This window comes from Kitasatospora sp. NPDC093102 (assembly GCF_040683915.1).
Taxonomy (GTDB): Bacteria; Actinomycetota; Actinomycetes; order Streptomycetales; family Streptomycetaceae; genus Kitasatospora.
In genome coordinates, this window is sequence record NZ_JBFBFA010000024.1 from 57,672 (window position 1) to 106,031 (window position 48,360).

Genomic DNA, 48,360 nt, shown 5'->3' on the forward strand with positions numbered 1-48,360 from the left:
GCACGAAGGTCGTCCCGGACCTCGCCACGGACACCGGCACCCCGTCGGAGGGCGCGACGGTGTGGACGTACCACCTCAAGGACGGCCTCAAGTTCGAGGACGGCTCGCCGATCACCGCCACCGACATCAAGTACGGCATCGAAAGGTCATTCGCCCCCGAACTCTCCGGCGGGGCACCGTTCCTGAGGGACTGGCTGGTCGGCGCCGCGGACTACCAGGGCCCGTACAAGGACGACCGCGGTCTGACCGCCATCGAGACGCCGGACGAGAAGACCATCGTCTTCCACCTCAACAAGCCCGAGGGCGACTTCCCGTACCTGGCGACCCAGACGCAGTTCGCACCCGTCCCGAAGGCCAAGGACACCGGGACGAAGTACCAGGACCACCCCATTTCCTCCGGCCCCTACCAGGTCGTCAAGAACGAGAACGACGGCACGCACCTCGTCCTCAAGCGCAACCCCAACTGGTCCTCGGCGACGGACGACCAGCGCAAGGCGTACCCGGACACCATCGACGTGCAGTCCGGGCTCGACTCGGCGGTGATCAACCAGCGGCTCTCCGCCAGCACCGGCCCCGACGCGGCCGCCGTCACCACCGACACCAACCTCGGCCCCTCCGAACTCGCCCAGGTGAAGGACGACAAGGCCCTCGCCGCCCGCGTCGGCACCGGCCACTTCGGCTACGTCAACTACCTGGCGTTCAACACCAAGGTCAAGCCCTTCGACGACCCCAAGGTCCGGCAGGCCATCGCCTACGCGATCAACCGCACCTCGGTCGTCAACGCCGCCGGCGGCTCCTCGCTCGCCGAGGCCGCCACCACCTACCTGCCCAACCAGGAGACCTTCGGGTACACGCCCTACGACCCGTTCCCGGCCGGCGCCACCGGCAACCCGGAGAAGGCCAGGGAGCTGCTGAAGGAGGCCGGCTACCCGGACGGCCTGACGATCACGCTCACCCACTCCGCCGAAACGGGCAAGGGCTACGGCCCGAACCTGGCCACCGCCGTCCAGGACGGTCTGAAGGCGGCCGGGATCACCGTCCAGCTCGACGTCCTGGACGGCACCAAGTACTCCAAGACGATCCACACCGTCGGCACCGAGCCCGGCCTCTTCCTCGCCGGCTGGGGCGCCGACTGGCCGTCCGGCGGCCCGTTCCTCGCGCCGGTCTTCGACGGCCGGCAGATCGTCACCGACGGCTACAACTTCAACTCCGCCCAGCTGAACGATCCGTCGGTGAACGACGAGATCGACCAGATCAACAAGATCACCGACCACGCCGAGGCCGCCAAGCGCTGGGGCGCCCTGGACAAGCGGATCGGCGAGCAGGCCCTCACCATCCCGCTCTTCCACCCCGTCTACAAGCGGCTGTCCGGCAAGGACGTCCGCAACATCGTCATCAGCGACTGGACCGGCGTGCTCGACATCTCCCAGGTCGCGGTCAAGTAGCGGACGGGACCGGACGGATCGATCGGACAACCATGGCTCCACAGGAACCCAGAGCCGGGCAGGCCCTCGCGGCCTCCCCGGCCGCCGGGGGACGGCAGGTGTGGCGGCGGCTGCTCGCGCGGCGCGCCGTCCTCGCCGCCGGCCTCGTCATCGTCCTGCTCGCGCTGACCGCGGCGGCGGCACCGCTGCTCAGCGCGATCGAAGGCCAGGACCCCACCAGCTTCCACAACGACCTGCTCGACTCGGCGGCCGGCGGGGTGCCCACCGGCTCCTTCGGCGGCGTCAGCGCCGAGCACTGGCTCGGCGTCGAACCGGGCACCGGGCGCGACGTGTTCGCCCGGCTCGTCCACGGCGCCCGGATCTCGCTGCTCGTCGCCGTCGGCGCCACCCTCGTGCAGGTCACGATCGGCGTCCTGCTCGGCCTCGCCGCGGGCCTCGGCAGCCGGCTGCTTGACCAGCTGATCGGCAACACCACCGAGGTGATGCTCGCGCTGCCCTCGCTGGTCTTCGCCATCTCGCTGATGGCCATCGTGCCCTCCGACTTCCCCCGCCCGCTCCTGCTGACCCTGGTCATCGGGCTGCTGGGCTGGGGCGGCACCTCACGGCTGGTCCGGGCCCAGACGCTCAGCCTCAAACAGCTCGACTACGTGGCCGCGGCCCGGCTCGCCGGCGCCGGCCGCTGGCGGATCGCCCGCCGGGAACTGCTGCCGTCCCTGGCCGCGCCGGTCATCACCTACGCGGCGGTGCTGCTGCCGTCCAACGTGATCGGCGAGGCCGGGCTGTCCTTCCTCGGCGTGGGCGTCAAGCCGCCGACCTCGTCGTGGGGCCAGATGCTCTCCGGCGCGACCACGTGGTTCCGCGCGGACCCGATGTACGTGCTGCTCCCGTCCGCGCTGCTGTTCGCCACCGTGCTCGCCTTCACCGTGCTCGGCGACGCCGTCCGCACCGAGCTCGACCCCCGCGCGGCCTCCCGGCTGCGGGTCGGCACGGCGCGCGGCGCCGACGGTCCGACGGCGGACGGGTCCGCCTCGGGCGCCCGTCCTTCGAGCACCACCGAGGAGGCCACCGCATGACCCGCTTCCTGCTCCGCAAGGCCGTCGGCATGCTCGGCGTCCTGCTCGCCCTCTCCCTGATCGTCTACGCGGTCTTCTACATCGCCCCCGGCGACCCCGCCCAGCTGGCCTGCGGCGAGAAGTGCAGCCCCGCCCAGGTCGCCCAGGTGCGCGAACGGCTGGGCCTCGACGCGCCGGTCCACCTGCAGTACGCCCACTTCCTCCAGGGCCTCGTCGCCGGCCGCGACTTCAGCGCCGGGACGGGCCTGCTGCACTGCCAGGCGCCCTGCCTGGGCATCTCCTACCGCAGCGGCGAGCAGGTCACCGACATGATCGCCGCCCGCCTTCCGGTGACGACCTCGCTGGCGCTCGGCGCGATGGTGGTCTGGCTGATCCTCGGGGTCGGCACCGGGCTGCTCTCCGCGCTGCGCCGGGGCCGGCTCAGCGAGCGCCTGCTGACCGCGCTGACGCTGGCCGGCAACTCCGTCCCGGTGTTCGTCATCGGGCTGGTGCTGCTCATCGTCTTCTGCGCCCAGCTCCAGTGGCTGCCGTTCCCGAGCTACGTGCCGCTCACCGAGGACCCGCAGCAGTGGTTCTGGGGCCTGCTGCTGCCCTGGATCTCGCTCGCGCTCATCGAGTCCGCCAAGTACGCCCGGCTGACCCGCTCGTCCATGCTGGAGACCCTGGCCGACGACCACATCCGGACCTTCCGGGCGTACGGCGTCAGCGAACGGCGCCTGGTGACCAGGCACGCGCTGCGCGGCGCGCTCACCCCGGTGATCGCGCTCACCGCCATGGACCTCGGGACGTTGTTCGGGGCCGCCGTGCTGACCGAGTCGCTCTTCGGCCTCCCGGGGCTCGGCAAGCTGCTGGTCACCTCCGTGGGCCTGATCGACCTGCCGACCGTCGTGGGCCTCACCCTCGTCACCGGGTTCTTCGTGGTCCTCGCCAACGCCATCGCGGACGTGCTCTACGCGGTGTCCGACCGAAGGGTGGTCCTGACATGAGCGCCGAACCCCTGAGCGCCGGGCCCCTGGTCGACGTCCGGGACCTGGTCGTCGACTTCCCGGTCGGTGACGGCCACGTCCGCGCCGTCGACGGCGTGGGCTTCACCCTGGAGGCCGGGCAGGCGCTCGGCATCGTCGGCGAGTCCGGCTCCGGCAAGAGCACCGTCGCCTACGGACTGCTCGGCCTGCACCGCGGGACCGGCGCCCGGATCGGCGGCTCGGTCCGGGTCGCCGGCGTCGACGCCGTCACCGCCGAGGGTGACGAACTGCGGCGCCTGCGCGGCGGGTTGGCCGCCATGGTGTTCCAGGACCCGCTCTCCGCCCTCGACCCGTACTACGCGGTGGGGGACCAGATCGCCGAGGTCGTGCGGGTCCACCGGGACGTCTCCCGCCGGGACGCCCGGGCCCGGGCCGTCGAGGTGCTCGACCGCGTCGGCATCCCCGATGCGGCGCGCCGCTCGCGGTCGCGCCCGCACGAGTTCAGCGGCGGCATGCGCCAGCGGGTGCTGATCGCGATGGCGCTGGCCTGCGAACCGCGGCTGCTGGTCGCCGACGAGCCGACGACCGCGCTCGACGTCACCGTCCAGGCCCAGATCCTCGACCTGCTGCACGAGTTGCGCGCCGAGACCGGGGCCGGGCTGATCCTGGTCACCCACGACCTGGGCGTGGTCGCCGGGAGCGTCGACCGGGTGCTGGTGATGAAGGACGGCCGGGCGGTGGAACACGGCCCGGTCACCGAGGTGCTGGGCACTCCGCGCGAGCCGTACACCCGCGCGCTGCTGTCGGCGGTGCCCCGGGTCGACGCCCCGCAGGCCCCCGCCGGGCCTGCCGCTTCCACTGGGCCCGCCGGGGGCGACGTCCTGCTCGAAGCCACCGACCTGCGCCGGGAGTTCGCCACCCGCGGCCTCGCCCGGCGCACCGCCCCCGTGACCGCCGTGGACGGCGTCTCGCTCACCGTGCGGTCCGGCGAGACGCTGGGCATCGTCGGCGAGTCCGGCTCCGGGAAGACCACGCTCGGACGGATGCTCGTCCGGCTGCTGGAGCCGACCGGCGGCCGGCTCCACTACCGCGGCCGGGACATCGGAGCGCTCGGGGAGAGGGAACTGCGCCCGCTCCGCCAGGAGTTGCAGATGGTCTTCCAGGACCCGGTCTCCTCGCTCAACCCGCGCCGCAGCATCGGGGAGTCCGTCGCCGACCCGCTGCGCGTCGCGGGCGAGAGCGACGAGCGCCGCATCCGCACCCGGGTCGGCGATCTCCTCGAACGCGTCGGGCTCGACGCCGACTGGTACCACCGCTATCCGCACGAGTTCTCCGGCGGGCAGCGGCAGCGGGTCGGCATCGCCCGGGCGCTGGCACCCGGGCCGCGGCTGATCGTCTGCGACGAGCCGGTCTCCGCGCTGGACGTCACCACCCAGGCCCAGGTGGTCGAGCTGCTGGGTGAGCTGCAACGCGACCTCGGCCTCGCACTGGTCTTCATCGCCCACGACCTCGCCGTGGTCCGGCAGGTGAGCGACCGCGTCGCGGTCATGCGGGCCGGACGGATCGTGGAACAGGGCGACGCCGACGCCGTGTACGACTCACCCCAGCACGACTACACCAAGGGCCTGCTGGCCGCCGTCCCGGTGCTCGACCCCGCCGAGGCGACCGCCCGCCGCCACGCCCGACTGGCGTCCGCCGACGCCTGACCGGCCCCGCGCCGTCACGGGTGGAGCCCCCGACACACGTCGGAGGCTCCACCCGTCGGGCCTGCCAGGACCCGGGGCGCCGGCCCGAAGACGTGGGCCTCGCCCCCTCGACGCTCGCTGGGGAGCCGTGCTCCTGGGCGGCCCGGCCGCTGCCACCCTGCCGGGGCCGGCCCGAACTCGGGCAGCGCAGCCGGGCCCGGCCCGGAAGGACGCCGTCGGATTGACACGGCCATCCGGGGGCCACAGCGTGGCAGGTAGCACTCTCCCGTGCTGGTCGGTCCCGGTTCCGCCGTGTCGAGGACGTCGGTGCGGAGCGGGGCGGCGCGGCAGGCCTCGCGATGCCCGCCGGACCCGAGAGGAACTGGTACAGGCGATGTCGGACGGACGAACGGCCAGGCGCATTGCGAAGTTCATCAAGCCGCTGCGGGTGAAGCCGGGGTCGCGGGTGAACCTCGCGGAGGACTTCGACCCCCGGTACAAGGCGGGCATGAAGAAGCGCGAGGGCGTCGAGCTGCTGCACACCGGCGTGTCGCTGCTCTCGGAGTACCAGGCACGGCTGGCCGCCCAGGACACCTACGGAGTGCTGTTCTGCCTCCAGGCGCTCGACGCCGGGGGGAAGGACGGAACGATCCGTCACGTCATGAGCGGGGTGAATCCGCAGGGCGTCCACGTGAGCAGCTTCAAGGTGCCCTCCGCGGAGGAGCTCGGCCACGACTTCCTGTGGCGGTACGCGAAGCGGCTCCCGTCGCGCGGGGACATCGGGATCTTCAACCGGTCGCACTACGAGGAGGTCCTCGTGGTGCGTGTCCATCCGGAGAACCTCGACCGGCAGAAGCTGCCGGAGGAGGCGAAGGGTCCGGGGGTCTGGCACCGCCGGTACCGGGAGATCAACGACTGGGAGCGCTACCTCACCGACAACGGGATCAAGGTGGTGAAGGTCTTCCTGAACCTCTCCAAGGAGGAGCAGCGCAGCCGCTTCCTGGCGCGGATCGACCTGCCCGAGAAGAACTGGAAGTTCTCCGCGGCCGACATCCGCGAGCGCGAGCGCTGGGACGACTACCAGGAGGCGTTCTCCGACATGCTGTCGGCCACGAGCACGCCGTGGGCGCCCTGGTACGTCGTGCCGGCCGACCGCAAGTGGTTCGCGCGCATCTGCTCGGCGGCGGTGCTCGCGCACACGCTGATCGAGATCGATCCGCAGTTCCCCACGGTCGACGAGCAGGCCCGGAAGGAACTCCGCGCGGCCAAGCGCCGGCTGGAGGACGAGGCCCCCCGAGGCGGCCGCGCGTGACCCGTACGCGCAGACGCGCCGGACCGACCGACGCCCGGGTGGACGTTCCCGGATCTTGAGGAGTGACGATGGCGGAGCAAGTGAAGGTGGCGGAGCAGGTTGGGCCGTCCGGCCCGCAGGAGTCCCCGGACCCCTGGTACGCGCGTCCTCCCCGGGAGGTCGCGTCCTCGCTCAGGGCGGACCCGGCGACCGGGCTCACCGCCGCCCGGGCGGCCGAACTGCTCGCCGCGAACGGGCCGAACGCGTTGCCCGAGGAGAAGCCGAGGCCGGACTGGCTGCGCTTCCTCGACCAGTACCGCAGCTACATGCAGATCATCCTGGTGGCGGCGGCGGTGGTCTCGCTGGCGATCAAGGAGTGGACCACCGGGGTCCTGCTGATCGTCCTGACGCTGTTCAACGCGGTGGTCGGCCTGCGGCAGGAGGGCAAGGCCGAGAGCGCGATGAACGCGCTGAGGTCGATGATGAAGGCCACCGCGCGGGTGCGGCGGGACGGGACGGAGGCGGAGGTCCCGGCCGAACAGCTGGTCGTGGGCGACGTGGTGCTCGTCGCGGCGGGCGACGAGATCCCGGCGGACGGACGGATCGTCGAGGCCAGCGCGCTGCAGATCGACGAGTCGGCGCTGACCGGCGAGAGCGTCCCCGCCGCCAAGGACGCCGGCACACTGCCGGCCGAGCGGCTGGGCCCGGGCGACCAGACCAACATGGCGTTCATGAACACCCCGGTCACCCACGGCAGCGGACTGCTCGTCATCACCGCGACGGGCGCCGACACCGAACTGGGCAAGATCTCCGGGATGCTGTCGGCGACCGAGAGGGAGCAGTCGCCGCTCACCAGGGAGCTCAACACCCTGACGCTGTGGATCGCGGGGGCGGCCGGCCTGACCATGGTCGTGATGTTCGCGCTCGGCCGCAGCCGCGACCAGGCGTGGGACGCCCTCTTCGTCAGTGCGGTCTCGCTGGCCATCGCGGCCATCCCGGAGGCGTTGCCGACGGTCAGCCAGGTCATCCTCTCCGTCGGCAGCCTCAACCTGGCCAGGCGGCACGCGATCGTGAAGGAACTGCCGTCCGTCGAGACCCTCGGCTTCACATCGGCCATCAACTCCGACAAGACCGGCACCCTGACGATGAACCAGATGACGGTCGTGGAGGTGCTCAGCCCCACCGACCGCTACACCGTCTCCGGCACCGGCTACCGCCTCGACGGGCGGATCCACCACGCGGCGGGCTCCGCCCCGAGCATCGAGGATGCCGTCCTGCCCTACCTGGTCGCCAACGACGCGAAACTGGTCGACGGCGAGGTCGTCGGCGACCCGACCGAGGGCGCCCTGCTCGTTCTCGGCCACAAGGCCGGGCTGGACATCGAGGCCAGCCGGGAGCGTTTCCCCCGGCTCGCCACGCTGCCGTTCGACCCGAGCTACAAGCTGATGGCCAGCTTCAACGAGGCGAAGGACGCGGACGGCCGGGCGGTGGTGCGGTGCTTCGTGAAGGGCGCGGCCCCCGCGGTCCTGGCCCGCGCCTCCTCGGCCCTCTCGGAGGGCGTCGTCATCCCCTGGGACGCGGACCTCAGCGCACGCGCCCAGGCGCAGACCGAGCGGATGGGCGGCGAAGGACTGCGGGTGATGGCCGGGGCCGTCCGGGACCTGGACCCGGCGGACTTCGACCCGGACGGCGACCTGCTGGCGTTCGTCGAGGATCTGCGGATGACCAGCCTGGTGGCCATGGTCGACCCGCCGCGCGAGGAGTCACGGGCCGCGGTCGCCAGCGCGCAGGCCGCCCACATCCGGGTCCGCATGGTGACGGGCGACGACGTCACCACCGGAGCGGCCATCGCCCGCCAACTCGGCATCGAGGGTGAGGCCGTCCTCGGCGCCGACTTCGCCGCCCTGCCGGAGCACGAGCGACTGGCCCGGATCGACGGCATCGGCGTGGTCGGCCGGGTCGCGCCCGAGCACAAGGTGCTGCTCGCCGCCACGCTCAAGCAGAAGGGCGAGGTGGTCGCCATGACCGGCGACGGCGTCAACGACGCGCCGGCGATCAAGGCCGCCGACATCGGCATCGCCATGGGCAGCGGCACCGACGCGGCGAAGAACGCGAGCCGCATGGTCCTCGCCGACGACGACTTCGCCACCATCGTCTACGCCGTGGAGGAGGGCCGGAAGCTCTACGACAACCTCACCAAGTACATCCGGTTCGTCCTGGTGCTGCTGGTGACGTTCGTGCTGACCTTCCTCGGAGCCGCGCTCCTGAACATCGCCGCGGGCGAACCGTTCACCCCGGCGCAGGTCCTGTGGGTCCACTTCGTGGTCAACGCCCCGTTCGGCTTCGCCCTGGGCTTCGACCAGGAGAGCCCCGGTCTGATGCGGCGCACCCCGCGCCCGCGCGGCGAAACGGTGCTGACCAGGCCCGTGGTGATCACCGTCGGACTCGCCGGGCTGGCCGTCACGGTCGCCCTGCTCGGGCTGACCAAGCTGGGCGAGGCGCACTACCACAGCACGCACGTCGGCAACTCGATCGCGTTCACCGCCTTCGCGCTCTGCCTGATCGTGGCGGCCTACGAGTGCCGCAGTGAGCGCGGCTCCGCGCTGACCGTCAGCACCTTCGACAGCAAGCAGATGAACCTGGCGGCCCTGGGCGAGTTCGTCCTGGCGGTGCTGGTCACCCAGATGGACGTGTTCCACCGCATCCTCGGAACCACCGACATCGACGCCCGACAGTTCGGATGGGCCCTGCTGGCCGCCGTCGCGCTCCTGCTGCTGTGGGAGCTGGGCAAGTTCGTGGCCCGCAGACTGCCGGCGGCCCGTGGCGGGGCGGCGATCGACTCCCGTCCGTGACGGTGTTCCGGAGTCGGCCGAACAGCCGGAGCCGGTACGGTGGTTCGTCCCCAGCACCCAGGCGAACGTCGAGGTGGACATCACCGCGCCGGATTCGTGACAACGGCCTCGACGAGCAGGCAGGAGCATCCCGCCCGATGACCCGACACGACCGGTTCGCCCCTCACCCCGAGACGCACACCGCCTCCCGGGCCGGTTGGCTGCGCGCCGCCGTGCTCGGCGCCAACGACGGCCTGGTCTCCATCGCCAGCCTCATGGTCGGCCTGGCCGCCAGTGGCGTGAGCACCTCCACCGTGGTCACCGGAGGCCTGGCAGGCCTGTCGGCAGGGGCCATGTCCATGGCCGCGGGCGAGTACGTCTCCGTCAGCTCCCAGGTCGACGTCGAGACCGCCGACCGCGCCAAGGAGGCCCGTGAACTCGCCGAAGCCCCCGAAGCCGAACTCGCCGAACTCACCGCCATCTACGAGAACCGCGGCGTCCCCCGCGACCTCGCCCGCCAGGTGGCCGAGGCCCTGCATGCGGCCGACCCGCTACAGGCCCACCTGCGCGACGAACTCGGCCACAACGAACAGACCGCCGCCAACCCCCTCCAGGCCGCCCTCGCCTCCGCCGCCAGCTTCCTCGTCGGCGGACTCCTGCCCTTCCTCGGTCTCCTCGCGTCCTCCAGCACGGCCCGACTGTGGCTGATCGTCGTCGTCACCCTCTGCGGCCTCGCCCTCGCCGGCGTACTGGGCGCCCGCGCCGCCGGCACCACCGTGCTGGGGCCCGCCGCCCGTGTTGTCATCGGCGGCGGCCTCGCCATGGCGGTCACGGCCGCCGTCGGCCAGATCGCCCATGTCTCCGGTGTCTGAACCGCCGCCGCCGAGGATCCGGTGCTCCGACATCGGGCCGTGGGGCGCCTTCCGCGTCACGCCGAGGCACATCGTGAGGTCGCCGATGGACGATGCCACGCGGCGTCGACGGCAAGCACCCCGGGCGATGGGGCCGTTCGACCCTTGTGGCAGGTCCGGCTTGCGCGCAGCGTAGGCGTGCATCGGATCGGGGCCGGACATCAGAAGAAGGACGGGCATGAGCACGGAGATCGCAGTGGTGGCCTTCGGGGGCATCCCGCGCGAGGTGCTGGCGGAGGGACGCGCGAGGATCGCGGCGGCCTCCCAGAGCGCCAACGCGCTGGTCGAGGCGCTGAAGGTCAAGCTGTCGACCACCGGATCGGGCGTGCTGGCGCAGGTGAACGCCGAGGTGGACGGCCGGCGGGTTCGGGTCCAGGAGGCGGCGCAGGACTTCACCGAGGCCGTGGACCGTATCGGTGATCAGCTGCGCCGACGCATCGCGGCCGTCACCGGGACCTGGAAACCCCGGCCCTGGCCCCGACCCGTCCAGCCCGGGGACACGGCCCCCCGGGACGGGGCCCGGCTGATCACCCGCGTCAAGTCGCCGTCGCTGGTCTGGTGTTCACCGGACGCTGCGATCCGCACGCTGGACGCGATGGACTACGACATCCACCTGTTCACCGACCCGGCCACCGAGACCGACGCCGTCGTCTACCGCACCGGGCCGACCGGATACCGCCTGGCCCGTACCGTTGCCGCCGCCCCGCCCCGCCGGTCCACCGCACCGCTCACCCTCAGCCCCGTCGGCGCCCGGCACCTGACGGACGAGCAGGCGGTGAACCGCGTGGAGGACGCGCAACTGCCGTTCCTGTTCTACGCCGATCCCGCCACCGGGCGGGGCCGTGTCCTGTACCGCCGCTTCGAAGGCCACCTCGGCCTGATCGCGGGCCGGCCGTGAGGGACAAAGCCGTCCGCCGGCACCTCAAGGCACGACTGCGGCCCCGGCCGGCCGTCGCCGCCCGGCACATGGTGCCGCTGGAACGGAAGGACTGCCTGCGTCTGCTCGCCGGCGTGCCGCTCGGCCGGGTCGTCTTCACCAAGGACGCCCTGCCGGCCATCCGGCCGGTCAACCACGTCGTCGCCGACGGCGCGATCATCATCCGCACCCACGAGGGCGCCGCCCTGACCTCTGCCGCGGGCGTACCCGGCGCGCCCGGCCCGGTCGTCGCGTACGAGGCCGACGCCATTGACCTCGACACCCACCTGGGGTGGAGCGTCGTCGTCACCGGCTACGCGGAGCTCGTCACCGACCCGGCCGAGGTGCGGCGCTACGAGGAGCTGGCCACCCCCTGGGTGGACGCCGCGATGCACCACGTCGTGCGCATCCGCCCCGAGCTCGTCACCGGCTTCCTCCTCGCCGCCGGACCCGAGGCGGGCGGCGCCACCCGGCAGCGGCCCGGCCGTCCGACGTAGGGCCTGCCCGATCCGCGACCGCGGGAAGGGGTGATGCCGGCCCCGCCCGGGTGCTGGGTGCCGGGCGTCGCCGGTGTGGTTCCTCCGCGGACGCGGCCGGTGGTGTCAGCCCGCCCGGTTGTCGCGGGGGGTGCGGCCGCTCCAGAGGGGTTCGAGAAGCATCCAGGAGTGCTGCCAGGCCAGGTCGGCCCGGCGGTCGAGGACCATCAGACGGATGCTGAGACCGGCGATGGCGAGAGCGGCGAGGCCGCCGAACGCGAGGAGCCCGAGGCAGGCGGCTTCGGCGGCGGCATGGATCGCCCCGGGAGGGGCGGGGACGGGCCGGCCGGTGTCGTCGACCCGGATCCCGACGGCCGAGCCGGCGACGGTGCCGGCGGGAACGGCGACGGTTCCGGTGCCGCTGCGGCCGTCGGGGGAGGTCCATACGGCCTCGGCCTCGTACCGCGTCCTACCGGTGCCGGTCTCGATCCGCCGGTGTGCCGGGGTGAGTGCGACCGCCTGGACGCCGTGCAGGCGGGCGGCCGCCACGGAGTCCTGGTGCCGGGCCGAGACGAAGTCGGCCGTCGCCGCACCGGCGCAGCAGGGCAGGGCCAGCCCGATGCCGAGCGCGGTCAGCAGCAGGGCCCGGCTGCGTGCGCGGTCGACCGGGCGGACCAGCGGGTTGCCGCCCCGCCGGAACGCCTGCCGCAGGTGGTTGCGCGAGCGCGGGACCGGGCCGGCCGGCCCGGAAACGGCGGTCATGTCGGTGCTCCTCCTCCAACGGCCTGGTGGACGGCGGCGGGCGCGGTCCGTTCTCACGGATGGGGGACCACGGCCACCGGCGCGGTGGAGTGATGGAGCACGGCGTGGGCGACGGGTCCGAGCAGCATGCCGAGGCGGTGCCGGCGCTCGCGTCGGCCGATGACGACCAGCTCGGCACCGGCGGCCGCCGCGTCCAGGACGGCCATCGCCCCGCCGCCGAGCCGGACGTCCTCGACGACCGCCACGTCCGGATGCCTCCTGCGGTGGTCCGCGAGGTGCTCTGAGAGCAGGGCCGCCTCCGTGCGCTCCTGTCCGGGAATGTCCATCGGGGGCGGCATCATGCTGCCGTAGGCCCAGGCCGGGAGCGGTTCCCAGCCGTGGACGGCGCGCAGTGCGGCACCGCGGCGTTCCGCCTCCGCGAAGGCGAACGCGAGGACGGCCTCCCCGGGCTCGGAGGAGTCGAGCCCGACCACGACCTCACCGGAGGTTCCGGCGTTCCCTTGGGTGAGGGACGCCGCCTCGCGGACGAGGACCGTCGGAACGGTCGCCCGGGCGGCCACGGCGAGGGAGACCGAGCCGACGAGCAGGCCGGCGAATCCCCCGAGGCCCCGGGAGCCGAGCACCAGCAGCTCCTGCTCCCGCGCTTCGGCGACCAGCCCGTCCACCGGGTCGTCGGGCCGCACCGCGGTCTCCACCGTCAGGTCCGGGTGGGCGAGGCGGATCCGGTCGGCGACACGGGCGAGGGCGTCGAGTGCGGCGGGCCGGAGGTCCCCGGGCTCGGCCCGGTCCACGTTCTCGTCGCTCAGCCAGGGCCAGACGTGCAGGAGGCGCAGGGGCGCTCCGAGCCGCTGGGCCTGCGCTGCCGCCCACATGGCGGCGCTCTCGCTCCGCGGTGAGCCGTCGAGGCCGGCCAGGACGTGTCGCGTCGTCACGGATGCTCCCTTGAAGTCGGGTCGAGGGCCGGGCACGACCGCCGCCCGGTGAGCACCAATCTCCCGCCGGGCCTCGCGGAACCCCAGGGCCGGACGGAACCTGTCGGTGGGCCGGTGGTCCCGACCGGGACGGATCCGGCAGCGCGTCATGCGCCGAGCGTCATGCGGCATACGACATGCGCCGGTGCACGGCGCGGTCCGGGGCCCGGGACCATCGGGCGGGGAAACCGGGACCATCGGGCGGGGAAACCGGGACCGCCGGTGCGGGGACCGGGACCGTTGGCCCATGGGACGCGCCGCTCGCCGATCCGAGGATCTTCTACGACGGGCCACGGCGGGAACGGGGCCCGTCCACCCGGAACCCCGGCCCACGACCCCGCCGAAACGCACACCACGGTCTGACGCACCAGGAAGGGAACCACGATGAACCGACTGCAGACCCGACCCGCCCCCGCCATCACGGTGACGACCCGCGGCGAGGTCACCCTGGCCGCGCCCGACTACGCCAGGACGAAGCTGCTCGCCGTCCTGGAGAAGATCGACGAACCGGTCCTCGACGTCCGGGTGAAGCTCACCCAGGAGCCCAACCACGCCGTGGCCAAGCCGTCGACCGCCCAGGCCACGCTCGACCTGAACGGCCGGCCCGTGCGCGCCCACGTCGCCGCCGCCACCATGCAGGAAGCCGTGGACCTGCTCCAGGACCGGCTGAACGCCAGGATCGCCCGGGTCCGGACCCACCACCGGCACCACCGCCACCACGCCGAGCGGCCCGTCGCCGGGCAGGAACACCGGCCGCAGCGCCGGGTGCTGGATGCCGAGGAGCGCCGCATCGTGCGGCACAAGAGCTACAGCCTCGCGCGTCAGACCACGTGGGCGGCGGTGTTCGAACTGGACGCGATGGACTACGACTTCCACCTGTACACCGACGCGGTGACGGGCTGCGACAGCCTCGTCCACCACGACGGGCCGGCGGGGGAGTACCGGATCGCCTCGGCCGGAACGGCGCCGGAGACCGAGCCGGGCATCTCGGCGAGCACCGACGCGGTGCCCGAACTGACCGTCGCCGACGCCGTCTCGCGGCTCGACCTCAGCGGCCTGCCGTTCGTCTTCTTCACCAACAGCGAGACCGGGCGCGGCAACGTCCTGTACCACCGGTACGACGGCCACTACGGCGTCATCACCCCCGCGGACTAGGGAACGAGGGGTGGGGCCCGGTCGGTCGCTGGACCCGACCGGGCCCCGCTGAACGGAAGCCGTGGGCCGGCGGGTTCAGACCGGACGCGGTTCTGTCGAACCCCGGAGGGGGCGACGTCCGTGCTACCGGCTGAGGGCGGTCGGCAGCCGGCCCGAGGAACGGACGAGGAGGACAGCGACGGCCTGGTACCAGGGGGCGGGCCGGATCACGGTGACGGCGGCGGAGGGGCGGTTCCCGCAGCGGGCGGTGGTGACCGTCCGGGGCGCCGCTCCGGTGGAGATCCCGGGCGAGGTCGGCGCCGTCAACTTCGTGGAGGCGGAGAGCTGGCAGCTCGACCTGGAGCACCGGGACCAGGGCGAGTGGTACCCCAACGTCCGTGCGGTGCAGGGCCGGTGGCAGGAGATTCGGGGCGTGCTGACGCAGGTCGTGCACAGCCGCAACCAGGACCGGGCGGGCGACCGGCAGGACCGCAACCTGGTGCTGCGGATCGAGCGGGTCGTGCCGGGCCCGGGCGTGCGGACGACCACCTCGGGCGGCGCGACCTGGACCACCACCTCGTCCGGGACGGCCGCCCCGGCCCGGACGGCGACCACGGCCGGCTCCTGGAACGGCTGACCGGGCCGGTCACGGCCTCAGGCGCGCCGGCCTGGCCCGCGCCGGCTCCACCTGACGGGTCATCCGCCCCCGCTCGGTGGCGGTTCCAGGGCCCGCTCCCAGTGCCGGAGCGCCTCGGCCCGGCCGGAAGAGCGTTTGGGCCAGGTTGTTGAGCGCGAGGACAGCAGCCGCGGATCGCCCCGCGTGGTGGGCGCCGGGAGCCGGGCCGGGCGGGTGGCGGCAGAGGTAGCCCGGGTCGGTCATCGCGGTGACGGTGAACGGCGCGGTGAACGCCGTGTCGTTGCCGGTTCGATCCTCTGACCGCGTGGGGGCGGGCGCAGGGGAGGCCCAAGGGGCGGGCGCAGGAGGGACGAGCGCGTGGGAGCTTCGGGGGGAGGGGCGAGCGCGTCGGAGTTTCGGGGAGGGGCACCGCGCGAACTCAGGTGGCCACCGGGGACGCGGAGTTCAGGATCGCGACCCGACGGGGCGCGTCAGCAGCCATGGTCAGGGAGGCTTCCCAAGTGTTCCGCGGGCCATCGCGGGTTGCCACTGGAGCACCATGGGGAAACTTCAATCATTGACCCCGGAGCCCGGTACCCCGATTCTGTGAGACACCGCCGGTGGACCGCCGCCGTCCGTACGGGTGCTCCGCCTCCTTCTCCCTGACCTGCCGTCACCGCTCCCCTGGATCGATGAAAGTGAGTTGGCATGCGCAAGACCATCGGGGTCCGTCTCACCGCCCCGCTGCTGGCCGCCGCCCTCGGCCCGGCCGCCCTCCTGTCGGCCCCCGCGACCTCCGCGGCGGCGGCCCCCGCCGCGGCCGCCGTGCCCGGGCTGGCCGCCGCGCCGTACGAGTACCTCGGCTGGGGCAGCCCGCAGAAGCCGACCGACGTGATGAAGGCGACCGGCATCAAGTGGATCACCCTGGCCTTCATCCTCTCCGACGGCGGGTGCAACCCGAAGTGGGACGGCAGCCGGGCGCTCACCGGCGGCTCCGACGAGGCCGCCATCACGTCGATCCGGGAGGCCGGCGGTGACGTCGTGGTCTCCGTCGGCGGGGGGAGCGGGAACAAGCTGGGCGAGAAGTGCTCCAGCGCGAGCGCGCTGGCCGGCGCCTACCAGAAGGTGATCGACGCCTACCAGCTGAAGGCGCTCGACATCGACATCGAGAACACCGAGTTCGGCAGCGCGACGGTCCGTCAGCGGGTGGTCGACGCGCTGAAGATCGTCAAGTCCAAGAACCCTGGCGTCGTCACCTACGTCACCATGGGCACCACGCCGAGCGGCCCGGACGCCGCCGGCAAGGACCTGATCAAGCGGGGCGCCGCGGCCGGCCTGGCGAACGACGGCTGGGTGGTGATGCCCTTCGACTTCGGCGGCTACAGCGACAGCATGGGCCAGGCGACGGTCAGCGCCCTCGACGGGCTGAAAGCGGCGGTCAAGAGCGCGTACGGCTACAGCGACGACGCGGCGTATCGGCACATCGGCGTCTCCTCGATGAACGGGAAGACCGACGAGGCGGGGGAGACCGTCACCACCGGCGACTTCCGCACCATCCTCGGGTACGCCCAGCAGCACCACATCGCGCGCTTCGCCTTCTGGTCGGTCAACCGGGACCGCGCCTGCGGTTCCGGCACGGACACCGAGGCGTGCAGCAGCATCGCGCAGTCCCCGTACGACTTCACCAAGATCGTCGTCCAGTACCAGGGCTGAGACGGCCCCGGCGGGGGCGGGCCGCCGGGAGGGTCGCCGAGTCGTTCCCCCGTGTCGCGCCACCCAGGTCCGCCCCCACATCCCGGAGCCATCACAGGCGGCCCGCCAACTGCGGCTCTCCGTCAGCGTGCTGACCCCGGACCAGGTGGAGGAAGGGGCGCGCCGGCTGTCCCGGCTGCTCACCGACCGCCTCGTCTGACCACCGCCCGCCGGCCCCGCCCCCGTCACGCGCCGGAGCCGGGGGCGGTCCCGGTGTGCGGCGATGTCAGGAACTCCGTACAGCGACACCGCCGTTCTGCGGACCGGACGGTGACGGGCACTACTCGGCAGGCGCGGTGAAGGCGGACGCGGGAACGTTCTGCGTCGGGGAGGAGCGTGGGTGCGGCGGCAGCGTCATCCGGAGCAGCGAGCCGCTCGGCGGCTCGGAGAGCACGGTGAGGCCACCGCCGTGGCCCTCGACGACGGCGCGCACGATCGCCAGGCCGAGCCCGGTGCCGGGGCGGCCCGACGACCGGGGCCGGCCGCTCCCGTCCTCGGCCTGCGACCCGGCGAAGCCGATGCCCGTGTCCTCCACCTCCACCACGGCGCCGTCACGGGTCGCGCGACAGCGCAGCGCGACGGTGTCCCCGTCCACGGTGAACTTCACGGCGTTCTCCACCAGCGCGTCGAGGGCGGTCTCAAGCCGGGACTCGTCGCCCTCGATCAGGACGGAGGGCGCGTCCAGGCGCCAGTCACGGTCCGAGGCCGGCCGCCACCGCTGGACCGTCCGCCGCAGGAGAGCGCCGAGGTCGACGGGGGCCCACTCGAACGTGGCGGGCTCGTAGGCGTCGGCCAGGACGAGCAGCCGCCCGGCGAGGCCGCCGAGCTTGTCCAGCTCGTCCACCACGACGTCGAGGTCGTCCCTGCTCTCCGGGGTCGACAGCTCGTTGCGGACCATCTCCGCGTAGCAGCGGGCCACCGTGATCGGCGTGCGCATCTCGTGCGAGCAGTTGCGCACGAACAGCTCCTTGACCTCCTGCGCGCGGCGCTCGCGCTCGACGAGGCTCTGGGTCTCCGCGAGGGCGGCGGCCCGCCGCCGGACGTGCCAGACCATGCTGAGGAAGACCATCGCCATCAGCGGCACCTCGGCGAGTTCGTCCCACTCGGCGTGGCCCTCCGCGATGAACCGGCTCAGTGCGGTACCCGTGACCAGGGTGACCACGGTCAGCACGGCGGACGTGCGACGGGCCGACCAGCTCTGGATGCCGTAGACGATGGACATGCTGATCCACACCAGGTGGAACACCACGGTTTCGAGGGCGGGTTCGACGAGCAGCAGCAGCTGGCTGCACCCGGCGAACAGCACCCAGCCGGCGAAGACCAGCCGCCTGCGCTCAGCCGGCACTGAAGGCGTACCCGACATTGCGCACCGTCTCGATGACCGGCCGGGGCACCTTGCCGCGGATCCGGCGGACCGTCGCGTCGACCACGTTGCTCCCGAGGTCGTCGGTGTGGCCCCAGACGCTCGCGAGGAGCTCACGCCGACTGCACACCTCCCCGGCCCGCCGCATCAGGTGTCCGAGCAGCATGAACTCGCGGTGCGACAGGGGCACTTCCCTCCCGCCCAGGCTGAGCGCCTGCCGTTCGAGATCGAGCGTGACCTCCCCGACGTGGAGCCACCGCTGGGACACGCCGGTGGAGGGGGCACGGAGCCTGGTCCGGACGCGCTCCACCAGCTCCGCGGTCGCGAAGGGCTTGCCGAGGAAGTCGACGGCCCCGAGCTGGAGGCAGCGGACCCGGGTGGCGACGTCCATCACGGCGGACAGGACGAGGACCCGCTGGTCGGGCTTCCGGTCGAAGGCGCGCCGCATCACCTCGAACCCGTCGAACCCCGGCAGCATGAGATCGAGCACGACCAGGTCGAACTCGCCGGCCCGCAGGCGGTCCACGGCGTCCGGACCGGACTCCGCGGCGTCGATGACGTGACCGTCCGCTTCCAGCGTGCGCTTGAGGTAGGCACGTAGCCGCGCCTCGTCCTCGACGACCAACAGCCGGGCCATGGTGGGCTCCCGTCTCCTCCCCTGCCGCTCTCGCCCCTGGGCTGTCATCTGCGGCTGCGTCGGATCTTACAAGTGCCCAACCCGTCATTCCACAAACGATCCGGCGAAGGCGTCGGGATCGACCCGGTTTGCCGCCCTCCGACCGCAGGTGTTGTGACGGTACGTCAGTGTCCGTGTGCGCCGGGCAAGGGTGTGCCGGCGCGCCGACGTCCCGGGCGGTCCGGCCTCGCGACGCCCGTCATGACGGCTGGATGAGAGACCTGTCATCTTCGCCCCCGCGTCCGGTGGCCGACTCCAGGCTTGTCGCGCGCGCGTCACCAGTCGGCGGCAAGGGCCCGTGCCCTCGGTCCCGCCGCCTCCCGGCGGGCCGGGCGATCCCGACCCGAGCGCGCAAGCGGCGGCAGGTCGCCAAGGAAAGAGGAAAGACGTGTTCACCAAACAAATAATGAGAACGGTGCTGAAACCGAGACGGGGCACCATCGCCCTGGTCGGCGTCGGGACGATGGTGGCAGCCTTGCTGGGGCTGCCGCCGTCGCCGCTCCAGCAGATACCGGAGGCTGCCGCGAGCGGGTCGAGCGGCGCGACGGACGAGACGAAGGTGCCGCACTACTTCGGCCCGTGGCCGAACTGGGCCAACAGCCCGCTGACCCTGTCGAAGGCCCAGGTGTCCATCGCGTCCACCACGATGTCGGCGGGAAACCCGCTGGTCGACCGGGCGTACGCGACGGACTTCGCGACACCGCCGGGCGCGCTGGGGCCCGTGCTCGTCGTCCTGGGCGGCTCTCCGCTGCCCGCCGGCACCCTCAAGAGCTTCCAGACCTGGAACCAGACCAAGCCGGGGGGCAGCCCCTCGGCCTCCGAGGGGGGCCTCTTCCACGCCTACGTCCTGCGGCCGACGGGCACACCGGACACGTACACCGTCGTGGCCGACAGCGGGCTGAAGACGGTGCCCAAGCCGACCGCGGCAGCCGGAGAGGTCGCGACGTACGAGGTCCCCGACGTCGCCGTGCAGGCCGGCGACGTCATCGGTTTCTACGGTCAGGGCGTCCCGGTCGACACCGGTCTCGGCTCCGCCACCGACGCCTTCGTGTACCCGGCCGGCGTCGACAGCACCACGACCCCGCCGACCAACGTGCCTCCGGCCGCGGGCGCCACGGTGACGCTGGGTTCGGCCGTCTACCCGCGCTACCCGGCGCAGGACCGGCAGTACTCCTTCGGGGCGCAGGTGATCCCGGCGAGCACCGGGCTCGGCGCCACGGCGACGGCCACGGTGGACCCGCAGACCGGCGGCATCTCCGGCATCGAGGTGACCTCCCCCGGGCGGCACTACGTCGCGGGCGCGACCTCGGTCACCATCGAGGGGAGCACCACGGCGGCGACCGCGAAGGCCACCGTCAAGGCGACCGGGGCCGTGGTCGGCCTCACGGTCGACGCGGGAGGCAGCGGCTACGGCGGCTTCGCGGTCGGCATCACCGGCGGCGGTGGCAGCGGTGCCACCGCGACGGCCTCCGGCGGGGTGGACGCCGTGACGGTCACGGACGGCGGGGCCGGCTACACCATGCCGACGGTCGACTTCGACCTTCCCGACGACCCGAACGGCACGGTGGCCAAGGGGCACGTCGACCCGGCCGACCTCAGCGCGGACGGCAACGTCACCAAGGTGACCGTCGACGAACCCGGCAGCGGCTACAGCAGCGCACCCGGCGTCGTGATCCGCAACGGGACGCTGGCCGACCCGATCAACGGCGCGACGAAGGCGACGGCCGCCGCCGGCCTGAAACTGGTCGCGGTCAAGCTGGACAAGGTCGGCTCCGACTACACCGCAGCGCCCGCCGTCACCATCACCGACCCGACGGGCAGGGGCGGCACCGGGGCGACGGCGACGGCCGTGACGGACACCGGGGCGATCAGCGGGATCGAGGTCACCAGCCCGGGGGCCGGCTACCTCACGGTCGGGATGAAGAAGTTCCAGGACACCCTGCCGCTGACCTGCAACCCCGGGGCGGACGGCACGGGTTGTCCCGACGTCGCACAGCTGCAGGCACCGTCGACGAAGCCGTCGGAGAAGTTCATCCCGGTGGCCGTTCCGGAGTCCGTCACCACCGGCGGCAAGCCGGCCGACGAGTACGTCATCGGTCTCGTGCAGTACCTCACCCGGTTCTCCTCCGACCTGCCGCCGACCCTGGTGCGGGGCTACGTCCAGTTGTCGACGGACGCGGTGCCCGGCCGGAAGGTCCCGCTCTACAACGAGCTGATGGACGGCACCAGGCAGCCGCTGCCGTACACGGGTGTGACCTCACCGCAGTGGATGGGCCCCCTCATCGCCGCGACCAAGGACCGGCCGGTGCGGATCGTGTTCCGCAACCTGCTCCCGAAGGGCGCCGACGGCGACCTGTTCCTGCCGGTGGACAGCAGCGGCATGGGCGCCGGCATGGTCCCGATGACGATGCCCCCGCCGAAGAACGACGGCACCGTCACGGACGAGGTGCGCAATCCCCCGTGCACCGACGACAAGGCCGGCTGCTTCACGGACAACCGGGCCACGCTGCACCTGCACGGCGGCGTCACGCCGTGGATCAGCGACGGCACCCCGCACCAGTGGATCACCCCGGCCGGCGAGACCACGGCGTGGCCGCAGGGCGTCAGCGTGCAGAACGTGCCGGACATGGTGGACAGCACCGGGGCGACGCTCTGCGCCGCGAAGGACGACGGCTGCTCGACGTTCTACTACACCAACCAGCAGAGCGCCCGGCTGATGTTCTACCACGACCACACCTACGGCATCACCCGGCTGAACGTGTACGCCGGCGAGGCCGCGGGCTACACCATCACCGACGACACGGAGAAGGCGCTGGTCAACAGCGGCACGATCCCCGACGCGGCCGACACCCTCCCGCTGCTCGTCCAGGACCGCACCTTCGTGCCGGACGACTCGCAGCTCAAGGACCGGAAGGACGGCACCGGCAAGACCGTCTCCTACGGTCAGGACCCCACCTGGGACACGAAGCGCTGGGGCGGCAAGGGCAGCTTCTGGTACCACCACGTCTACATGCCCGCGCAGAACCCGGGCGACCCGTCGGGCATGAGCTCGTACGGGCGCTGGATGTACGGGCCGTGGTTCTGGCCGCCGGCCGGCGACACCAGGTTCGGGCCGATCGCCAACCCGTACTACGACCCGAAGTGCAAGCTGGACGACTCGTCGACCTGGCAGTACCAGAGCGCCCCGTTCTGCGAGCCGGAGCAGATCCCCGGCACGCCGAACATCTCGATGGGCATGGAGCAGTTCAACGACACGCCCATCGTCAACGGGGTCGCCTACCCGAAGGTGACGCTGCAGCCGAAGACCTACCGGATGCGGCTGGTCAATGCCGCGAACGACCGGTTCTTCAACTTCCAGTGGTACAAGGCCGATCCGAAGCAGGGCGACGGCACGACCGAGGTGGCGCTGAACGCGGACGAGCTGGCGGCCGCGCAGACCGACCCGAACGTGTCGCCCACCCCGGCGGACGCGAACAACGACGCCGCCGGGCCGGACTGGATCCAGATCGCCAGCGAGGGCGGCTTCCTGCCGGCACCGGCCGTCATCGACGGTCAGCAGCCGACGACCTGGATCACCGACCCGACGCGCTTCGACTTCGGCAACGTGGACAAGCACTCGCTGACCGTCGCGCCGGCCGAACGCGCCGACGTGCTGGTGGACTTCTCGAAGTTCGCGGGCAAGACGCTGATCCTCTACAACGACGCACCCGCGGCCTACCCGGGACGCATCTCGTCGTACGACTACTACACGGGTGCCCCCGACCTCACCCAGGCCGGCGGCGCGCCGAAGATCCTGCCGGGGTACGGGCCCAACACCCGCACCGTGATGCAGGTGACCATCGCGAACACGGCACCGGCCCCGACGTTCAACCTGGCGAAGCTCCAGGCCGCCTTCAAGCACCACGCGGACGGCTCGGGTGTCTTCGAGTCCGGGCAGAACCCGGTGATCGTCGGTCAGGCGGCCTACAACTCGGCGTACGGCACGAGCTTCGCCGCCAGCAGCAACTGCAACGTCAAGAACAGCTCCGTCAAGACCTGCGACGGCCTGGTCCGCGTGAACGACACGTCGACGTTCGGCTTCAACACGCTCAAGGCACCGACCGCCAGGATGACGATGCCGTTGCAGCCGAAGGCCATCCACGACGAGATGAACGCGACGACGTTCGACAGCTACGGCCGGATGTCGACCAACCTCGGCGTCGAGGCGTCGCCACCGACGCCGGGGGCGCAGAACGCGACGCTGTACCCGTACATCAACCCGCCGACCGAGCTGATCGACGGCACCGGCCTGCCCAGAGCGGACGTGAAGGTGACGCCGATCAGCACCAGCGCGGACGGGACGCAGATCTGGCGGTTCACCCACAACGGGGTGGACACCCACCCGATGCACTTCCACCTGTACGACGTCCAAGTCCTCAACCGGGTGACCTGGGACAACATCGTCATCAAGCCGGACGCCAACGAGCTGGGCTGGAAGGACACGGTGCGGATGAGCCCACTGGAGGACACGATCGTCGCGCTGCGGCCGATCGTGCCGACGGTGCCGTTCGAAGTGCCGAACTCCGTCCGGCTGCTCGACCCGACGATGCCGTCCGGTGACACGTCGATGTTCAACAACACCGATCCGCAGGGCAACCCGACGGCGGCCGTCACCAACAGACCGGTGAACTTCGGCTGGGAGTACGTCATCCACTGCCACATCCTCAGCCACGAGGAGATGGACATGATGCGGCCCCAGGTGCTGGCGCTGCCGCCGGCGAAGGCGAGCGGGCTCGCGTCAACCGTCGTGGGCACGGGTGAGAGCGCCCGGATCCGGCTCGAGTGGCAGGACAACTCGATCAACGAGACCGCCTTCCTCGTCCAGCGGACGAGTGACGGCGGCACCACGTGGGTCGACGCCGGCACGGTCGAGTCGCCACTGGACCAGCCGAACACCCACGGGGCCCGCACCTTCGTCGACCCGACGGCGTCGGTGACCACGCCGTACCTCTACCGGGTCGTCGCGCTCAACACGGTCGGGTACGGCGGCGAGTTCCCGAGCATGACGGTGAAGTCGGTGTCGGACCCGCTCCAGGTGACCCCGGCACCGTGACGCCGGGAGGGCGGGACCCCGATCACGGCTGAGTGATCGCGTACGGCAGGAGGGCGGGCCGCCGGCCGCCCTCCTGCCTCGGCCTTTCGGCCGGCGCCCGGCTCGGTGGCGGTGCGCAACTGCCTTCTTCCGGCCGGTGCCGGGGGAATCAGCCGATGGTCAGCCGGAACGGGCCGGCCAGCACCGCGTAGCCGTCGTTGGCCAGGTAGTAGGCGTCGTAGCTGCCGGCGCCGTTCAGCTTGCCGGTGGAGAAGGTGACGGCGCCGCTCTGGTTGGGCGTGTAGGACCAGGTCAGCGCGGAGCGGGAGCCGGGGGTGACGCCCGCCGGGTAGATGCCGACCCAGTTCCTGGCGCCGGCCTGGGAGGCGTTCGGCAGGGTGTAGCGGAGGGTGACGTTGCCGCCGTTGGCCACTGCGCCGAGGTCGCCGGTCAGCGTCGGGCCGGTCGCCGCGGAGGGGGCGAAGGCGGCGTTGAGCGGTGTGGCGTAGGTGTCGTTGCCGGTCAGCCCGGGCAGGCCGAGGGCGGACTCGATGGTGCGGCCGACGCTGTAGTGGTCGTAGTGCAGCGGGCTGCTGGTGCCGGCCGGGACGGTGCCCTGGGAGCCCACGACGACGGTGGCGAGGTGGTTGTAGCCCTCGTTCTGGCTCTCGTCCCAGGTCAGGATGAGGAGCGAGCGCTGCTGGGTCCAGGCCGGCGAGGACAGCACGGGGGCGAGGGTCTGCTGAAGCCAGCCGTCCTGGGTCTTCAGGCTGGTGGCGCTGCCGTTGCCGGAGGCCTCGCCGTCGTAGTAGTCGTCGGCGGCGATCCAGGAGAAGTTCGGTGTGGTGGCCGCGGACCGCAGGTCGGTGGTCAGCTGCGAGGTGTCGAAGAGGTGCGCCGCGCAGCGGGCCGGGTTGCCGCTGATGTCGGTGTAGTTGATGAACGGTGCGTCGTCGGGCATGTAGTAGCTGTCGTAGTTCTTGTTGGTGTTGCAGGGTGTGCCCATGCCCTGCTCGTAGGCCTTCCAGGTCTTGCCGGCGTCCTCGATGGTGTCGCCGAGGTTGCGCTGGGGGGAGTTGATGTTGGGCCAGTAGGTGGCGCCCTTGGTGTAGGTGTCACCGCCGGCGATGGCGAGGTAGTTCTCGTCGCTCGGGTGGTAGACGCCGTGGGAGTCGGTGAGGGTGGCACCCTGGGGCATCAGGCTGTGGATGTACGGCGTGTCCGTCGGGTCGTTCATGATCTGGGAGTAGTCCGTGTTCTCCATCATGACCATGAACACGTGGTCGTAGCCCGGCACGGCGGACGGGGGCGGGGTCAGCGGCGCGGGCTCGACGACCGGGGTGTCGAGGGTGAGGGAGAGGTTGTCCAGGTAGCCGGTCTCGTTCGTGGTGGAGAGGAACTGCACCTCGACCTGGATCGACCGGGTGCCGGACGGGACGGCTCCGGTGGCGTTGCGGGAGAGGAACTTGGTGCCCAGGCCCCGGTCGGTGGCGGAGACGGTCGGCAGCTTGGCGGTCGCGCCGAGCGGGCGGCCGCCGGCGTCCTGGAAGTGCAGGCTGACCGCGGCGTACCCGCCGTAGGTGGTCCAACCGCCCAGCCAGCCGGAGAGGTTGAAGTGCACTCCGCCGCCGTCGATGGCGGTCGCCGCCGAGGAGACGTCGATGGTCTGGGACATCGAGCCGTCCCCGAAGTTGCCGGGGCCGAAGAAGGCCTTGCCGGGGGTCCGGCCGTCGCCCGGCAGGCCGAAGGAGCCCGCCGAGTGGCACATGACGTCGACGCCGCCGGCCTGGACCGTCCAGCCGGGGACGGTGCTGGCGGCGCTCCAGTCGTTGGTGCAGTAACCACCGGCCTCCGCATCGCCGTTGACGATCAGGTTGCCGCTGCTGCCCGCCGCACCGGCGGAGGTGGGAGCGGCGACGACCAGCGCGCCGAGGAGGGGAAGGGCGGCGAGCAGCCCGCCGAGGGGGGTCCAGCGCAGTCGCATGGGGGATACCTCGTCCGTTGGTGAGGGTGGGTGCCATGGCCGTTCACCATGAGCGGGGACATAGGTACCGGCCGCCGCTGTCCGGCGGAAGAACACCGGTCGAACTTGTCTGGATGACTTCGGGCCGGCCTCGTACGCCGGCGGGGCGGAGCGGGCGCCCCCGGTACCACTCCCGGGGCGGTGCGGTGCACGGCGGGTGGGCTCCTCGGGTCGGTCAGCGGTACGGGGCGGTGTCAGGGGTGGTGGCGGCGCAGGTGGATGAGCCGGCTCGCGCAGTCGCCGGCGGGCAGGTCGAGCTCGATGCCGCGGTGGCGCAGGACGGCGCCGCTGTACCGCCGGCCGGTGTCGGCGTCGAGGTAGTGGGCGTGCGCGTCGAGCGCGGGCAGGCGGAGCGCGGGCGGCTGGTGGCCGAACCGGGTGGCGGGGCGCCAGACGAGGACGGCGTGCTCGGCTCCGTCCGCGGCGGCGTAGTGGACGGCGGTGACGCCGTCCGGGGCGGACAACCGGTACTGCCGGCCGCGCTGCACCAGGGGCCGGATCCGCTTGTAGCGGGCGACCAGGTCGGCGGCCTCGGCGAGTTCGTCCTCGGTCCAGGCGGTCAGGTCGCCGCCGAGGCCGAGGACGCCGGCCATCGCCACGTGGGCGCGGAAGCGCAGCGGGGTGGCGCGGCCGGTGGCGCCGTTCGGGCTGTCGGTGATCCACGCGGCCATGGTTGCGGCGGGGAAGAGCTGGCTGTAACCGTGCTGGATGGCGATCCGGTCGACGGGGTCGGTGTTGTCGGAGGTCCAGGCCTGGTCGGTGCGGGCCAGGATGCCGAGGTCGACGCGGCCACCGCCGCCGGCGCAGGCCTCGATTCGCAGGTGCGGGTGGTCGGCGCGCAGCCGGTCCATGATCCGGTAGACGGCGCGGGTGTGGTCGATCCAGAGCCGGTCGGGGTCGGGCCGGCCGGGCCAGGCGGCCTCGGTGAAGGCCCGGTTGGCATCCCATTTGAGCCAGTCGACGCCGTTGTCCCGGACCAGCCGGTCCAGTGTGCGCAGTGCCCAGGCCTCGACCTCGGGGCGGGCGAAGTTGAGCACCAGCTGGTGGCGCAGCTCGGTGGCGGTGCGGGTGGGGGAGTGGACCACCCAGTCGGGGTGGGCGCGGTACAGGTCGCTGTCGCGGTTGACCATCTCCGGTTCGACCCAGAGTCCGAAGGCCATGCCCAGGCGGTGCACCTCGTCGGCGAGCGGGCGCAGGCCGTCGGGGAAGGCGCCCGGATGGGGTGTCCAGTCGCCGAGGCCGGCGCGGTCGTGGCGGCGGGCGCCGAACCAGCCGTCGTCGAGGACGAAGAGTTCGGCGCCGAGAGCGGCGGCGCGTCGGGCCAGGAGGAGCTGCCCGTGGTGGTCGACGTCGAAGTGGGTGGCTTCCCAGGAGTTGTAGACGACGGGCCGGTCGTGCGCGGCGTCGGGCAGCACGTGGGAGCGCACGTGGTCGTGCCAGGCGCGGCTGGCGGCGCCGAATCCGTGGGAGGTGTGGAGGCCGGCGAAGACGGGGGTGGTCAGCCGTTCGCCGGGGTGCAGTGTCCAGCTGAGGCCCTCGTGGCCGAAGCCGCCGGTCCAGGTGGTCCGGCCGACCGGGTCGCGGTGCACGGTGATGCGCCAGCTCCCGCTCCAGGCCAGGGTGGTGCTCCAGACCTCGCCGTGCTCCTCGGTCGCGCTGCCGTCGTCGAGGGCGAGCCAGGGGCCGGCGTGGTGGCCGGTGAGGCCGCGGCGGCTGGTGAGGACGGTCTCGGCGACCGGCAGGCGGTCACGCAGGAGCTGGGACTCGCTGTTCCAGCCGCCGACCAGGTGGCTGATCCGGTAGTCGGACAGTGGGGGGAGGGTCCAGGACGCGGAGTCCAGCCGGTCCACGGTGATCGGCCCGTCGCCGGGGCCGCCGGTGTGCCGGAGTTCGGTCCAGCGCTCGATGACGTCGCTGTCCGGGCGGACGCGGTAGCAGAGCTCGGCGGCGAGCGGGAAGTGGCGGTCCGTCAGGAGGATCCGTAGCTCGCCGTCCGTGATCCGGTGGTCGGCCGGGCGCCACTGGGCGCCGCGGGTGCCGTCGGCGAACCGGACCTGGAGGCCGGCGGGGCCGAAGCGGGCGCCGCTCTGCGGGGCGAGTTCGTCGGCGGCGGCCTCGGCCTCGAAGCTGCTGCGGGCCGGGGAGTGCGGGGCGGGCAGGGTGTCGAGGGCTGCGCGGTCGAGCGGCGGGCCCCAGTACAGGTGCCGGGGACTGCCGTCGGCGTCGACGCGCAGGGCGTAGAGGCTGTTCGGCGTGCGGAGTTCGGCGACACCGCGGGCCGGGTCGAAGGAGACGGGCGGGAGCACGGCAGGCACGGAAGGTCCCCAGGGGTGCGTAGTCGGGACGCGGAGCGGGTGCGCGCCGCCGACCCCGGCGGGCGTGCCGGGGCGGGAGCCGTCCCCGGACGTGCAGGGCGGTGCCCGGTACCCGGCGGTGCGTCGGGGACGGAAGCGGGGCCGAGCGTAGGGCCGCCCGGTGACCGAAATCAATACTGGACGAAGTTATTTATTCGGCGCTAGGTTGCCGCCGTGTTCCCGAATCCATCACGTCCGCTGGTTTCCGCGCCGGCCGAAACGGCCGTCCTCGCCCTGCTGTTGGCCGAAGGGCCGCTCAGCCGGGTCGAGCTGGCCCGGCGTACCGGCCTGTCCTCGACCGCGGTCACCAAGGCCGCCAAGCCGCTGGTCGAGGACGGCTACCTGTACGAACTGCCCCCGGAGCGCACCGCACCGGGCGCCGGCCGGCCGGTCAACCCGCTCGCGGTCAGCCCCGACCGGGAGTTCTTCGTCGGCGTCAAGATCAGCGCGGACACCCTGTACGGCGCCGTCTGCGACCTGCGCGCCCAGGTCCGGACCACCCTGAGCCGCCCGCTCGGCGACCGCGGCCCCGAGGCCGTGTGCGAGCTCCTCACCGGGCTGGTCGCCGACCTGCTCGACGCGGACCCGGCCTACCGCCCGCGCACCCGGCACCTCGGGATCGCGGTCTCCGGGGACGTGGACCGCGCCGCGGGCCGAGTCCGGTACTCCGTACTCCCCGGCTGGCGCGACGTGCCGCTGGCCGAACTGACGGCCGCATCGACCGGCCTGACGGTCACGGTGGAGAACGACGTCAAAGCCCTCACCGCTGCCGAACACTGGTTCGGCGAGGGCATCGGCACCGAGTACTTCGCGCTGGTCACCATCGGCGCGGGCATCGGCTCCGGACTCGTCGTCAACGGCCAGCTGATCGCCGGCGCACACGGGGTGGCCGGCGAGCTGGGGCACATCAGCGTCGACCCGACCGGACCGCGCTGCCACTGCGGATCCGTCGGCTGCGTCGAGGCGATCGCCTCCACCGACGCGGTCCTGGGCGCCGTCCGCCGCGCCAGCACCCGGCCCGACCTGGACTTCGACGCCGCCGTGGAGGCGGCCCGCACCGGCGATCCCGTCGCGCGGGACGCCTTCGCCCGGGCCGGGCGGGCGATCGGCGTCGGCATCGCCACACTGGTCAACCTGATCGGCCCCGAACGGGTCGTGGTCACCGGCGAAGGCCTCGACACCTACGACCTCTTCGACACACACATCAGGGACTCCTACGCCGCGCGCTGCTTCGGCGCGGCCGCCCAGTGCCCACTGATCCTCCGCCCGCTCCCCTGGGAGGAATGGGCCCGCGGCGCCGCCGTCGTGGGCATCCAGGCCCTCCTGCCCTGACGCTCCGCCGGCCGCCGTCCGCACCGAGCCCCACCGCCGGGACCGGGCTGGCCGCCCGCCGGACGACCCGTCGCACAGCCGCACCACGATGACGGACCACCAGCCCCGCTCCGCTCCCACCAGCCGGCACCGGACGCGCGCACCGGCCGGGCCGGAACCATCCACCCTCCCCCCACCCAGGAGGATGCGCCATGAGTGCAGCCACACCGCAGCTCAGCCGACGGGGATTCCTCGGCGGCTCCCTGCTCTTCGTCGCCGGCGCCGCCGTCGCCTGCAGCACCGACCCGACAGGTGGCAGCGCCTCCGGCGCGGCCACCACCCTGAACGTCTGGTACCACGCCTACGGCGAGAGCGGCACCCAGCAGGCCGCCACCCGCTACGCCGCCGCGTTCACCAAGGCCAACCCCGGCATCGCGGTGAAGATCACCTGGGTCCCCGGCGACTACAGCGGCAAGCTGAACGCGACCCTGCTGACCGACGCCGCCCCCGACGCCTTCGAAATCGGCGACTTCGCCGCCGGCTACGCCGTCCGCGGCCAGGTCGCCGCCCTCGACGACCTCTACGGGGACACCCGGTCGGACTTCAACCAGGGCAACCTGGACCAGGAGACGGTCGGCGGCAAGGTCTACGGCGTCAAGATGCTCGACGACGTGATGATGCTCTACTACCGCAAGAGCGCGCTGGCCAAGGCCGGCCTCACCCCGCCCGACAGCTTCGACGCCCTGGCCGGCGCCGCCAAGGCGCTGAGCACCGGCGGCAACAAGGGCCTGTTCCTCGGCAACGACGGGGTCGGCGAGAGCCCGATCCTCGCCATCCTCTCCAACGGCGGCGAACTGGTGACCGGCGACGGCAAGGCGGCGTTCGACTCCCCGCAGGCCGTCGAGGCGGTGACCGGACTCAAGCGCCTGCACGACGACAAGTCCCTGCTGCTCGGCTTCACCACCGACTGGTGGGACCCCTCCGCCCTGGTCCAGGGCGTGGTCCCGATGCAGTGGTGCGGCCTGTGGGCGATGCCGGCCGTCCAGGCCGCACTCGGGGACGACTTCGGGGTGCTGCCCTGGCCCGCGTTCAAGCCCGGCGGCAGCCCGGTGCTGCGCGTCGGCGGCTGGACCGCCTGCGTCAACGCCAAGGGCAAGCACGTGGACGCCGCCAAGAAGTACGTCCAGTGGCTGTGGATCCAGCAGACCGACCTGCAGAAGGACTTCGCGGAGGCGTACGGCTTCCACATCCCGCCGCGCAAGTCGGTCGCCGCGAGCGCCGACAAGCTCTCCCAGGGCGCCGCCAAGCAGACCGTCGAGCTGGCCGCCGACTACGGCCGCCGCTTCCCCGCCACCTGGAACACCGCGGTCTCCACCGCGTTCACCTCCGCCGCCACCAAGGCCCTCAACGGGCAGGGCGAGGTGGCCGCCCTGCTCAGGGACGCGGCCGGGCAGGCCCAGAGCGAGATCGACAAGCAGCGCGGCTGACCATGACCTCCGCACCGGACACCACGCTGCGCCCCGGTCGCGCCCGACGCCGCGCGGCGGCCCGCCGGAGCCGCCCGACCGCGGCCACCTGGGGCGCGTTCGCGCTGCTCACCGCACCCGTGCTGATCGGGCTGGGCGTGTTCAAGTACGTCGCGATCGGCTGGAGCTTCCTGCTCAGCCTCAGCGACGCCCGCGGCACCATCGGACTCGGCCACTGGGTCGGGCCGGCCAACTACCGCACCCTGCTGGGCGATCAGGCGTTCCGCGACTCGCTCACCCAGATCCTGCTGTTCACCCTGTTCATCGTCCCCGCCACCTTCGCCGCCTCCCTCGGGCTCGCGCTGCTGGTGCACCGGATCCGCCGCGGCCGTGCCCTGCTGCGCACCGCCTTCCTCATCCCCGCCGCCGTCTCCTACGTCGCCGGTGCGCTGCTGTGGAAGATGTGCCTGTTCAACTCCCTGCCCGCGGGCATCGCCAACACCGTCGGCGGCTGGTTCGGCATGGAGCCCGTGCCCTGGCTGCAGACCACCTCGCCGCCGCTGTACTGGGTGGTCCTGGTCACGCTGCGGCTCTGGCTCCAGGTCGGCTTCTACATGGTGCTCTTCCTGGCCGGCCTACAGGCCATCCCGCGGGACGTCCACGAGGCCGCCGCGCTGGACGGCGCGACCGGGCTGCGGCTGCTGCGCAGGATCACCCTGCCGATGCTGCGCAACACCTCGGTGGCCGTGCTGATGCTGCAGTTCATCGCCGCGTTCCAGGCCTTCGACGAGTTCTACAACCTGTTCAGCAGCGGACTGTCCGGCATGGGCTCGGCGCCCGTCCGCACCCCGCTGATCCACCTCTACGCCACGGCGATGGGCGACCAGAACTACGGGATCGGCTCGGCCGGGGCGTTCCTGCTGACCGCGCTGATCGTCGGCGTGACACTCGTGCAGGGCCGGGTCACCGGCTTCGGCAAGGCCGAGGGGTGAGTGCCATGGACACCGTCCTGCGACGCGTGCGGCCGGTCCTGCGGGCCGTGCTCGTGGGCCTGCTCACCGTGCTGTTCCTGCTCCCGTTCTACCTGATGCTGCGCAACTCGCTGATGGACAGCCGGAGCCTGACCTCCCCACACTGGACCTGGTGGCCGGCGCAGGCGCACTGGGAGAACTTCGGCGCGCTGTTCAGCGACCCGACCGTCCACATGGCCCGGGCGCTGGGCAACTCGCTGCTGATCGCGGGAATCACCGCGCCGGTGTCGACGCTGCTGGCCTCCGCCGCCGGCTACGCGCTCGCGCGGATCCCGGTGCCCGGACGCCGGGTCCTGCTCGGCCTGGTGGTCGCCACCCTGATGATCCCCGGCTCGGCGACCTTCGTGCCGACCTTCGTGGTGGTCGGCTCGATGGGCGGGGTGAACACCCTGTGGGGGCTGATCGCGCCGGGGCTGTTCAACCCGTTCGCGGTGCTGCTGTTCCGCAACTTCTACCTGCAGTTCCCCAGCGAGATCGAGGAGGCCGGCCGGCTGGACGGCCTCGGCTGGCTCGGCCTCTACCGCCGGATCGCGCTGCCGAGCTCCGGGGCGATGCTCGCCTCGCTCGGCGCGCTCGCCTTCATCGACAGCTGGAACGCCTTCCTGTGGCCGCTGGTCATCGGACAGGACCCGTCCTCCTGGACCGCCCAGATCGCGCTGTCGACGTTCCTCACCTCGCAGACCATCAACCTGCCCGGGCTCTTCGCCGGCGCCGTGGTGACCATCGCTCCTCTGGTCGCGATGTTCCTGGTGGCCCAGCGCCACATCGTCGAAGGCATCGCCACCACCGGTCTCAAGGGCTGACCGGTGACCCGCCCGCTCCTGCCCACCCGAAGGAGAACACGCGTGAGAGCCGACCGAACCGGCCCCGGCCGGGCAACCGCCCGCCGCGCCCTGCCCCTGCTGCTGCCCCTGGTGATGGCCGCGGCGGGCCTGCTGGCCGGCAGCGGCCCCGCCGCCGCCTCGCCCGCCGCCGCCTCGCCCGCCGCCGCCTCGCCCGCCGCCACCGCGGCGCCCACCCCGCTGACGGGTCCCCAGCTCGCGGCGTCCTGGACCGGACCGCTCAGCACCCGCGGCCGCTACATCGTCGACGCCGGCGGCAACCGGTTCAAGCTGAAGGCCGGCAACTGGGCCGGCGCGCAGGGCACCTGGCAGGGCAGCGGTTCCACCACCGACCCGGCCAACAACCAGGCCGGCCAGGTGTCGTACAACATCCCGCTCGGCCTGGACCGGGTCCCGCTCGGCGAGATCCTCACCGGCTTCCACAGTCTGGGCCTCAACGCCGTCCGGCTGCCGTTCGCCAACGCGATGATCCACGACACCACCCCCGTACCGGACGCGGCCGTCGCGGCCAACCCCCAGCTCAAGGGCCTGACCCCGCTCCAGGTGTACGACGCCGCCGTTGCCGCGCTGACCGCCGACGGCTTCGCGGTGATCCTCAACAACCACACCACCAGCTACCGGTTCTGCTGCGGCCTGGACGGCAACGAGCGCTGGAACAGCGGCCAGAGCACCCAGCAGTGGGAAGCCGACTGGGTGTTCCTGGTCAACCGCTACAAGGACGACAAGCGCGTGGTCGGCGCCGACCTGCGCAACGAGGTCCGCCGGGACGTCTGGGACGACGCCAACTGGGGCTGGGGCGACAGCCACGACGAGTACGCCGCCTTCGAGGAGGCCGGCAACCGCATCCTCCAGGCCGACCCGGACATGCTGGTCGTCATGGAGGGCATCAACTGGCAGGGCATCCCGACCGACATCACCCCCCACGGCCGCCCGATGCTCACTCCCGTTGCCAACATCTCCAACACCCTGATCAGGTCCGACAAACTGGTCTACGCCGCGCACTTCTACGCCTACACCGGCCCCGCCAACACCGGCGCCACCAGCGGCCCCGGCGTCACCCACGACCCGCGCTACCAGGACCTCACCCCCGACCAGCTCGCCCAGGTCGTCGACCGGGAAGCCCTGTTCGTCACCAAGTCAGGCCAGCACTTCACCGCACCCGTGTGGATCAGCGAGTTCGGCGCCGCCGGCCGCGACGAGACCGACACCAAGGAAAAGGCCTGGTGGAGCGCCTTCACCGACATCCTGGTGAAGAACGACACCGACTTCGCCGTCTGGCCCCTGGTCGGCTGGGCCGACGCCGCCGGCAAGCCAAAGGACAGCTGGGCCCTGCTCTCCTACACCGCGACCGGCACCCGGATCGGCCTCCAGGACCCCGGCGACTGGCGCGCCGCCGACTGGAACAAGCTCGTCAACGCGCCCGGCCTCACCGGCCCCGTCGCACCCGCCCCGCGCTGGAACATGCTCGACCTCGACTTCGGCGACCAGATCACCTCCGCCCGGATGCTCACCCAGCCCGACTGGAGCGTCGGCAGCCGCAAGGGCGTCTGCCCCGACACCCAGCGACTGATCGCCCTCGGCCGCAGCGACGGCCGCGGCCTGTGCACCGACTCCGCCCAGCCCCCCGCCAAAGCCGGCGCCTACGTCACCGTCACCGGCTGGACCAACACCGCACAGGGCGACTGGGCACCGGGCTACGACAAGCTCCAGTGCCCCGACCAGTACTACGCGATCGGCTACAGCGAGCGGACGAACTCGATGACCGCCCTGCTGTGCGCCCCCTCCGCCGCCACCCTGCCCACCACCGGCCGCGTCGCATGGTTCGACCACGGCGACAACCGCCCCGCCGGCGCCGGCTCCACCGCGAGCGACTGGGCGCCCGGCTACTACAAGGGCCAGTGCGCCGACAACGAGTACATCGCCGGCGTCGCCGACACCTGGCGCTACAACGAGTACGGCGTGCCCGACGCCCTGCTCTGCCGGCCGCTCGCCTGACGCACCGCCCCCCGCCGTCACCTGAGGAGAACCAGGCCATGCCCCTGGAGATCGCCGCAGACGGATTCCGTCTCGACAACCGACCGTTCCGCATCATCTCGGGCGGACTGCACTACTTCCGCGTCCACCCCGAGCAGTGGGCCGACCGGCTCCGCAAGGCACGCCTGATGGGACTGAACACGGTCGAGACCTACGTCCCCTGGAACCTGCACGCGCCCCGGCGCGGCGAGTTCCGCCTGGACGCGGGTCTCGACCTGCCCCGCTTCCTCGACCTCTGCGCCGCCGAGAACCTCCACGTCCTGCTCCGCCCGGGCCCCTACATCTGCGCCGAATGGGACGGCGGCGGCCTGCCCGCCTGGCTGCTCGCCGAGGACGGCATCGCCCTGCGCAGCCGCGACCCGCGCTTCCTCGCCGCCGTCGACGAATACCTCGGCGCGCTGCTCACCACCGTCGAACCACACCTGGCCGGCAGGGGCGGACCGGTCATCGCCATGCAGTTGGAGAACGAATACGGGGCCTACGGCGACGACACCGCCTACCTCGCCGAACTCGCCGCGCTGCTGCGCCGACACGGCGCCGACACCCCGCTGTTCACCAGCGACCAACCCGCCGACCTGGCCCGCGGCGGCCTGGACGGCGTCCTGCGCACCGCGAACTTCGGCAGCCGCGCCGAGGCCGGCCTCGCCGAACTGCGCACCCACCAGCCCGAAGGCCCCCTGATGTGCGCCGAGTTCTGGATCGGCTGGTTCGACCGCTGGGGCTCCGCCCACGTGACCCGCAGCGCACACGAGGCCGCCGACGAGCTGGACCGGCTGCTGGCCACCGGAGCCTCGGTGAACCTGTACATGTTCCACGGCGGCACCAACTTCGGCTTCACCAACGGCGCCAACGACAAGGGCGCGTACCGGCCCACCGCCACCTCCTACGACTACGACGCCCCCCTCGACGAGGCCGGCGACCCAGGCCCCAAGTACGCCGCCTTCCGCGAGGTGATCGCCAGGTACGCACCGGTCCCCGACGGCCCGCCGCCCCGTCCGCAGCCCAAACTCGCCGCCGGCAGCGTCCACCTCACCCACACCGCGAGCCTGCTGGAACAGGCCGACGCCCTCGCCCCGGCCGTCGCCGCCGACCGGCCGCTGACCATGGAACAGCTCGGCCAGTCCTTCGGCTTCGTCCTCTACCGGACCGAACTCCCCTCCCCGGGGCCGTGCGTGCTGCACGTGGAGCAGGTCCGCGACCGGGCCCAGTTCTTCGTCGACGGGCAGCCGGTCGGCGTCCTGGAACGGGAGAACCGGGAACACGCCCTCGCGTTCACCGTCCCCCGGGCCGGAGCGCGGCTGGAGGTCCTGGTGGAGAACCAGGGCCGGGTCAACTACGGGCCGGGCATCCACGACCGCAAGGGCCTGCTCGGCGGGATCAGCGCCAACGGGAAGGCCCTGCACGACTGGTCCAGCCGACCCCTGCCCCTGGAGGGGCCGGACGCCCTGGACGCCCTGGAGTTCACCCCCGCAGCGCCGCCCCCCGTCGGGCCGGCCCTCCATCGCGGATGGGTGGAGATCGACCGTCCCGCCGACACCTTCCTCGCACTCGGCGGCTTCACCAAGGGACACGCCTGGATCAACGGCTTCGCGCTCGGCCGCTACTGGTCCCGGGGCCCGCAACGCACCCTCTACGTGCCGGCGCCGGTCCTGCGCCCCGGCCGCAACGAGGTCACCGTACTGGAACTGCATGCCGCGGCAGGCCGGACCGTGGAACTGACGGGCCGCGCCGACCTCGGACCCACCGAACAGTAGATCCCGTCCGGCGCCCCCGCCCCGCGCCGGACGACCCCCCACCGAACCGGCAAGGAGCGAACGGTGCACGGCAACCGCCGCGTGATCGAGCAGCGCCTCACCCGGGTCCTGGACCAGCGGCGACGAGCGGTCATCGGCCTTGAACGGACCGAGGCGCCGTCCCTCCGGTTGGAGTGAACGACGCCTCGCTGTGAACCGTCCCGCACAGGAAGGAAGTGACGGCCGAGTCCTCGGCCGACGAGACCCGCGGTCAGAGCGGCAGGCTCTGCCAGTCGTCGAAGGTGGTGGCCGTCGTGCCCGTGCGGTAGGAGACGCGGCCGTCCGTGCCGATGGCGAACACGTGGAGGACACCGCCGCCGTCGACGATCGCGGCCGGGTAGTCGAGGACGGTGCCGCCGAGGTCCTGCCAGGCGCCGTAGCCGGAGTTCGGGGCGCTCTGGGCGGTGGTGCTCACGCCGCCGCCGCGGTTGCGCTCGAACAGGACGACCCGTCCGCCGAGGGTGGCCGCCGCCGGCTCGCCGACTCCCCCGTGTCCGCCGAGGGGGGCGGGGGACTGGCTCCACGGTCCGCCGGGCTGAGTCTGGTAGCTGACCATCATCGCGCCGGTGTCGACCTCGCGGTAGGCGAGTTCGATGCGGCCGTCCTGGTCGAGCGCGGCCTTGGGCGGGCTCGCCGGCCGGGCGTTCGGGATCGGGCCCGGGCCGCTGAAGGCGCCGTTCGGAGCGGTCTGCCACCAGTTGACGACCCCGGTGCGGGTGGCGGCGAACACCTCGATCCTCCCGACGCCGTTGCGGACCGCGGTGACCGGGTCCTGGAGATCGGTGCCGCCCAGGTCCGTCCAGGTGCCCGCCCACACGCCGCCCGGGGTGGTCTGCCGGATGTTGCTGAGGCCGCCGCCGCCGTTCTTGACGAAGAGCTCCAGCCGCCCGTCCTGGTCGGCGGCCACCACGGGCACGCCGACCTGCTCCTCGTTGCCGAGCCCGGCGTTGGGGTTGCCGTGGTCGGCCCAGCCGTTCCACCACCAGCCGTTGGGCGTGCCCTGCGGCAGGGAGATGATGTGGTGGTCGGTCAGGCGGCGGGCGAAGACCTCCAGCCGACCGTCGGCGTTGGTGCCGACGGCTATGCCCGGCGCCAGCCGCCCGCCCGGGTCGGCCATCCGCACCGGACCGCCCCAGCTGCCGTCGGCCTGACGCCAGTACGTGTAGAGGGCGCCGGCCCGCACGACGAAGACCTGCGGCCGGCCGTCCTGGTTCAGCCCGGCCCAGGAGGTGCCCCGCGACCAGCGGTAGTACATCCGGGAGAACCAGGCGTCGGAGTAGTTCCCCCCATGGTCATGGCTGGCGTACTCGGAGACGAACACGCCCTTGGCGCCGACCGTCGCCGGGTCGAGGTTCACCGGGGAGTCGCTGATGTTGTAGTCCCGGTAGTTCACCTGGATCAGCGTGCCGCCGTACTGACTCGCCGCCTGGCCTGCGAACTTCGCGGCGGCGACGTGGTCCGAGTGGTCGCCCGAGTAGCGGCTGTCCGGCAGTTCGTCCTGGGCCCTCAGCACGGTCGGCTGGTACGTCACCATCAGCTGCCGCAGCACCTCGACGACGTCCGCGGCCGTGTAGGTCGACGGCCCGGACAGCAGGCTGCCCTTCGGGACGACCGTGGTGTCGGTGCCGCCGGCCAGGACGCCTCCGAGCTTGGCGTCGTGCAGGTTGAGGAAGATCAGGTGCACCGGCCGGTCCTTGAGGACGTACCGCTCGACCTGCTTGCCCGCGACCGTCCACGCCTCGGCCGTCCAGTGCCCGACCTCGTCGGTCGTCGGGTCGGTGTCGCCGACCCCCGCCATCCGCGAGTAGGCGTTGATGGCGCCCATCTGCCGGTTCCAGGTGCGCAGCGAGTCGCCGGCGGGGCCGTCGCAGGACCCGGCGCAGTCGCCGGTGATGTTCCCCGCGGTGACGAACACCGTGACGGACGGCGTGCCGTTGGCGAGCGCGTTGGACAGGTCCGGGTTCATGAACAGGATGTCGTCGTCCTCGTGCGCGACGACCTGCATGACCAGCGGCCCGGAGCCGGCGGCCGCGGCCGTACCCACGGCCGCAGCCGCGCGGGTCGCGGTCCCCTTGGCCAGGACGGGTGCGGCGAGGGCGGTGAGTGCGACGGAGGTGAGGAGTTGCCGTCGTCCGATTGCCATGTGATTCCCCCCCAATTCGAAATCGGCATGTGATCACGCCAGGAGGAGGCTAGCGCATTGTCGATCAGGCAAGGCCATGGGCCTTGTCTCGCAATTTTGCCGAGGAGGAAGGCCAATTGACGCAGAATCACATCGGTTCGTCCGCTTCCTGCGCATGGAGCTCATTTCCGGACGGGACCGTTCCTTCGCCGAACCGGACGCCACCGGCTGACCGCTGCCCCTTTCGTCTTTCCGTGGAATCCTGAGGGCGCTGCTGTGCGCTCCGCCCCGGCCGGATACCTCGACGGGGTCCGTGGCGCGGGATCGGCCCGGAGGCTCAGGACGCCCCGGCCGGGGGAGGCATCGGGCCCGCTTCCGCTTCCGGCCGGGGTGGGCCGGTGTGCCGGGCCGTTCGGGTGAAGGCCGTGGACAGCGGGACCATCGGCCCCCCGCGCCTCGCCGAGTGTGGCCTGTTCGGCCCTGCGGGGGCTCCGGCCGAGAGGGGAGGATGGGGTACGCCCACCGTCGGCGGTTCCGACAGACCCGAGGAGAGCCCAGCCATGTCCGTCACCCCCAGTCAGGCTCCCGGTGGACCCTCCGAGGAGGAGGTCCGCGCGCTCGACGCCCACTGGAGGGCCGCCAACTACCTGTCGGCGGGCCAGATCTACCTGATGGCCAACCCGCTGCTGCGCGAGCCGCTGCGCCCGGAGCACATCAAGCCCCGCCTGCTGGGTCACTGGGGCACCTCGCCCGGCCTGAACCTGGTCCACACCCATCTCGACCGGGTGGTCAGGGCCCGCGACCTGGACGCGGTCTGCGTCTGGGGGCCCGGGCACGGCGGGCCCGCCGTGCTGGCGAACTCCTGGCTCGACGGCAGCTACACCGAGACCTACCCGAGCGTCACCCGGGACGCGGACGGCATGGCCCGGTTGTTCAAGCAGTTCTCCTTCCCCGGTGGCGTGCCCAGCCACGTCGCCCCCGAGACACCAGGTTCCATCCACGAGGGCGGTGAACTCGGCTACGCGCTGTCGCACGCCTACGGCGCCGCCTTCGACAACCCAGGCCTGCTGGTCGCCTGCGTCATCGGCGACGGCGAGGCCGAGACCGGACCGCTGGCGGCCTCCTGGCACGGCAACAAGTTCCTCGACCCGGTGCACGACGGCGCCGTCCTGCCGATCCTGCACCTCAACGGCTACAAGATCGCCAACCCGACCGTGCTGGCCCGGCTGCCCGAGGCGGAGCTCGACGCGCTCCTGCGCGGCTACGGCCACCTCCCGCTGTACGTCACCGGCGAGGACCCGCTCACCGTCCACCGGGCCATGGCCGAGGCCATGGACACCGCACTGGACCGGATCGCCGCCCTCCAGGACGAGGCCCGTGCCGAGGGCGGTACCCGGCGCCCGCAGTGGCCACTGATCGTGCTGCGCACCCCCAAGGGCTGGACCGGTCCGGCGGAGGTCGACGGAGTGCCGGTGGAAGGCACCTGGCGGGCGCACCAGGTGCCGCTGGACCAGGTGCGGGACAACCCCGCCCACCTCGCCCAGCTGGAGGCGTGGCTGCGCTCCTACCGGCCCGAGGAACTCTTCGACGAGCAGGGCCGACCCAGCGCCGAGGTGCTGGCCTGCGTCCCCGAGGGCGACCGCCGCCTCGGGACGAACCCGCACGCCAACGGCGGTCTACTGCTGCGCGACCTGCCGATGCCGCCGCTGGAGCGCTTCGCCGTACCCGTCGACAAGCCCGGTGCCACTCTGCACGAACCCACCCGGGTCCTCGGCGACCTGCTCGAACAGCTGATGGCGGACACCGCCGAGCGCCGCGACTTCCGCCTGGTCGGCCCGGACGAGACCGCCTCCAACCGGCTCCAGGCCGTCTACGCGGCCACCGGCAAGGCCTGGCAGGCGCAGACCCTGCCCGTCGACGAACACCTCGCCCCCGACGGCCGGGTGATGGAGATCCTCTCCGAACACACCTGCCAGGGCTGGCTGGAGGGCTACCTGCTGACCGGCCGCCACGGCCTGTTCTCCTGCTACGAGGCCTTCGTCCACATCGTCGATTCCATGGTCAACCAGCACATCAAGTGGCTGCGCACCACCCGTGCCCTGCCCTGGCGCGCCCCCATCGCCTCGCTCAACTACCTGCTCACCTCGCACGTCTGGCGCCAGGACCACAACGGCTTCTCGCACCAGGACCCCGGCTTCGTCGACCACGTCCTCAACAAGAGCCCCGAAGCCGTCCGGGTCTACTTCCCGCCGGACGCCAACACCCTGCTCGCCACCGCCGACCACGTCCTGCGCAGCCGCGACTACGTCAACGTCGTGGTCGCCGGCAAGCAGCCCTGCTTCGACTGGCTCACCCTCGACCAGGCCCGCACCCACTGCGCCAGGGGCGCCGGGATCTGGGAGTGGGCCGGCACCGAGGACGGCACCCGCGAACCCGACGTCGTGCTCGCCTGCGCCGGGGACGTCCCCACCCAGGAGGTCCTCGCGGCCGCCCAGCTGCTCCGCAGCCATCTGCCCGACCTGGCCGTCCGCGTGGTCAACGTGGTCGACCTGGCCCGGCTGATGCCCGCCGAGGAGCACCCGCACGGCATGCCCGACGCGGAGTTCGACGCCCTGTTCGGCCGCGACCGACCGGTGATCTTCGCCTACCACGGCTACCCGTGGCTGATCCACCGCCTCGCCTACCGGCGCGCCGTCCACCCCCACCTGCACGTGCGCGGGTACAAGGAGTCGGGCACCACCACGACGCCCTTCGACATGGTGGTCCGCAACGACCTCGACCGCTACCGGCTCGTCATGGACGTCATCGACCGGGTGCCCGGCCTCGCCGTCCGGGCCGCCGCCCTGCGCCAGGAGATGGCCGACCGGCGCACCCGCCACCACGACTGGATCCGCGAGCACGGCACCGACCTGCCCGAGATCACCGACTGGACCTGGTAGGGCTGACGTGCAACCAGGGGGGCCGACCGTCAGGAGACCAGCACCGTGGACCTACCCGTCGCCGTCGGAGTGGACGGCTCCGACCCCAGCCTGGCCGCCGCCGACTGGGCCGCCCGCGAGGCGCTGCTGCTCGGCCGCGCACTGCGCGTCCTGCACGCCCTGCCCCTGACGCCCCGGCTGCTCCCCGGCCGGCCCGCCGGGCCCCGACCGGACCCCGATGCCCTGTTGCACGAGGTCTGCCACGTCCTGGCGGTGCGGTACCCCCGGTTGGAGATCCGCTCCGACGAGGTCCACGACCTCGCCCCCGCGGCGCTGCTGGCCGCGGGGGAGGACGCCGAACTGCTCGTCGTCGCCGCCCGCGGTACCGGCGGCTTCCCGGACCTGCGGGTCGGGTCCACCGCCCTGCACCTGGCCGCCCGGGCCGGCTGCCCGACCGTGGTGCTGCCGGTGGACCCGCCGGGCTCGGATCAGCGCGAGCGGATCGTGCTCGGGCTGGACGCCCGCCGACCCGCCGAGGCGGCCCTGGAGTTCGCCTTCGCCGCCGCACACCGCCACGGACTGCCGCTGCGGGTCGTGTACGCCTCGGCCACCGGCGTGCCGGAGGACGAGGACGAGCTTCTCGCCCGCGTCCTCGCGCCGTGGCGGGCCGCCCATCCCGAGGTCGAGGCCGTCCCGGAGAGCACGGGCGCGGGAGCGGGCCCGGCGCTGGTGGAGGCGTCGGCCAAGGCCCGACTGCTGGTGCTGGGCAGGCGGCCCGTGCTCCTGGTCGGCGCGCTCGGCCCGGTCGGCCACGCCGTCCTGCACCACACGCTCTGCCCGGTCGCCATCGTCCCGGAGGCGTGACCGGGACCTTCGGGCCGTCCTTGGGGCTGCTCGGCCCTGGGACCGGCCTGCGGCGACCACGATCATGGATCGCACACCGGGTCGCCGGCATCCGCGCCGCGACCGTCGAACCAGGGAGGGCCGTCACCATGCCGGACGCCGTAGTGGTCGGAGTCGACGGATCGGAGCCGAGCACGGCCGCCGCCGAGTGGGCCGCCCAGGAGGCGCACCGCAGCGGCAGGCCACTGCGGCTGCTCCACGCGGGGGAAGCGAGCGCGCCCGCGCCCGGGGAGGGCGACCGCGGTGACGAGCCGCTGCCGCCGGAGGTGCTCGCCACCCGGGACCACATCGCGAGCGTGCTGCCCGGGCTGGAGCCGACCTGCGAGCACGTGCCCGGGAACCCGGCCTACGCGCTGGTCGCCGCCGGGGGCCGGAACGGCCTGCTGGTGCTCGGCTCGCGAGGCCTGGGAGGGTTCGCCGGCCTGCTGGTCGGCTCCGTCTCGCTGCGGGTGGTGGGCCACGCGAACTGCCCCGTCGTGGTGGTCCGTGCCGGGGCCGACGGGCAGGGCGGCGGCGAGGACGTGGTGCTCGGGCTGGACAGCGACCAGGCCTGCCCGGACGTCATCGCCTTCGCCTTCGAACAGGCCGCGGCACGGGGTGCGACGCTACGCGTGCTGGAGAGCCAGAAGGTGCCCGCGGGGCCGTACTCGGCCGAGGCCGTGGTGTACCAGCCGGAGGTCAGGGAGGCGCTGGAAGCCGGGGAGCTGATGAGGCTCCAGGAGGCGCTGGCTCCCTGGCGGGAGAAGCACCCGGAGGTCCGGGTCCAGGCCGAGCTCACGCCCTGGTCGGCCGGGCGGGCGCTGGTGGAGGCCTCCAGGAGCGCCTGCCTGACCGTGGTGGGGCGCCGCCGGCCCAGGCTCCACCCGGCCGCGCCCTGGCTGGGCTCCGTCGCCCACGCCGTCCTCCACCACGCGCACAGCCCGGTCGCGGTCGTGCCGCACGACTGAGACCGGCCCCGCGCACGGCCGTGGTGCGGACCGCTGTCGGTCCGCCCCACGGCCAGCGGCGTGTCCGCGGGGACCACGCGGGTGCGCGCGAACGGGAGGACGTTCGGCCGGGATCGGTGTGAGACTGGGCAGGGAGGGGGTGATCCCCGTGTCGGACCCACCGCACGTGCCCGCCGGTCCCGACACCGCCGTCGACGAGAATCGGCTGGAAGACCTGATCATCGAGGCGCAGACGGCCCTGCCGGTCGAACTGCCCGCTCTGGCGAACCGGTGCGCCACGGCCCTCGGCCTCGACTCCGTGCTGATCTACCTCGTCGACCTGCAACAACGGCTGCTCGTCCCGCTCGACGAGGCCTCGGAGCCGCTGCCGGTGGACCGTTCGCGGGCCGGCTGGGCGTACCGCAGGGTCTCCCCGCAGGTGGCAGCCGACGGCGGTGGCGTGATCGTCTGGCTGCCGCTGGTCGACGGTGCGGAGCGGCTGGGCGTGCTGGCGGTGCGCACCGCCGCGCTCGACGGGGTGCGGATGCGCCGCAGCCGGATGCTGGCCCACCTGTTCGCCATGCTGATCACCTCCAAGCGCACCTACAGCGACTGGATCGCCTCCCTCGCCCGCACCGCGACCATGGGGTTGCCCGCCGAGATGCTGCGGGCCTTCCTGCCGCCCCAGACCATCGGCAGCAGCAGGTGCGTCTCGACCGCGGTCCTGGAACCGGCGTACGACGTCGCCGGCGACGCCTTCGACCACTCGGTGGTCAAGAACGTGCTGCACACCATGATCCTCGACTCCATGGGGCACGATCTGACCGCCGGCCTGACCACGTCGGTCGCCATGGCGGCGGCGCGCAACGCCCGCCGCGCCGGCGGTGCCCCGGCCGACGTCGTCGGCTCCGTCGACCAGGCGCTCGTCCACTGGCTGCCCGACCATTTCTGCACCGGCGTGCTGTGCCGACTCGACGCGGAGACCGGGGTGCTGCACTGGGTCAACTGCGGTCACCCGCCGCCGCTGCTGATCCGCGCCGAGCGGGTGCTCCACGGAGCGCTGGACAGCCCCCCGCAGCCCCCGATCGGCCTGGCCGACCACCTCGCCCCGGAAGCCCGGCAGGTCCACGAGACGACCCTGGAACCGGGCGACCGCGTCCTGCTCTACACCGACGGCGTCGTGGAGGCGCGCGACACGGACGGCGCGGAGTTCGGCCTCGACCAGTTCACCGACTTCATCATCCGCTCCTCGGCCGCGGGCCAGCGTCCGGCCGAGGTGCTGCGGCTGCTCATCCACGCCATCCTCGACCACCAGCGCAACCGCCTGCGGGACGACGCGACCATCCTGCTCTTCGAATGGCGCCCGCAGTGCCCGTGACGCGCTGCTGCACCGACCCTCCTCCGGCGGACCCCGTCGGTGCGTGGCGCGGCCGTCGACGCGGCGGGCCGGGGGCTCAGGGGACGATCTTCACCGACTCGGCCCGTGGGTGGTGGAGCCGGTGGAGGCCGGCGTAGGCGGGGCTGCGGGCGAGGAGTTCCTCATGGGTGCCGTGGCCGGCGAGCCGGCCTTGTTCGAGCAGGACGATCTGGTCGGCGTCGCGGACCGTGAGCAGGTTGTGCGAGATGATGATCGTCGTGCGGCCGGCCATCAGCGCACGCAGCGGGCCCATGATCCGTCGGGCCGACTCGGCGTCCAGGCCGGTGGTGGGTTCGTCCAGGAGGAGGACGGGTGCGTCCCGGATCATCGCGCGGGCGATGGCCAGACGCTGGCGCTGGCCGCCGGAGAGCAGTCGTCCGCGCTGGCCGACCACGGTGTCGTAGCCGTCGGGCAGCAGGCTGACGAACTCGTGGGCGTCCGCCGCCCTGGCGGCCGCCAGGATCTCGGCCTCGGTCGCCTCCGGGCGCCCGTACGCGATGTTCTCCCGGACGGTGCCGTGGAAGACCAGGGTCTCCTGCAGGACCACGGCGACGTTCTCGCGCAGCTCGGTGAGCGACAGTTCGCGCAGATCGACACCGTCGAGCCGGACCGCGCCGGCGGTCGGGTCGTAGAAGCGGAGCAGCAGCTTGGCGACGGTGGACTTCCCCGCGCCGCTGGCGCCGACCAGGGCCAGCGTCTTCCCCGGCGTCACCGTGAAGGACACCCCGGACAGCGCGGGCGTCGCCGTCTCCGGGTAGCTGAAGGTCACGTCGTCGAACTCGATCCCGCCGTGGGCCCGGCCGATCGTCCGCGGGGTCGAGGGGGCGGCGACCTGCGGGCGCTGGTCGAGCAGTTCGATGATCCGCTCGGCGGCGGCGGAAGCGCTGTAGAAGGTGTTGCCGAGCCCGGACATGCCCCGGATCGGGCCGTAGAGCTGGCTCAGCAGTGCGAGAAAGACCATCAGGCCGCCGAGGGTGAGCCGGCCACGGACCAGCTCCCAGGTCCCGAGGCCCATCACTGCCAGGCCGCCGAGCAGCTCGATGAACTCGACCGTGGGTCCGTAGAGCGCTCCGATCCGGGTCGAGGCCATCGCGGCGTGGTACCGGCCGACGCTCTCGCGCTGAAACCTGGCGTGCTCCCAGCCCTGGCGGTTGTACGCCTGGACGAGTGCGATGTTGCCGAGCGACTCCTCGGTGACCGCGCTGATCGAACCGCCGCGCCGGCGGCGTTCGCGCGAGGCCGCCCGGATCAGCTTGGCGAAGCGGCGGGCGGTGAAGAAGAACAGTGGCGCGGCGACCAGTGCGGTCAGCGTCAGGTCCCAGCGCAGCGCCAGCAGGAGACCGACGAAGATGCCCAGCCGCGCCACCTGGCCGAGCGCGGTGACGATCCCGGAGAGCAGGAAGGTCTCGACTGCGTCGACGTCGCCGGTCACCCGGGACAGCACGTCGCCGAGCTGCCGCCGCTCGAAGAAGCCCAGGGACAGGCCCTGGATGTGCCGGAACACGTCCGATCGCAGGATGAGCAGGAAGCGCTCGCTGACCCAGGTGGAGGTCACCCGGCTGGCGAAGGTCAGCGCTCCGGAGAGCACTGCCAGCCCGGCGTAGGCGAGGGCGACCGGCAGGAACAGGCTCAGCCTGTGCGGGACGAGCATGTCGTCGATCACGATCTTGAACAGCAGGATCTCCGCTGCCTCGATCGCCGGGCCCACCACGACCAGGACCAGCAGCACCACCAGCCAGTGGCGGCCGCCCTTGGTGTAGGGCCAGAAGCGCCGGAAGACCTCCCGGAGCGGGACCGGCGGTGCGGCGGCGACGAGGGCGTCGGAACTCTCGACGACGAGCAGCCCTCGCAGGGCCTCTCGAAGGGTCCGCTTTCGCGTCATCGCACGGTCTTCCCGCTCGGTGCCCGGCACCGGTCACCCCGCTGAACCCCGCCCCGAGCCCGGAACCCGCCGGGTGGCGCGGGCCGGACGGACCGGGCGGGGCGACAGGCAGGCCGGGCACGAAGTATGCCCGGCCTGCGGTTGTAACGGATTGCAAGTGTCCGGCTACTGTGGATGTCAGTAACCCCAGTCGCCGCCGCCGCGGTCGCCGCCGCCGTAGCCGCCGCCGCCGTGGTCGCCGAAGTCGTCATAGCCGCCGCCGTAGCCGCCGCCGCCGTGGTCGCCGAAGTCGTCGCGTTCGAAGCCGCGCTCACCGTAGCCGCCGCCGTAGCCGCCGCCGCCCCCGTGGGTGTCAAACTTGCCGAGGGTGCCGAGGTTTTCGAGGAATCCCATGATCAAACCTTCCTACGATTCCCCCTCAACCATCGTCAGTCCGAGCACACGGGATCGGCAAGCATAATCCGGGAAAAATTGAAGATTTAAAAAACGATTAGAATATCGCAACTGACGGTCAGCCTAGCGATATTCATGGCAAAATAATGTCAAATCTTTGGTTGCGCTCAAGCCAAGGGGTCGTGTGTGGCGAGCCGGCGAGCTGTCGCGCTGCGGCTGCCAACCGTGCCACGCCACCCCCATGGGGGTATGGGAGGCCTGTCGTGGCAGGGTCGCCCGCGCCGCGTCAGGTCCGCCCGACCCGCGGACGTGCCGGACCGTGACCGACCGTTCGCGCCGCGCGCCTGTCGCGACGCAGACCTCCGCCTCGGGCGAACCGCCGTATGGCGCTGCCGGAGCGGGGCGGCCGCGTGGGCGAGGCCGTCGACTCGCCTCGGTCGCCAACCGGGCGTGGAGCATCCATCGACCTGGCCGGTCGTCCGGTCGGCAGAACCGCCCGGGCCGTTGAGGCCGTCCTCATGGTGGCCGACCGGCGTGAGGGGGCGGAGCGGAGGCGGGGGGAGCGGGAGAAGCTCAGGGGCGGAGGCGGATGCGCCGATGAACCGTCATTCTGACGTCTGGCCAGGAGCCGGTGGGCGCCCGGTCCTCGCCCCGGACTGCCGGGCCTGTCGGCGGTTCGTCGCCTGCTCGTCGGTCGCCGCGGCATCGTCTCGGTGCTCTCGGCTCTGCCGGTCGGACTCGCGCTTCTTCAGTCCCAACAACCCGACACCGCTGGCAAGTTCGATGAACCTGACCGAGGGGCGGGTGGCCGCGACCGCGAGAGGGCCTGTGTCCGCGCGTTCGCGCGGGCACAGGCCCTCGTGGGTCACTCCGGTGGTCCCTGTCCGGCCCCCGGGGTGAGGGGGAAGCCGAAGGGGTCGGCTTAGTACCAGTGGTGGGACTGCCAGAAGTTCCAGGCGGCGTTCGGGCTGCCGTAGCGGGTGTTCATGTAGTCCAGCGCCCACTTG

General features: G+C 72.4%; 31 protein-coding genes and 2 pseudogenes (1 of these 33 cut by a window edge). 23 read left to right on the forward strand and 10 right to left on the reverse strand.

Annotated elements, in window-relative coordinates; genetic code table 11:
- The 9 genes and pseudogenes from AB0O11_RS25945 to AB0O11_RS25985 all read left to right on the forward strand — a co-directional run.
- A protein-coding gene (locus AB0O11_RS25945) for an ABC transporter substrate-binding protein (RefSeq protein ID WP_363391576.1) crosses the window boundary here: on the forward strand, positions 1-1,445 show its 3' portion. 274 nt of this gene lie to the left of the window's left edge; the window shows 1,445 of its 1,719 coding nt (coding positions 275-1,719); its start codon lies off the left edge, out of view; its stop codon occupies positions 1,443-1,445.
- Positions 1,446-1,477: 32 nt separating this feature from the next.
- Positions 1,478-2,518, forward strand: a complete 1,041-nt coding sequence (locus tag AB0O11_RS25950; protein ID WP_363391579.1) for an ABC transporter permease — start codon at positions 1,478-1,480, stop codon at positions 2,516-2,518.
- On the forward strand, positions 2,515-3,504 hold the full coding sequence (locus tag AB0O11_RS25955) for an ABC transporter permease (protein WP_363391582.1): 990 nt from the start codon (positions 2,515-2,517) through the stop codon (positions 3,502-3,504). The genes AB0O11_RS25950 and AB0O11_RS25955 overlap by 4 nt, the downstream gene beginning before the upstream one ends.
- Positions 3,501-5,189 carry an ABC transporter ATP-binding protein gene (locus tag AB0O11_RS25960; RefSeq protein WP_363391585.1) on the forward strand — a complete coding sequence of 563 codons (1,689 nt, stop codon included), beginning with the start codon at positions 3,501-3,503 and terminating at the stop codon, positions 5,187-5,189. Before AB0O11_RS25955 ends, AB0O11_RS25960 begins: the two co-directional genes overlap by 4 nt.
- Positions 5,190-5,562: 373 nt before the next feature.
- Positions 5,563-6,490 (forward strand): annotated as a pseudogene (locus AB0O11_RS25965) (polyphosphate kinase 2 family protein); the annotation flags it as partial.
- A gap of 58 nt (positions 6,491-6,548) precedes the next feature.
- Complete coding sequence (locus AB0O11_RS25970) at positions 6,549-9,311, forward strand: HAD-IC family P-type ATPase (RefSeq protein WP_363391587.1); 2,763 nt, start codon at positions 6,549-6,551, stop codon at positions 9,309-9,311.
- 137 nt (positions 9,312-9,448) lie between these two features.
- Positions 9,449-10,162, forward strand: coding sequence for a VIT1/CCC1 transporter family protein (locus tag AB0O11_RS25975; RefSeq protein WP_224273589.1), 714 nt, complete (start codon positions 9,449-9,451; stop codon positions 10,160-10,162).
- A 217-nt stretch (positions 10,163-10,379) separates the two neighbouring features.
- The gene (locus AB0O11_RS25980) at positions 10,380-11,099 is read left to right on the forward strand and encodes a sigma 54 modulation/S30EA ribosomal C-terminal domain-containing protein (RefSeq protein ID WP_363391591.1); all 720 of its coding nucleotides are present in this window, start codon (positions 10,380-10,382) and stop codon (positions 11,097-11,099) included.
- Positions 11,100-11,167: 68 nt separating this feature from the next.
- Positions 11,168-11,614 carry a pyridoxamine 5'-phosphate oxidase family protein gene (locus AB0O11_RS25985; RefSeq protein ID WP_363391659.1) on the forward strand — a complete coding sequence of 149 codons (447 nt, stop codon included), beginning with the start codon at positions 11,168-11,170 and terminating at the stop codon, positions 11,612-11,614.
- A gap of 105 nt (positions 11,615-11,719) precedes the next feature.
- On the opposite strand, the gene AB0O11_RS25990 is transcribed toward AB0O11_RS25985, so the two are convergent.
- Together AB0O11_RS25990 and AB0O11_RS25995 are read right to left on the reverse strand one after the other, a co-directional pair.
- Positions 11,720-12,355: a hypothetical protein gene (locus AB0O11_RS25990; protein WP_363391594.1), complete on the reverse strand. Its 636-nt coding sequence runs from the start codon at positions 12,353-12,355 to the stop codon at positions 11,720-11,722.
- Between the two features lie 53 nt (positions 12,356-12,408).
- Positions 12,409-13,287: a universal stress protein gene (locus AB0O11_RS25995; protein WP_363391597.1), complete on the reverse strand. Its 879-nt coding sequence runs from the start codon at positions 13,285-13,287 to the stop codon at positions 12,409-12,411.
- A gap of 423 nt (positions 13,288-13,710) precedes the next feature.
- Between AB0O11_RS25995 and AB0O11_RS26000 the strand changes: the two genes are divergently transcribed.
- From AB0O11_RS26000 to AB0O11_RS26010, 3 genes are all read left to right on the forward strand, one after another.
- Positions 13,711-14,481, forward strand: a complete 771-nt coding sequence (locus AB0O11_RS26000) for a sigma 54 modulation/S30EA ribosomal C-terminal domain-containing protein (RefSeq protein ID WP_363391600.1) — start codon at positions 13,711-13,713, stop codon at positions 14,479-14,481.
- 211 nt (positions 14,482-14,692) lie between these two features.
- Positions 14,693-15,097: a hypothetical protein gene (locus AB0O11_RS26005; RefSeq protein WP_363391603.1), complete on the forward strand. Its 405-nt coding sequence runs from the start codon at positions 14,693-14,695 to the stop codon at positions 15,095-15,097.
- A gap of 687 nt (positions 15,098-15,784) precedes the next feature.
- Positions 15,785-16,789, forward strand: a complete 1,005-nt coding sequence (locus AB0O11_RS26010) for a chitinase (RefSeq protein ID WP_363391605.1) — start codon at positions 15,785-15,787, stop codon at positions 16,787-16,789.
- A gap of 319 nt (positions 16,790-17,108) precedes the next feature.
- Here the strand turns inward: AB0O11_RS26010 and AB0O11_RS26015 are convergent, their stop codons facing one another.
- Both AB0O11_RS26015 and AB0O11_RS26020 read right to left on the reverse strand, forming a co-directional pair.
- A complete protein-coding gene (locus tag AB0O11_RS26015; RefSeq protein ID WP_363391608.1) occupies positions 17,109-18,173 on the reverse strand; it encodes a HAMP domain-containing sensor histidine kinase in 1,065 nt (354 codons plus the stop codon).
- Positions 18,163-18,828, reverse strand: coding sequence for a response regulator transcription factor (locus AB0O11_RS26020; protein ID WP_363391611.1), 666 nt, complete (start codon positions 18,826-18,828; stop codon positions 18,163-18,165). The genes AB0O11_RS26015 and AB0O11_RS26020 overlap by 11 nt, the downstream gene beginning before the upstream one ends.
- Positions 18,829-19,282: 454 nt before the next feature.
- Here AB0O11_RS26020 and AB0O11_RS26025 point away from each other — a divergent pair, with 454 nt between their 5' ends.
- Entirely contained in the window at positions 19,283-23,959 is a 4,677-nt protein-coding gene (locus AB0O11_RS26025; protein ID WP_363391614.1) for a multicopper oxidase domain-containing protein, read from the forward strand.
- A 148-nt stretch (positions 23,960-24,107) separates the two neighbouring features.
- Here the strand turns inward: AB0O11_RS26025 and AB0O11_RS26030 are convergent, their stop codons facing one another.
- Both AB0O11_RS26030 and AB0O11_RS26035 read right to left on the reverse strand, forming a co-directional pair.
- Positions 24,108-25,922 carry an alkaline phosphatase family protein gene (locus AB0O11_RS26030; RefSeq protein WP_363391617.1) on the reverse strand — a complete coding sequence of 605 codons (1,815 nt, stop codon included), beginning with the start codon at positions 25,920-25,922 and terminating at the stop codon, positions 24,108-24,110.
- A gap of 233 nt (positions 25,923-26,155) precedes the next feature.
- Positions 26,156-28,276 (reverse strand): alpha-galactosidase, encoded by a 2,121-nt coding sequence (locus AB0O11_RS26035; RefSeq protein WP_363391620.1) that lies wholly within the window; start codon positions 28,274-28,276, stop codon positions 26,156-26,158.
- Between the two features lie 213 nt (positions 28,277-28,489).
- On the opposite strand from AB0O11_RS26035, the gene AB0O11_RS26040 reads away from it, so the two are divergent.
- From AB0O11_RS26040 to AB0O11_RS26065, 6 genes are all read left to right on the forward strand, one after another.
- On the forward strand, positions 28,490-29,647 hold the full coding sequence (locus AB0O11_RS26040; protein ID WP_363391622.1) for an ROK family transcriptional regulator: 1,158 nt from the start codon (positions 28,490-28,492) through the stop codon (positions 29,645-29,647).
- Between the two features lie 191 nt (positions 29,648-29,838).
- Entirely contained in the window at positions 29,839-31,113 is a 1,275-nt protein-coding gene (locus tag AB0O11_RS26045) for an extracellular solute-binding protein (protein WP_363391625.1), read from the forward strand.
- 2 nt (positions 31,114-31,115) lie between these two features.
- Entirely contained in the window at positions 31,116-32,084 is a 969-nt protein-coding gene (locus AB0O11_RS26050; RefSeq protein ID WP_363391628.1) for a sugar ABC transporter permease, read from the forward strand.
- Between the two features lie 5 nt (positions 32,085-32,089).
- A complete protein-coding gene (locus tag AB0O11_RS26055) occupies positions 32,090-32,926 on the forward strand; it encodes a carbohydrate ABC transporter permease (RefSeq protein ID WP_363391630.1) in 837 nt (278 codons plus the stop codon).
- Positions 32,927-32,968: 42 nt separating this feature from the next.
- Positions 32,969-34,960: a cellulase family glycosylhydrolase gene (locus AB0O11_RS26060; RefSeq protein ID WP_363391633.1), complete on the forward strand. Its 1,992-nt coding sequence runs from the start codon at positions 32,969-32,971 to the stop codon at positions 34,958-34,960.
- 38 nt (positions 34,961-34,998) lie between these two features.
- Complete coding sequence (locus AB0O11_RS26065) at positions 34,999-36,753, forward strand: beta-galactosidase family protein (protein ID WP_363391636.1); 1,755 nt, start codon at positions 34,999-35,001, stop codon at positions 36,751-36,753.
- 250 nt (positions 36,754-37,003) lie between these two features.
- Here the strand turns inward: AB0O11_RS26065 and AB0O11_RS26070 are convergent, their stop codons facing one another.
- On the reverse strand, positions 37,004-38,935 hold the full coding sequence (locus AB0O11_RS26070) for a PIG-L family deacetylase (protein ID WP_363391639.1): 1,932 nt from the start codon (positions 38,933-38,935) through the stop codon (positions 37,004-37,006).
- A gap of 539 nt (positions 38,936-39,474) precedes the next feature.
- On the opposite strand from AB0O11_RS26070, the gene AB0O11_RS26075 reads away from it, so the two are divergent.
- The 4 genes from AB0O11_RS26075 (at position 39,475) to AB0O11_RS26090 (ending at position 45,039) form a co-directional block, all read left to right on the forward strand.
- On the forward strand, positions 39,475-41,853 hold the full coding sequence (locus AB0O11_RS26075; RefSeq protein WP_363391642.1) for a phosphoketolase family protein: 2,379 nt from the start codon (positions 39,475-39,477) through the stop codon (positions 41,851-41,853).
- A gap of 45 nt (positions 41,854-41,898) precedes the next feature.
- On the forward strand, positions 41,899-42,696 hold the full coding sequence (locus tag AB0O11_RS26080; RefSeq protein ID WP_363391645.1) for a universal stress protein: 798 nt from the start codon (positions 41,899-41,901) through the stop codon (positions 42,694-42,696).
- A gap of 128 nt (positions 42,697-42,824) precedes the next feature.
- Positions 42,825-43,682: a universal stress protein gene (locus tag AB0O11_RS26085; RefSeq protein ID WP_363391648.1), complete on the forward strand. Its 858-nt coding sequence runs from the start codon at positions 42,825-42,827 to the stop codon at positions 43,680-43,682.
- A gap of 148 nt (positions 43,683-43,830) precedes the next feature.
- Positions 43,831-45,039 (forward strand): PP2C family protein-serine/threonine phosphatase, encoded by a 1,209-nt coding sequence (locus AB0O11_RS26090; RefSeq protein ID WP_363391651.1) that lies wholly within the window; start codon positions 43,831-43,833, stop codon positions 45,037-45,039.
- A 76-nt stretch (positions 45,040-45,115) separates the two neighbouring features.
- Here the strand turns inward: AB0O11_RS26090 and AB0O11_RS26095 are convergent, their stop codons facing one another.
- From AB0O11_RS26095 to AB0O11_RS26105, 3 genes and pseudogenes are all read right to left on the reverse strand, one after another.
- Entirely contained in the window at positions 45,116-46,960 is a 1,845-nt protein-coding gene (locus tag AB0O11_RS26095; protein WP_363391653.1) for an ABC transporter ATP-binding protein, read from the reverse strand.
- Positions 46,961-47,137: 177 nt separating this feature from the next.
- Positions 47,138-47,353 carry a hypothetical protein gene (locus AB0O11_RS26100; RefSeq protein WP_363391656.1) on the reverse strand — a complete coding sequence of 72 codons (216 nt, stop codon included), beginning with the start codon at positions 47,351-47,353 and terminating at the stop codon, positions 47,138-47,140.
- A 922-nt stretch (positions 47,354-48,275) separates the two neighbouring features.
- Positions 48,276-48,360 (reverse strand): annotated as a pseudogene (locus AB0O11_RS26105) (lytic transglycosylase domain-containing protein); the annotation flags it as partial.

Bases quoted from the DNA above. Each gene is read 5' to 3' on its own strand.
- AB0O11_RS26100 (WP_363391656.1), bottom strand. From the start codon at position 47,353: ATGGGATTCCTCGAAAACCTCGGCACCCTCGGCAAGTTTGACACCCAC.
- AB0O11_RS25955 (WP_363391582.1), top strand. From the start codon at position 2,515: ATGACCCGCTTCCTGCTCCGCAAGGCCGTCGGCATGCTCGGCGTCCTG.
- AB0O11_RS26010 (WP_363391605.1), top strand. From the start codon at position 15,785: ATGCGCAAGACCATCGGGGTCCGTCTCACCGCCCCGCTGCTGGCCGCC.
- AB0O11_RS26050 (WP_363391628.1), top strand. From the start codon at position 31,116: ATGACCTCCGCACCGGACACCACGCTGCGCCCCGGTCGCGCCCGACGC.
- AB0O11_RS26055 (WP_363391630.1), top strand. From the start codon at position 32,090: ATGGACACCGTCCTGCGACGCGTGCGGCCGGTCCTGCGGGCCGTGCTC.
- AB0O11_RS26075 (WP_363391642.1), top strand. From the start codon at position 39,475: ATGTCCGTCACCCCCAGTCAGGCTCCCGGTGGACCCTCCGAGGAGGAG.
- AB0O11_RS25980 (WP_363391591.1), top strand. From the start codon at position 10,380: ATGAGCACGGAGATCGCAGTGGTGGCCTTCGGGGGCATCCCGCGCGAG.
- AB0O11_RS25990 (WP_363391594.1), bottom strand. From the start codon at position 12,355: ATGACCGCCGTTTCCGGGCCGGCCGGCCCGGTCCCGCGCTCGCGCAAC.
- AB0O11_RS25950 (WP_363391579.1), top strand. From the start codon at position 1,478: ATGGCTCCACAGGAACCCAGAGCCGGGCAGGCCCTCGCGGCCTCCCCG.
- AB0O11_RS26000 (WP_363391600.1), top strand. From the start codon at position 13,711: ATGAACCGACTGCAGACCCGACCCGCCCCCGCCATCACGGTGACGACC.
- AB0O11_RS25975 (WP_224273589.1), top strand. From the start codon at position 9,449: ATGACCCGACACGACCGGTTCGCCCCTCACCCCGAGACGCACACCGCC.
- AB0O11_RS26065 (WP_363391636.1), top strand. From the start codon at position 34,999: ATGCCCCTGGAGATCGCCGCAGACGGATTCCGTCTCGACAACCGACCG.
- AB0O11_RS25985 (WP_363391659.1), top strand. From the start codon at position 11,168: ATGGTGCCGCTGGAACGGAAGGACTGCCTGCGTCTGCTCGCCGGCGTG.
- AB0O11_RS26070 (WP_363391639.1), bottom strand. From the start codon at position 38,935: ATGGCAATCGGACGACGGCAACTCCTCACCTCCGTCGCACTCACCGCC.
- AB0O11_RS26095 (WP_363391653.1), bottom strand. From the start codon at position 46,960: ATGACGCGAAAGCGGACCCTTCGAGAGGCCCTGCGAGGGCTGCTCGTC.
- AB0O11_RS26045 (WP_363391625.1), top strand. From the start codon at position 29,839: ATGAGTGCAGCCACACCGCAGCTCAGCCGACGGGGATTCCTCGGCGGC.
- AB0O11_RS25970 (WP_363391587.1), top strand. From the start codon at position 6,549: ATGGCGGAGCAAGTGAAGGTGGCGGAGCAGGTTGGGCCGTCCGGCCCG.
- AB0O11_RS26020 (WP_363391611.1), bottom strand. From the start codon at position 18,828: ATGGCCCGGCTGTTGGTCGTCGAGGACGAGGCGCGGCTACGTGCCTAC.
- AB0O11_RS25960 (WP_363391585.1), top strand. From the start codon at position 3,501: ATGAGCGCCGAACCCCTGAGCGCCGGGCCCCTGGTCGACGTCCGGGAC.
- AB0O11_RS26085 (WP_363391648.1), top strand. From the start codon at position 42,825: ATGCCGGACGCCGTAGTGGTCGGAGTCGACGGATCGGAGCCGAGCACG.
- AB0O11_RS26030 (WP_363391617.1), bottom strand. From the start codon at position 25,922: ATGCGACTGCGCTGGACCCCCCTCGGCGGGCTGCTCGCCGCCCTTCCC.